The organism is Rhodococcus sp. R1101 (genome assembly GCF_000278445.1).
GTDB lineage: Bacteria > Actinomycetota > Actinomycetes > Mycobacteriales > Mycobacteriaceae > Rhodococcus > Rhodococcus gordoniae.
Genome location: NZ_AJVB01000005.1, coordinates 1 through 40,575, shown reverse-complemented (window position 1 = coordinate 40,575; position 40,575 = coordinate 1). Strand labels below are relative to the sequence as shown.

At 65.3% G+C, this 40,575-nt stretch carries 31 protein-coding genes and 2 pseudogenes; 20 read left to right on the top strand and 13 right to left on the bottom strand.

Translation table 11 applies throughout. From position 1 onward, the window contains the following. Positions 1-673, top strand: a 673-nt coding sequence (locus R1101_RS0101215; protein WP_016931667.1) for a site-specific integrase, incomplete at its 5' end; no start/stop codon positions are given. 5 nt (positions 674-678) lie between these two features. After that, positions 679-1,692, top strand: coding sequence for a hypothetical protein (locus R1101_RS0101210; RefSeq protein ID WP_026002758.1), 1,014 nt, complete (start codon positions 679-681; stop codon positions 1,690-1,692). Positions 1,693-1,724: 32 nt separating this feature from the next. On the opposite strand, the gene R1101_RS25645 is transcribed toward R1101_RS0101210, so the two are convergent. Further along, entirely contained in the window at positions 1,725-2,480 is a 756-nt protein-coding gene (locus R1101_RS25645; protein WP_016931665.1) for a hypothetical protein, read from the bottom strand. A gap of 279 nt (positions 2,481-2,759) precedes the next feature. After that, entirely contained in the window at positions 2,760-4,538 is a 1,779-nt protein-coding gene (locus tag R1101_RS0101200; protein WP_016931664.1) for a hypothetical protein, read from the bottom strand. A 263-nt stretch (positions 4,539-4,801) separates the two neighbouring features. Here R1101_RS0101200 and R1101_RS25640 point away from each other — a divergent pair, with 263 nt between their 5' ends. Then, a complete protein-coding gene (locus R1101_RS25640; RefSeq protein ID WP_157179110.1) occupies positions 4,802-6,040 on the top strand; it encodes an AlbA family DNA-binding domain-containing protein in 1,239 nt (412 codons plus the stop codon). A gap of 149 nt (positions 6,041-6,189) precedes the next feature. Here R1101_RS25640 and R1101_RS25635 read toward each other — a convergent pair. Continuing rightward, positions 6,190-6,721, bottom strand: a pseudogene (locus tag R1101_RS25635) (transposase); the annotation flags it as partial. A gap of 283 nt (positions 6,722-7,004) precedes the next feature. Between R1101_RS25635 and R1101_RS0101185 the strand changes: the two are divergent. Beyond that, the gene (locus R1101_RS0101185; protein WP_016931662.1) at positions 7,005-7,961 is read left to right on the top strand and encodes an alpha/beta fold hydrolase; all 957 of its coding nucleotides are present in this window, start codon (positions 7,005-7,007) and stop codon (positions 7,959-7,961) included. Between the two features lie 242 nt (positions 7,962-8,203). Further along, on the top strand, positions 8,204-9,505 hold the full coding sequence (locus tag R1101_RS0101180; RefSeq protein ID WP_232284643.1) for an MFS transporter: 1,302 nt from the start codon (positions 8,204-8,206) through the stop codon (positions 9,503-9,505). 20 nt (positions 9,506-9,525) lie between these two features. On the opposite strand, the gene R1101_RS0101175 is transcribed toward R1101_RS0101180, so the two are convergent. Continuing rightward, complete coding sequence (locus R1101_RS0101175; RefSeq protein ID WP_232284642.1) at positions 9,526-10,656, bottom strand: PucR family transcriptional regulator; 1,131 nt, start codon at positions 10,654-10,656, stop codon at positions 9,526-9,528. 103 nt (positions 10,657-10,759) lie between these two features. On the opposite strand from R1101_RS0101175, the gene R1101_RS0101165 reads away from it, so the two are divergent. Genes R1101_RS0101165 through R1101_RS0101150 form a run of 4 tightly spaced genes read left to right on the top strand, consistent with a single transcriptional unit; the run spans position 10,760 to position 18,381 of the window. Beyond that, entirely contained in the window at positions 10,760-14,281 is a 3,522-nt protein-coding gene (locus R1101_RS0101165) for an indolepyruvate ferredoxin oxidoreductase family protein (RefSeq protein WP_232284641.1), read from the top strand. Then, a complete protein-coding gene (locus R1101_RS0101160) occupies positions 14,278-15,261 on the top strand; it encodes a 2-hydroxyacid dehydrogenase (protein WP_016931657.1) in 984 nt (327 codons plus the stop codon). The genes R1101_RS0101165 and R1101_RS0101160 overlap by 4 nt, the downstream gene beginning before the upstream one ends. Before the next feature lie 52 nt (positions 15,262-15,313). Then, positions 15,314-17,023 carry a dihydroxy-acid dehydratase gene (locus tag R1101_RS0101155; protein ID WP_026002756.1) on the top strand — a complete coding sequence of 570 codons (1,710 nt, stop codon included), beginning with the start codon at positions 15,314-15,316 and terminating at the stop codon, positions 17,021-17,023. Beyond that, complete coding sequence (locus R1101_RS0101150) at positions 17,023-18,381, top strand: alpha-hydroxy acid oxidase (protein WP_232284640.1); 1,359 nt, start codon at positions 17,023-17,025, stop codon at positions 18,379-18,381. The genes R1101_RS0101155 and R1101_RS0101150 overlap by 1 nt, the downstream gene beginning before the upstream one ends. Positions 18,382-18,524: 143 nt before the next feature. Here the strand turns inward: R1101_RS0101150 and R1101_RS25630 are convergent. The 3 genes and pseudogenes from R1101_RS25630 to R1101_RS0101125 form a co-directional block, all read right to left on the bottom strand. Continuing rightward, positions 18,525-19,524 (bottom strand): annotated as a pseudogene (locus R1101_RS25630) (AMP-binding protein); the annotation flags it as partial. A 1,130-nt stretch (positions 19,525-20,654) separates the two neighbouring features. Then, a complete protein-coding gene (locus R1101_RS25625) occupies positions 20,655-22,277 on the bottom strand; it encodes an AMP-binding protein (RefSeq protein ID WP_016931653.1) in 1,623 nt (540 codons plus the stop codon). Positions 22,278-22,951: 674 nt separating this feature from the next. Beyond that, positions 22,952-24,523, bottom strand: a complete 1,572-nt coding sequence (locus tag R1101_RS0101125; protein ID WP_198420216.1) for an FMN-binding glutamate synthase family protein — start codon at positions 24,521-24,523, stop codon at positions 22,952-22,954. 121 nt (positions 24,524-24,644) lie between these two features. Between R1101_RS0101125 and R1101_RS0101120 the strand changes: the two genes are divergently transcribed. Further along, positions 24,645-27,020 carry an FdhF/YdeP family oxidoreductase gene (locus tag R1101_RS0101120; protein WP_016931650.1) on the top strand — a complete coding sequence of 792 codons (2,376 nt, stop codon included), beginning with the start codon at positions 24,645-24,647 and terminating at the stop codon, positions 27,018-27,020. Between the two features lie 7 nt (positions 27,021-27,027). On the opposite strand, the gene R1101_RS0101115 is transcribed toward R1101_RS0101120, so the two are convergent. Beyond that, positions 27,028-28,026: an MBL fold metallo-hydrolase gene (locus R1101_RS0101115; protein WP_016931649.1), complete on the bottom strand. Its 999-nt coding sequence runs from the start codon at positions 28,024-28,026 to the stop codon at positions 27,028-27,030. Positions 28,027-28,123: 97 nt separating this feature from the next. On the opposite strand from R1101_RS0101115, the gene R1101_RS0101110 reads away from it, so the two are divergent. The 3 genes from R1101_RS0101110 to R1101_RS0101100 all read left to right on the top strand — a co-directional run bounded on the left by R1101_RS0101110 (position 28,124) and on the right by R1101_RS0101100 (position 30,395). After that, positions 28,124-28,603 carry a TspO/MBR family protein gene (locus R1101_RS0101110; RefSeq protein WP_016931648.1) on the top strand — a complete coding sequence of 160 codons (480 nt, stop codon included), beginning with the start codon at positions 28,124-28,126 and terminating at the stop codon, positions 28,601-28,603. Positions 28,604-28,780: 177 nt separating this feature from the next. Further along, complete coding sequence (locus R1101_RS0101105; protein ID WP_016931647.1) at positions 28,781-28,963, top strand: hypothetical protein; 183 nt, start codon at positions 28,781-28,783, stop codon at positions 28,961-28,963. Between the two features lie 88 nt (positions 28,964-29,051). Next, positions 29,052-30,395 (top strand): phosphotransferase, encoded by a 1,344-nt coding sequence (locus R1101_RS0101100; RefSeq protein WP_016931646.1) that lies wholly within the window; start codon positions 29,052-29,054, stop codon positions 30,393-30,395. A gap of 4 nt (positions 30,396-30,399) precedes the next feature. On the opposite strand, the gene R1101_RS0101095 is transcribed toward R1101_RS0101100, so the two are convergent. From R1101_RS0101095 to R1101_RS0101085, 3 genes are read right to left on the bottom strand one after another with little or no spacing between them, the layout of a single operon-like run. Then, on the bottom strand, positions 30,400-32,016 hold the full coding sequence (locus tag R1101_RS0101095) for a solute symporter family protein (RefSeq protein ID WP_016931645.1): 1,617 nt from the start codon (positions 32,014-32,016) through the stop codon (positions 30,400-30,402). Continuing rightward, complete coding sequence (locus R1101_RS0101090) at positions 32,013-32,387, bottom strand: DUF485 domain-containing protein (protein ID WP_016931644.1); 375 nt, start codon at positions 32,385-32,387, stop codon at positions 32,013-32,015. Before R1101_RS0101090 ends, R1101_RS0101095 begins: the two co-directional genes overlap by 4 nt. Further along, positions 32,384-32,881: a nuclear transport factor 2 family protein gene (locus R1101_RS0101085; RefSeq protein WP_016931643.1), complete on the bottom strand. Its 498-nt coding sequence runs from the start codon at positions 32,879-32,881 to the stop codon at positions 32,384-32,386. The genes R1101_RS0101090 and R1101_RS0101085 overlap by 4 nt, the downstream gene beginning before the upstream one ends. Before the next feature lie 123 nt (positions 32,882-33,004). Between R1101_RS0101085 and R1101_RS0101080 the strand changes: the two genes are divergently transcribed. The 5 genes from R1101_RS0101080 (at position 33,005) to R1101_RS0101060 (ending at position 38,191) form a co-directional block, all read left to right on the top strand. Then, positions 33,005-33,604, top strand: coding sequence for a TetR/AcrR family transcriptional regulator (locus tag R1101_RS0101080; protein WP_016931642.1), 600 nt, complete (start codon positions 33,005-33,007; stop codon positions 33,602-33,604). A gap of 87 nt (positions 33,605-33,691) precedes the next feature. Beyond that, the gene (locus R1101_RS0101075; protein WP_016931641.1) at positions 33,692-34,888 is read left to right on the top strand and encodes an acyl-CoA dehydrogenase family protein; all 1,197 of its coding nucleotides are present in this window, start codon (positions 33,692-33,694) and stop codon (positions 34,886-34,888) included. Next, entirely contained in the window at positions 34,885-35,625 is a 741-nt protein-coding gene (locus tag R1101_RS0101070) for a hypothetical protein (protein ID WP_016931640.1), read from the top strand. Before R1101_RS0101075 ends, R1101_RS0101070 begins: the two co-directional genes overlap by 4 nt. After that, positions 35,622-36,497 (top strand): alpha/beta fold hydrolase, encoded by an 876-nt coding sequence (locus tag R1101_RS0101065; RefSeq protein ID WP_016931639.1) that lies wholly within the window; start codon positions 35,622-35,624, stop codon positions 36,495-36,497. The genes R1101_RS0101070 and R1101_RS0101065 overlap by 4 nt, the downstream gene beginning before the upstream one ends. Continuing rightward, positions 36,494-38,191: an AMP-binding protein gene (locus R1101_RS0101060; protein ID WP_016931638.1), complete on the top strand. Its 1,698-nt coding sequence runs from the start codon at positions 36,494-36,496 to the stop codon at positions 38,189-38,191. The genes R1101_RS0101065 and R1101_RS0101060 overlap by 4 nt, the downstream gene beginning before the upstream one ends. 50 nt (positions 38,192-38,241) lie before the next feature. On the opposite strand, the gene R1101_RS0101055 is transcribed toward R1101_RS0101060, so the two are convergent. Then, complete coding sequence (locus R1101_RS0101055) at positions 38,242-38,571, bottom strand: GYD domain-containing protein (RefSeq protein WP_026002754.1); 330 nt, start codon at positions 38,569-38,571, stop codon at positions 38,242-38,244. Between the two features lie 130 nt (positions 38,572-38,701). Between R1101_RS0101055 and R1101_RS0101050 the strand changes: the two genes are divergently transcribed. Then, on the top strand, positions 38,702-39,109 hold the full coding sequence (locus tag R1101_RS0101050; RefSeq protein ID WP_026002753.1) for a PPOX class F420-dependent oxidoreductase: 408 nt from the start codon (positions 38,702-38,704) through the stop codon (positions 39,107-39,109). Positions 39,110-39,133: 24 nt separating this feature from the next. Here R1101_RS0101050 and R1101_RS0101045 read toward each other — a convergent pair whose 3' ends face one another. Continuing rightward, positions 39,134-39,715: an HdeD family acid-resistance protein gene (locus tag R1101_RS0101045; protein WP_016931635.1), complete on the bottom strand. Its 582-nt coding sequence runs from the start codon at positions 39,713-39,715 to the stop codon at positions 39,134-39,136. 98 nt (positions 39,716-39,813) lie between these two features. Between R1101_RS0101045 and R1101_RS0101040 the strand changes: the two genes are divergently transcribed. Then, the coding region (locus R1101_RS0101040; RefSeq protein ID WP_016931634.1) for a DUF72 domain-containing protein at positions 39,814-40,575 on the top strand (762 nt) is incomplete at its 3' end.

The window sequence follows — 40,575 nt, the reverse complement described above, 5'->3', positions numbered from 1 at the left end:
GGATGTCGGCGGCTGGGCCGCGGAGGTCCTCGAACGCCGCGACTCCGCCATCTTCTTGTTGGGGTTCGCCGGGGCGTTCCGCCGCAGCGAACTCATCGCGCTCACCTGCAGCGACGTGTCCCTACACCGGCTCGACGGTCTACACATCAAACTCCGCAGGTCCAAGACCGATCAGGAAGGGCGGGGGAGTATCCGGGCGTTGCCGTTCACCCATAGCCACGCGAGTTGCCCGCCCTGTGCCTGGATGCGGTGGGCACAGGTCGTCGCCGCCTCAGACGCCGGCGGCCGCCCCGCCGTCATCCGCCTGCTCCGCAACGCCGAACCCTTCGAGGAGCACGTGTGCCGGGGATCCCGTCCCCGCATGGTGCCGTCCTCGCCCTGGTTGCGGTCGATCCGCAAGAACGGCAACCTCTCCGACACCGCGTTGTCGGGGGCGGCGGTGCACAAGGCGATCCGTCGCCGCGCCGAGCAGGCCGGCTACGACCCCGACATCGTGAAACAGCTCGGTGGGCATTCGTTGCGGGCCGGGTTCGTCACCCAGGCCTTCCGCAACGGCGCGAGCGCGCACGCGATCATGCGTCAGACCGGGCACAGCACCCCCGCCATGCTCGAGACCTACGCTCGCGAACACGCCCCGCTCATCGGGAACGCCGTGACCAACCTCGGGCTGTGACCGCGATGACCCGCACTGGACCAGACGCTGCTCGCCGCAACGATGTTCACGATGCCGACCTGGGCCTACGCATCCCGGCCCGCTATCGGCACGACTGGATGCTGTTCGCCGACTGGTGCTCTGCCGCCGACCACCGGCCCATTCCCGCCGCGCCGGAGACCCTGGCACTGTTCCTGGGGGAGCACCCGGCCGCGGTCGCGACCCAGCGGCGCCGGCTGTCGGCGATCAACGCCGTCCACACCGGGCACGGCTACCCGGCCCCGGGGAGGACCGAGACGGTGCGCCGGCACCTCGACACCACCCGCGCTTCACGTCTCGACCGGATCGGTCGCCTTCTGGTGCAGTGGGCGGCCGAACTCCCCACCCAAGGGTGGCCGAGCGGACTGTTCGGCCGCCGCGACGCCCTCCTGCTGGTCCTCGCCGCGACCGGCATGAGCTTCACCGACCTCACCCGGCTGCGCCGCCGCGACCTCCGCCTCGACGGCAACACCCTGGTGATCACCACCCGAGCGGGTGAACGCTTCCGGCTCCCAGCGGATCCCGACACCGGAGACAATTCCGCGGGCGCGATCTATCGGCGGTGGGCGGAGATCCAGGCGTTTCTCGATCAGTACCCCGGCACACATCTGCTGCGTCACCACCTCACCGCCCCAGTCGAGATCGTCACCGATCCGCTCGACGCGGAGCAGGCCCGCCAGCCGTTGCTGTGTCCGATCGACCGCTGGGGACACCTCCCACACGGCCAATCCATGACTGCGCAGTCGGTATCAGCGCTGGTGCGGGCACACTTGGCCGGACGAGCTTCGGCACGGAAGGTGGTGCCCGTTCCCCCGCAGGACGAGAGCGACGCCTGGGTCGAGCCGGACATCGTCCTCGATTCCGGCTACTACGATCGCGGCGCCAGCGCCCGCCGCCGCGACCACAAGGCCCTCGAGGACCTCGCCGATGTCTTCGATGAGATCGAAGCCCGCGCCGATGCGCTCGTCAAGGATCTGGTGGGAGTGCTGGAGGGATTGTGATTCCGAACGAGTCCGGTCTATGAACTCACGGACTACTTCACGGGGGCGCGCTCATCGGTCGGCGGTGTCGATGATCCGCCCCAGGGCTTCCAACGGTGATCGAAGGGTTCGTCCAACCGACTCGGGATCGGTGGAATTTCGCTCGTGTATTCGGCTACTCGGACAATAGCTTTCTCGCGGAAAACCGTGTCCGGTACAACCACTTTACGTTCGAAGACTTCGTTCGAGACGGTGATGAGCCCCATACCGACCAGCCATTCGATGACGTGCAGTGTTGCAACCGTCTGCTGAATAAGGCGACAGACCAGTGGAGCGGCTGCACGGTACCGCTCCTGCACTCCGTGAAGCGCCGTCTGCGCGAGTCGTTCGTTGTCTGCATGAACCACGTCGCCGTAGATCCATGCGAAAGCAAGAACGTTGTCCGCAACGGGTTCTCTGGGGACGTCTTCGTCGACGTATCCGACCTGCACGCTATATGCAATGGAGTCTTTTCCCTTGGGGTCGAACTCGGCCCATTCCTTTTTCAGGCTCGCAAGCACACGGCGTGTGTCATCGCGGTCAACGTCCCGCAGAAACCAGCCGAGGGCCGCGAGGGTGTATTTGAAGCACGAGTCTTCCTCTTGGAGAATCAACGGTCGGACTCGGGCGGCCGCCGACTCGACCACCTCCTCTGGAGGGAGGGTCTGCGTCACCCAAGCCTGCCCCGTCTCATCTCGGTTGATCTGGAAGGGGACGCTGCCGACGCGGACAAGTTCGTCGTAGTCCTTGTAGAGCGAGTGCTCCTTCACGCGACGAGCACGAAGGATGAACACCTCTAATCGGGTCCTGTGCCGCTGATTCAGTTCGTCTGTGTTCTGGGAGGACAATGCGGTTCCTAAATTCGACGCGGAGGGCTGTCCTTATCTTTTTCGTAAGGCAAGACAAGGCAGGGTTCAGGGCCTGATGACGATGTAGCGTCCGGTGGTGGTCTTCTGGAGCTCGATGACCGCGGAGTTAACCGCGTCGTTGAGCGTCGTAGCGGAGTTGAAAACGACGAGTTGTTGTCATCGTCGTGGAGCCGAGCCTCACTACGTCGAATGGCTGAGTGCGGCAGGTCGGAGCCGGCCCCGAAGTTCGGCGTTCATCCGGTTGAATCTTCCCAGAGTGCGGCGTGGCATCGGTCGATAAGGCGTGACAAAAACGTCGAGGTAGCTCGAAAGACGGAGAGGCATTCCACGGGCGACGCGGGCACGCCAGTCACCGAGGATGGCCATAGGGTCAGCGGCTGCATGGTCAGCGATGCCTTCCAGAACGGCGAGATCGGTAATCGTTATCAGTGCTGGGGGTGCGACATAGTGCGCCAACCCAGCAAAAATCGGATGAGCCTTCTCTGTGATCTGGAAGTCGACAAACTCAGAGTATGGAAGGCCTGAGTCGGGGGTGACGACCAGGGGCACGAAAATCGTGTCCTCGGTAATTGCGGAGCTGTCCCCAGGCAGTCCGTTGACGACGAGGTGTTCGATCGTGGACGCCAGTTGTGGAAACTTGTGTCCGAGAAGATTCCGCTCGACGTCGCGATCGAGTATTTCCGGGGAGCCTTGTCCTTCGGACAGTTGAGCCGTCAGTCGCCGGTTGTTCGCGTCGGCCACCAGGCAGTACCGGCCACGAACGACCACGAAGTCGCACACCGACGGCGGTCCCGATGAGCCAGGCTCCGTCCACTGCTGTTGCATGGCCGATTCGGTTGTGAAGTGCGTCCCGCGCAGATGTGGTTGCGCACCGATACGGCGGAAGATCTCGCTGATACGAGCCTCGAACACTGCGTTCATCGCCTGCTCGAATTGTGTACGTGCTCGGGGGTTGGTGTCGTGGAGTTGTTGTCGGACGTCGAAGTACGGCAGATCACCGAAGATTCGTTGGACGCCCATTTGTGTGCGCAGCAGCAGCAAGGCTCCGTCGGGAAGCCGGATAAAGGGGAATCGCTGAACTTCGAATCGCGACCACGCGGTGAGCAACCCCGCCTCTTGCTGTGACCGGAAGGCTTCCCTGAGATCTGGTAGGGAGGTCACCATATGGCGGTCGACATGCTGCAGCGTGGCATCAGTAACGCCCCATCGGCGTAACTCGTCTGCGGTGAATCGGGTCTGGCCTGCTGCAGCTCGATCGACGAGCAGCCGGCCGAACGCGAGTATGTCGTCGAACGGGATTCCGAACACGTCCTCGTAGACGGAGGCTGGGGAGGAACCGATGAGCCGGTCTACCCGCGCAGTCGGTGGCCACGGTCGTCGCCACATATCGTGTGTCAGGGGGAGCAGCGTCTCGATGGTCTCAGGCTTCTCGAATGCCAATTCGGCGATTTCGTCGACGCTGAACGCTCGCATCAGCTCACGCAGGCGGTTGTCGTCGAGGCCGTCGAGTACCGAGGTGATCCCGGCGATCGATTCTGCATCGAACCGATCCATCTCGAGAAGTCCGAGTTCGCCCGATACATAGTCGTGCTCGCCATTGATTCCGAGCAGGCACCATGTGAGTTCGTCCGCGTCCACTGCTCGAGCTGTGTCGTCGTCGGTAGCGGATTCGATGATCTCGCGCGCGCACTGTATAAGCGCACGAGGTGAGATCAGCCCCCGATAGGAAACAGATACCAGGGGCTCCAGCTTGTTCCTCAGGACGGGGCTGAGGGCTTGTGTCCAGCTCAGTTCCACCTGGTCTCGTGTGTCGTCGATGACTGCCAGGTCCACGCGCGCCAACAGATCGGCGACCATCTGGAGCGACGCATGGACGTTCGAGCGTGCCCACATTTGATCCCGCGCAGTGCGGTTCACAGTCGCGCCCAGAATCTCTTTCGCCGTGATCGCCGCCTTCATGCCGAAAAGCCGACCAGTAACAGCAGGGTTTCTCAAAGGCCTTGAGTTCACGGTCCGAGTCTCCAACAAGACACCGACAAACGGCGACGAGCGCCGCGTCTGGTTTGTGCCCGATCGGTATCCCTGCGATCCGGAAACCGATCGACGATCTGCAGGTTCTCCTACCACAACGTTGGCCAAGATGCGTCCAGTCGGCGATCGGACGCTATTGCGGCGGGCATCACCGGACTGTTCGTATCGGGGCAGGATGGAACAATCCGGATATGACACAACCTGACCTATCGTGGTCGCCCCGAACCGAGTTGGATCTTCAGTCAGCGCTGGCCAACGGTCTGCTCGAAGAGACTCACCACCTTGATCTGAAGCGTGAACTCGCACCTGGGAGGAGCGGAAGCAAATCCTTGGCAAAAGACCTCGCGGCATTCGCAATCGACGGGGGGATGATCCTCGTCGGTGTGGACGAAGGTGAGGACACGACGCGACCCCCGACGCTCGTTCCGCAGCTCACCGACGGGCTTGCCGAACGGGTGGAACAGGTTGCCCGGATGGCGGTCTCGGAACCGCTTCGTGTGCAGACCACAGTGATTTCGTCCAGCGAGCCGTCGAAGGGGTATCTCGTCATTCGGATTCCGCCCTCACCCCGGGCACCGCACATGGTGGACGGGCGGTACTACGGGCGCGGCGACAAGACGAATGTGGTCCTGTCGAATGAGGAAGTACTGCGCCATCATCAACGCCTGCTGCATGACCGCTCGGATCTACAGGCGGAGGTTCGCGAGCTGCTGAACGATATCGATCGGGAGATGCCTCTTTTCGCCGTGATTGCGGACCCGATCGGGGCGCGCGACGACTTTCTGGTCGAGCTCGCCGAGGCCCACAACTGGGAGACCCGAGTCGGCGAGCTCGTCCGACGAGCCGGTGACGGCGCGAAGGGACCCAACTATCCTCCGTATGTTCGGGGCGCCGGTTTCCAGCGGAGGGCAGAAGGAGTCGCCGTCACGGACGGTATGCACGACGATGTGCGGCGGTTCGATGGCGACGGGAAGGCCCTGGAACTCGTCTTTCACGAGAGCGGGCGGCTCACTCTGGTAAGTGAACGAGCGACCGTGATGTACGCACCGCCGGTGCAGCCTCCCCGCCCAGAGCGGAAAGTGATCTTCGAGGAGTTGATCGCCGACAAGGTCGAGATGTTTGTGCGGGTAACCGCCGAGGTTGCGCGGAGCGCGCATTACCAGGGTTCGTGGCGGTTCGCACTCACAGTCAGGGGGTTGAAGGGCGGGGTGTCGTACCTGCGCGTGGACGATTTCGGGCGCTTCTCAGGTGCCGAGTACACCGCGGATGTCTATGCCCGGGAAACCGAAGCGGCCTTGACCGAGTTCATCGATGACCCGAATGCCGTGGTGCAGGCGCTGACGATGCCACTCCTTCGGGGCCTGGGGGTGCATCGTCACCAAAAGCTCGCGTGGTTGCAGGTCGCATCGGACTCGTCGAACGCGACGTAAGCGACGTGGAATGGGATGCGCCGCCTACCTGACATAAGAGCGCCTACCGGTCGACGATGCGTGCACGCATCGCACGCACTGCGTGCGGTGCAACCATCGCCATCCATACGTGCATTGCCGATCCGGTTTCCCTGGATGTCTACGCCGACGGACCATTCCGTCATTTCGGCGAGCACCTTGTCGGTGGGGGCACTTCCCTGCACGCAGTGCTCGGGGGAGTCTTGCTGATCGTCTCTTTCGACACCGTGGCGCCATAGACGTCGTCAAAGTGGGCGGCGATCTCGCTGGTGGTCAGCCCTTTCGCTGACAGCGACAAGATGATCTCGTCGTCCCCGGTCAGACGGCGTTGGCGTTTCTTGACGATCTGGGGGTCGAACGAGGCGTCGGTATCTCGCGGGGATTGGATCTGCACGGGGCCGATCTCGGTCAGCACGGTCTTGGTGCGCCGGCCGTTGCGGGAGTGGCCATTGTTCTCCCTTCTACCTGGTGTTTTTCGTAGCCGAGGTGCTCGTCCATTTCCGCTTCGAGGGCGGTTTCGAGCACGGTGGCGGCGAGTTGGTTGACTAGTCCGTTCGGGCCGACCAGCTCGACGCCGTCGGCTTTGGCTGGGGCGAGCAACTGCTGCGCCAGCTGTTGGGGATCGATCTTCGGCTGATCCCTGGGATCGAGTGTTTCGGTCATGATCGTGCCTTCTCGCTAAGCAAGCTCGGCGTGTCGGCCAAAACCAGATCAACCTTTATTCCGACAGTCCCGCTGATGAGGGCGGCCATCATGACCGACGCTTGCTCGACTACGTGGCAATGCAATCGCCGGCGAAGACGTAGGAACGCCGCGGTACTTCTGGAAAACCTCAGCCCTATCGCGTCACTTCTTCGTATTTCACAAGATCCTTCCGGAGGTTGCCATGAGAGGCTCATGGTGCACGTCACATCGTGGGGGTGGGTATCCGACAAAGGAGATGTCAGTGAGCACGGTGGCACAGGAACTCTTTCCGGGATTCGAGCCCTTCGATTCGATGACCGGTGACGGCATTACCATCCATGGGATGAGGGCCGGCACTGGTATGCCGATTCTTCTTCTGCACGGGTTTCCGCAGTCACATGTGATGTGGCATCGGGTCGCTCCGGTTTTGGCCGAACGCTTCACTGTCGTGGTGACGGATCTACGCGGGTACGGTGATTCCACCCTGCCCGACGTCGATTCCACGCACTCGCCACATTCCTTTCGTGCCATGGCAGCAGACCAGGCGGCGGTGATGCAGCGACTCGGATTCGACAGATTCGTCGTTGTCGGGCACGACCGCGGTGCCCGCGCCGCACATCGTATGGCCCTGGACTTCAGCGACGCGGTTTCCGGGATCGTTCTGTTGGACATCATGCCGACGGAATGGGTCTACGCGAACGTTGATGCCGAACTCGCCCTTGCCTATTACCACTGGTTCATGTTTCCCCAGCCCGATGGGCTGCCGGAGAAGTTCCTCGAAGCCGATCCGATCGGCTACCTGCATTCGGTGCTGGGTGTCGGCGGCCACAGTGCCGTCGGGGCCAAAGGCGACGCTTACCATCCGTCCGCGTTGGCCGAATACGAACGATTGTTCGCTGATCCGATGCGTCGTCTGGCAACGATCGAGGACTACCGTGCGGCGGCCACGATCGACTTGCAACACGATGCGCAGAGTCGAGAGGCTGGACGGCTCATCGACTGCCCCTGCCACGTTGCTTGGGGAGCGAACGGAATGATTGCGCGTGCCGGTCATTCTCCGGTGGACGTCTGGCGCGAACTCTCCCGTCGACCAGAGTTGGTGACCGGTGGTGAGGTTGCCGGTGCCGGTCACTTCCTTGTAGACGAGTTTCCCGACGAGATCGGGCAACTGATCGCGGACTTCGCAGCTTCCGCGACGCCGGTGTTCCGGCGCGGTTGAACCTTCACATGACACAGAGCCGGACAAAATAACCATAACAGACACCCGGATCGGGGATTGCACCAGCATGTTCGGTGCCCTCGCGTCGATAATCGGGTCAGTTCGTCAGACGTACTCGTCACGGCTTCAACGTAATCCGCACAACAGGAGGGTGGGTAGTGGCCCATCACATCGACACCGACCAGAACGATGCAATCGAGAAGGTAACCATCGGGCGTATCACTCGACGTCTGCTTCCGTTCTTGGTACTACTCTACTTCCTCAACTTCCTCGATCGAGTCAACGTCAGCTTCGCTGCCCTGCAGATGAACGCGGATCTGGGTATGAGTCAGGCCGCATACGGTTTCGGCGCCGGCCTGTTCTTCATCGGATACTTCATATTCGAAGTGCCCAGCAACATGATCCTGCACAAGGTCGGAGCGCGAATCTGGATCGCCCGCATCGCAGTGTCATGGGGAGTGGTGTCGGCAGCGACGGCATTCGTCCAGACGGAAGTGCAGTTCTTCATCGCACGATTCATGCTCGGCTTCGCTGAGGCCGGGCTGCTGCCCGGTCTCATCCTGTACCTGACCTACTGGTACCCGGAACGTCACAGGGCGCGCATCGTCGCGTTGCTGTACATAGCGGTCCCGCTGTCGTCGGTGCTCGGTGGACCTCTCTCGACCGCGATCATGCAGCACGCCGACGGTTTCCTCGGCCTTGCGGGTTGGCGGGCGATGTTCCTGATCGAGGGGTTACCGACTGTCATCGTCGGTGTCGTCACGTTCTTCTACCTGACCAGTCGTCCTGCAGAAGCGAAATGGCTCACCGGTGAGCAACGACGCTGGCTGGTGCGTTCACTGGATGCCGAGGCTCAGGCAACTGTCAGCCGGCAGGGAACGGCAAACGGACATCGCGGGGTGTTCAGCGCACTCAAGGACATTCGGGTCGTAAGCCTGAGTGTGGTGCTCTTCGGCATCTTCTACGGCTTCTATGGCGTGTCCTTCTTCCTCCCGCAGATGATCAGCGGGATGTCTGCGGACTGGGGCGTCGAATTCTCGCTTGTCCAAGTCGGGTTCATCACCGCGGTGCCGTTCGCAATAGGAACCGTCGCGATGATTCTCGTGAGTCGGCATTCCGATCGGAAGAGCGAACGTATCTGGCACACAGCGGTTTCCATGCTGGTCGCCGGAGCCGGAATTACGATCGCCGTCCTCGGCAATTCGTCGCCGTATGTCATGCTCTTGGGCATCGCGCTGCTGCTGTCGGGTGTGCTGAGCGCGACGTCCACCTTCTGGGCTATCCCGCCGCGCATTCTCACGGGAATGGCGTTGGCTGCGGGCATCGGGTTGATGAACTCCTTCGCGAACCTGAGCGGGTTCATCGGACCGTACGTTGCCGGATACATGAAGGATCTGACGGGGACCTTCGACGCCCCGATGTACATCATCGGTGCGGTGCTGGTCGTGGCCACGCTCGTCCTGCTCGGGATGCGCCGGGGGCTCGACGATGCGTCTGTGACGACGGAGACATCGGTTCCGGACGAAGTGGCATCGGGACGATGAGTCCGGCTTCCGCGCACTCGTCAACCTTCGAGGCAGCGCAGCGACGCCACGAGGCCTTCGACGTTATGCACATCCCATCCGGTCAGGTCGCGCCAGCGATCGAGTCGGTACTTCACCGTGTTCGGGTGGATCCGTAGCTCCCGCGCACAGACCGAGAGGGAGAAACCGCTGTTGGCGAACGCCCGCAACGTGTCGGCAAGTCGATTGTTGCGGGCGGCCACGTCGATGCCGTGTCGAAGGAGAGGGTCCAGACGAGCGGCCGAATCATCGAGGACTGCCATGAGCCAATCGTCGGCCAGCATGATGCTGCGGCCGAGTCGGCAGGCTCGGTCCAGTGCCAGTCGGGCATCCTTCAAGCTCTCCGTCGCCCCCGACATTCCGGTCCGGGCGTGGCCGATTCCCGCGATCGCGGAGGACGCGAGCGCGTGCATGCTTTCCAGAAAGTCCGACGCCGGGTGGTTCTGCAGAACTACCACCGTGCTTTCGTCGTCGTACAGTACCGCCCCGCCGTTGTCGGCGAGTTCCTCGTCGAGACGCGCGATCAGGTGCCGGGGAAGACCCTCCAGGCAGGCGACTTGGAAGGACGCGTCCGGATCGAACCCGAGGCCGGTTGCGAGCGCCGGGTGCTGTGGGGCACTGCCTGCCACCAAAGCGCCGAGAAACTCTCGCTGGATCACCGCTCGCGTCGTGGAAGTCGTACGAAGTTCGTCGGAATGCCCCTCTGCGACAGCCGCGCTCAACCGATGGAACCAGTTCCACAGCGACGCCACGGCAGCGAGGAGCGGTTCGCTTCTGTCCGCATTCTCGGTTCGCGACAACGCCAACAGTTCGTTCCAGATCTCACGGTAGGCAACGTGATATGCCTCGATCACGTCGCGAAGAGCAATGCCTTGCGTGGCGCGCTCTCGGCCCAGATTCCGCGCGTTCGAAATATGGGAGGCACTCGGCGTCCTGTGCTCCCGGAGTCCGGCGAGGATGCCGACAACTTGGTGCTCCACCGCTTCGTGATGAGACGGCAAGGGAATTGCCGAGTAGTGCGGCACTTCAGACCGGATGCGGCTCACGACGAGGTTGGACAGCTGGGAGGCGTTGTCGGTGATCTGTTCGAGCAAAGCAGCAAGGTGCAACTGGTTCTTCTGTGCATTGCACAAATCTGAGCTCTCCTTTTGCGCAATTCAGTCATGGAGTTCCGGGTCGGACCATCTTAACTTCGTGTTTACGACCAGCTGTAGGAGTACTGAAACGATGTCGCTGATGCCTGACGCCGAGGCTCTGCCTCGCCAACTCGATCTTGCGGACCGATTCGCCGCCGTCAACGGACCGATACTGCTCACCGGGGTGCAGGCCGTGTGCCGTGTGCCGCTCGACATGCGCCGAGTCGACGCGCGGAACGATCTGACCACCCGTGCGTTCGTCAGCGGTTACCAGGGATCACCACTGGGGACGTTGGACTTTACGATGCGACCGATCTCGGGACTGCTGTCCGAGCATGGCGTCGATTTCACTCCCGGTATGAACGAGTTCCTGGCTGCCACTGCGGTGCAGGGCACCCAATCGGTCGGACAGTTGGGCTCGCCGTATGCAGGGGTTACCGCCTACTGGTATGGCAAGGCACCGGGTGTCGACCAGGCGCTCGACGCGATCCGGCACGGGAACCTTATGGGTACGAGCGCAAACGGCGGTGTCCTGGCGTTCTGCGGTGACGATGCGACCGCGAAATCATCGACCGTACCGTGTGGTTCGGAAACGGTGCTCCGGTCGGCTCTGGTTCCGACGTTGATGCCGGCCGATGCGCAGGAGGTGTTGCGCTGGGGCCTGCACGGGGTGTCGATGTCGCGGGCGAGCGGAGTCTGGGTTGCCATGAAAGTTGCCACGCACGTGGCGGATTCGCTGGCACTGGTCGAAGCGGACACGGACGGATTCGATCCGATTTTCCCGCTCGTCGACGGTCGCCGCTACGAGCATGAGGTGATGACGAAACCGGTCGCGGCGGCGGCGGTGGCCGCAGAGCGCAACCTGTTGGAGGTGCGTCTACCGCTGGCCCTTGAATACGCGCGCCTGAACGGACTGAATCAGATCGTGGCGTCGGGACCCGATGACGTACTGGGTATCGTGGTCGCGGGGCAGCCCTACCTCGAGGTTCGGCAGGCGTTGTCCGACATGGGTTTTTGTGACGACGGCGATGTGGCCGCAGCCGGAATCCGGATTCTCAAGGTCGGCATGGTTTGGCCTCTGGACGAGCAGATCGTGCAACAGTTCGCGCACGGGCTGACCAAGGTGCTCGTGGTGGAGGACAAAGGACCGTTCCTTGAAACCCTCGTCAAGGAAGCGCTTTACGGGCTCGAGAACAGACCCGGTGTGGTCGGCAAGACCGACGAACAGGGGCGGACGCTGCTGCCGAGCCACGGCGGTGTCGACGCGGACGCGATTACCAAGGTTCTCGCTCCCATGATCCTTGCGAGCAGAGATATTGCTTCGGTGCGTGATCGGGTTCGCCGGTTGGCTACGCCGTCGACCCTTCGTCTTCCGCTGACGATTGCCTCCCGCACCCCGTACTTTTGCTCCGGATGCCCTCACAACAGTTCGACGAAGGCTCCCGAAGGTTCGCTGATGGGCGCCGGTATCGGTTGCCACGGTATGACCACATTCATGGATTCCGGGCAGGTCGGCGATGTCACCGGCCTCACCCAGATGGGCGGTGAGGGTGCCCAGTGGATCGGGCAGCAGGCGTATGTCCATGCCGATCACATCTTCCAGAATCTCGGTGACGGGACGCTGTCGCATTCGGGGTTGATGGCGATCAGGGCCTCGATCGTCGCCAGAACCAACATCACCTACAAGGTGCTGTACAACTCGACGGTCGCGATGACTGGTGGTCAGGACGCCGTCGGTGAGTACACGGTGCCGACGCTCGCCCGGACGTTGGTGTCGGAAGGTGTCGAGCGGATATGCATCACGACCGATCATCCCGAGAACTACAAGGGCGTGCGGCTACCGGACAGAACCACGGTCCACGACCGAAGTGAACTGCTGTCCCTGCAAGAAAAGCTGCGGGCGATCCCCGGCACCACCGCGTTGATCCACGACCAACCTTGTGCGGCCGAACTGCGCCGGGACCGCAAGCGTGGCAAGGCTCCGCAACCGGCGATGCGGGTGGTGATCAACGAGCGCATCTGTGAAGGTTGCGGTGACTGTGGTCGCAAATCGAACTGTCTGTCTGTTGTCCCGGTCGATACCGAGTTCGGCCGCAAGACGCAGATCCACCAGGCGTCGTGTAACTCCGACTTCACGTGCATGACCGGTGACTGCCCTTCGTTCATGGAGATCATTCCCGACGGCGCCTATGCGGGGCCGCAACGGCTGGTTGCCGCGCCGCTGAGCCGTGACGTGCTTCCCGATCCGGCCGGCTCGACCGTCGCGCCGGACGAGTTCAATATCCGCATCACGGGGATCGGCGGCACCGGCATCGTGACTGTGGCGCAGACCCTGGCTGTTGCCGGATACATGGACAGGTTGACACCACGCAGTCTGGACCAGGTAGGCCTGTCGCAGAAGGCGGGGCCGGTGGTAAGCGACGTGAAGTTCACCCGGGCTACGCGGTCGCTCTCACCCAAGGTCTCGGCGGCGACCTGCGACCTGTATCTGGGGTGCGACGTGCTGGTTGCGGGCAACCCGGACAACTTGGTGGTCGCGGATCCGGAGCGCACCGTCGCGGTGGTGTCCACGGCTGACGTCCCCAGCGGCGCGATGATCCGTGAACCCGAAACAGCGTTCATCGATCACGGCTCCCTCGCCGAAGGGATCGACGCCCGCACGCGTGCGGACCGCAACACGTACATCGACGTTCAACAGCTGTCACTGGACCTGTTCGGCAGCGACCAGTACGCGAACATGATGCTCGTCGGCGTGGCCTACCAGTCGGGTGTGTTGCCACTGTCGGCTGCGTCGATCGAACGGGCGATCGAGATCAACGGCGTCGCGGTGGAGACGAACCTGCAGGCGTTCCGTCGGGGGCGGCAATCGGTCTGCGATCCGGCAGGGCTCGATGACGTTCTCGCGCAGCTGGATCCGGTGAACGAGCAGCGGAAGGCCCCGAGCGCTACCGCGGTGAAGTTGGTGGATTCGACCGGCGTGGCACGCGACACCGAACTGTGGCACACGATTGCTCGCTTCACTGACGACCTGATCGATTACCAGAACGTCGCGTATGCGCGTCGTTATGTCGAGGTGGTAACCCGGGCACATACCGCCGAACGCGACGCCACTCCCGGTGACGACTTCACCACGGCTGTCGCAGAAAACCTGTATCGACTGATGGCCTACAAGGACGAGTACGAGGTGGCCCGCCTTGCGCTCGATGCCACCGAACGCAGCAGGATCGCCGCTGCCTACGGCCCCAAGGTGAAAGTCACCTGGAAGCTGCATCCGCCGATCCTGCGGGCACTGGGAATGAAGAAGAAGATCTCGCTCGGGCCGTGGTTCGCGCCCGCGTATGCAGCTCTGCGCGCGGCGAGAAAAGTGCGCGGCACACGCCTCGACGTGTTCGGCTACACCCAGATGCGCCGGCTGGAGCGGGAGCTGGTCGACCAATACATCGGTGTGGTCGACGAGATCGGCGCCGCGATCTGTACCGACAACCATGCGGTGGCCGTGGAAATCGCCTCGGCACCGGACATGGTGCGCGGCTACGAACATGTCAAGCTGGCCAACGTCGACGAGTACCACACCCGGCTCGCCTCCCTGCGGCACCGGTTCTTCGAAGGAGTTGCATCGTGACACGGGATGCGGGATCGGTCCGGATCCTCCTGGTGGAGCCGTTTCCGGCAGAAGCCGCGGCCGTGTTGTCCGCACGGTTCGACGTGGCGGTACTGTCCGACGGCGCCGCGTCCATCGAAGACACCGACATTGTGGTGTGCTCGTCGCTCGGCACGGTCGATGCGGCACTGATGGACCGGCTGCCGCGGTTGAAGGCCGTGGTGAACCTCGGTGTGGGAGTCGACAAGATCGATACCGGCCACGCCCGGCGCTGCGGCATCGGGGTGAGCAACACTCCGGGTGTGTTGGATGAATGCGTCGCCGACACCGCGGTGGGACTGCTGGTCGACACCGTGCGCCAGTTCTCGGCGGCGGACCGGTTCGTCCGGGCAGGGAGGTGGCCGGAAGGCCCGTTCCCGATGACCCGCAATGTCAGCGGGATGCGCATCGGCATCGTGGGACTCGGCCGGATCGGTCGCGCCGTCGCAACACGACTGTCGGCGTTCGGATGTCTCATCGCGTACCACAATCGCCGGCCCGTGCCCGACGTGGTATATCCGTACGTGGACAGTCTGATCGGGTTGGCGTCGCGATCCGATGCGCTGATCGTTGCCGCGTCCGGCGGCCCGGACAATGCCGGGATGATCGGCCGCGACGTGCTGCAGGCTCTGGGTGCGAACGGTTATCTGGTCAACATCGCCCGTGGACGCCTCGTGGACGAGCAGGCACTCGTCGAACTGCTCAGCACCGGTGGGTTGGCGGGCGCAGGCCTCGACGTGTACGTCGACGAGCCGAACGTGCCGGAAGCGCTGCGCAGTCTCGACAACACCGTGTTGTTGCCGCACGTCGGAAGCGCCACGGAGGAGACGCGCGCCGCGATGGGTGAGCTGTTCTTCGACAATCTTCGACAGTTCGTGGCGGACGGTACGTTGGTCACCCCGGTCGTCGTGCCCCGCGATGGTGCGACCATGCAGCCCGAACCGTCGTCGACCGGTACGTGAGCGATGGATGCACACGTGTCGTATCACCTCTTTGTCACCAGATAGGAATGCCATGTCTGATTACAGGTCTCGGATCGTCACCCAAGGTGTGGAGCGGGCGCTGCACCGCTACCAACTGCGGTCGACCGGCCTCGACGACCAGGCGATCGAGCAGCCGTTCGTCGGTGTCGCTCATACGCTGGGCGAGGTTAGCCCCTGCTCGCAGTCGCTGAAGTCACAGGTCGACGCCGCGAAGCTCGGTATCGAGGTCGGCGGCGGCACAGCGCGGGAGTTCTCCACGATCTCGGTGTCCGACGTCCTCACCCAGAATCACGAGGGCATGCGGTACTCGCTCATGTCGCGGGAAGCCATCGCGGATTCGGTGGAGATCGTGATGCGCGCCCAGCAGTACGATGCCCTCGTCGGCGTGGGGGCGTGCGACAAGACGATCCCGGGCATGCTCATGGCGATGGTGCGGCTGAACGTGCCGAGTCTGTTCCTGCACGGCGGAACGATGCTGCTCGGGTTCGTCGGTGGCAAGCCCACCAACCCCTTGGCGGTCCTCGAAGGCGTCGGAAAGGTCCAGGCGGGTCTGATGAGTGCCGACGAGTTGGAAAACATGGCGCGCGAGATCCAGTCGACCGTCGGCTCCTGTCCCGGCCAGTTCTCGTCCGGCACCGGCGGTGCCTATGCGGAGGTCCTGGGGCTGACCCCGCTGGGGACCACCACCATCCCCGCCGCGTACACCGAGCGCCAGGCGGTGGCGCGCCGCGCCGGTGAGCAGTTGATGGAGAATCTGCGACGAGGCGGCCCGTTGCCGCGCGAGGTGGTGACCCGACGCAGTCTCGAGAACGCGGCTGCGGTGGTGGCCGCCACCGGCGGCACGACGAACGCGGCACTGCACCTGCCCGCCATTGCCCACGAAGCCGGAATCGACTTCCGGATGAAAGATCTGGCAGAGGTCTTCCACCGCACGCCGCACATCGCCGCGCTTACTCCCGGCGGCCCGTACGTGCCACACGACCTGCACCAGGTGGGGGGAGTTCCCGTGGTACTCAAGGCGTTGCTGGACGGCGGCTACCTCCACGGTGACGCATTGGCGTTCGACGGGCGGACGCTCGCCGCCGCGCTCGCTGAGGTGGCAGAACCCGATGGTGACGTGGTGCGCAGCACCGACGACCCGATCCGTGCGTCCGGCGGATTGGTCGTCCTGACCGGAAGTCTCGCCCCGGACGGCGCGGTGATCAAGGTGTCGGCGGCCCCCAGCCTGTCGTTCGAGGGCACTGCCCGGGTCTTCGAGCACGAGCAGGACGCATATCGCGCGGTCCGGCGGCGCGAGTACTCCGAGGGAGATGTCCTCGTTATCCGTAACGAAGGACCCAAGGGGGGTCCGGGCATGCGGGAGATGTTGAGCGTGACGTCGGCAATTGTCGGTCAGGGGATGGGGGAGAAGACGGCGCTGGTAACCGACGGGCGGTTCTCCGGGGGAACCCGCGGGCTGTGTGTCGGTCACGTGTGCCCGGAGGCCGCCGACGGTGGCCCGATCGCGCTAGTCGAGAACGGCGATCGCATTCGTATCGACGCGGTGGCCGGCACGATCGACCTACTTGTCGACGCCGACGAACTGGAGCGTCGTCGACGCGAGCTGACTCCGCGGGTCCGCGAAACGGCCTTGGCCGGTGTGTCCGAGAAGTACGCGCGGCTGGTGGGCTCCGCGGACAGGGGAGCGGTTACTCACAGCGGCAACCTGCATTGGGCGGTCGAAACGCCTGCGGACGAGTGATGCATCGCAGCTTGATCTTCTTGGACAACTGGATTGGAAAGAAGACACCTTCCGACATGGTGACGAAAATGCGCACTGCCCTGAAAAATGTTCCTTACCTGTGGAGCATGTTGGATCTGCGCGTCCCGCCTGCCGACCCCATCGAACGAGTGCTCAACAAGTGCGTGACGATCGAGGACCTCAGGGACGCGGCGCGGGTGCGTGCTCCCCGCCCGGTCTTCGACTTCGTCGACGGGGCCGCCGGCACCGAACGTAGTTCGGCGCGGGCGCTCGAGGCGTTCGATCGGGTGTACAACCACCCTGGGCCCGTCGGCGCCACCGCCGGCATCGATGTCGATCTGTCGGTCGAGGTCTTCGGCAAGCGCCAGGCGATGCCACTCGTCCTCGGCCCTACCGGGTTTACGCGGCTTTCGCACTCAACTGGTGAGCTGGCAGTGGCGAGGGCTGCCGGTGCTGCCGGAATTCCCTACACGTTGTCCACACCGGCCACATATTCCATAGAGGATGTCGCCGGAATCGACCCGCGGCCCGATTTGTGGTTTCAACTGTATGTATTGCGTGACCGTGCACTGACGCTCGACTTGTTGCACCGGGCCGAAATTGCGGGGTACCGCGTTCTGGTGCTCACGGTGGATACACCTGTCGCTGGGGACCGACGTCGTGACAGCCGGAACGGATTCACCATCCCCGCGAAGGTTCGATTCGGGAACATGCTTCGAATGGCGCGACACCCCGGATGGATCAAAGGGGTGGCGACATCGGAGCCGCTCGACCTGGCGTCCTTTCCGTTGGCCGGACAAGGCGATATATGGTCGCGCATGAAAGCGGTCACGGACTCGAATTTCGGGTTCGACGAGATCTCGTGGGTTCGGGAGGTGTGGGACGGGCCTCTCGTCGTCAAGGGGCTACTCGATCCACAGCTCGCGCGCCGGGCGGTTGACCTCGGCGCCGACGGTGTTGTCGTCTCGAACCACGGAGGCCGCCAGCTCGACCGGACCGTCGCGCCTCTCGACGCGCTCGGGCCAGTGCTTGACGCCGTCGGTGCGGACGCCTCGGTGTTTCTCGACGGTGGGGTACGTGAGGGCGCCGATATCGCTGCCGCCGTTGCCTTCGGTGCCACCGCTGTCCTGGTCGGCCGCCCGTACCTGTACGGCCTCATGGCGGCCGGGGAGCGTGGGGTTCAGCACGCGATCGACATTTTCCGTACCGGTCTCGACCACCACCTTCGGCTCCTCGGCGTCGATGCAATGATGAAGTTGGACCAACGCCACGCCTCCTTGGCACCGAGCCCCCTCGGAGACGCGGTATGGTCTCGCTTCGACCCGGCCCCACTTCGGGTTGTCCCGCAGACCCCGTAGACGCAGTAGTTCGGCGATCCCCTGATCTCACAGGATCGCCGACGCCGAAGTCGCCGAAAACACCTACACCGCTCCGGGTTCCCGGCGTTGAGGCGCTGACTTCCCGCTGTCGACGTCAACGCCGAGAGTCCGGTACGAATCGTTCACGCCTTCGCGGCTCGCAGCTCGCCACGGTCGATGTCCCGCTTGAGAATCTTGCCGGTCGACCCCTTGGGGAGTTGCTCGACGAACCGGACGATGCGCGGAATCTTGTATGCGGACAGTTTCTTCCGGGACCACTCGGTGACGTCGGACTCGGTGAGGTCGGAACCGGGCTTGCGGGTGATGACGGCGGCGACCTCCTCGCCGTAGTGATCGTCGGGGACGCCGACCACAGCCGCCTCGACGATGTCGGGATGCTGGTAGAGCACCTCTTCGACCTCGCCCGGGTAGACGTTGTACCCGCCGCGGATGATCAGATCCTTGAGGCGGTCCACGATGCGCAGGTCACCGTCGTCGTCGAACTCACCGAGGTCGCCGGTGCGGAACCAACCGTCCTCGGTCAATACTGCGGCGGTCGCGTCGGGCCGGTTCCAGTAGCCCTTCATGACGGTGTCGCCCTTGATGTAGATCTCTCCGACAGTGCCCGCAGGGCAGGGTGCGCCCTCGGGATCGCGGACCTCGACCTGCAGTCGCGGCACGGCGCTGCCGGTATAACCGATCTTGCCGCCGCGTTCGATGTCGTTGAATGTGCCCGGTGCGGTGGTCTCGGTCAGGCCATAACCTTCGAGAATGGTGCAGCCGAAACGGGCTTCGAACGCGCGCGATCTCGCCCGGTAGGGAAGCACCACCGGACACCGCGACGCGGAGATGGGCGAAGTCGGCGGCGTCGGCGTCCCCGGCGGAGTGCAGCATGGCATTCCACATCGTCGGCACTCCGCACATGACGGTCAGTTCGTCCCGGCGCATCATGTCGATCATGCCGTCGGGAGTGAATCTGCTCAGCAGCGACAGCGAGCCGCCGCTGGTGAACGCGGCCATCATGACCGACGCCTGCCCGAACACGTGGAACAGGGGGAGGCCGGTGCCGACGCGGTCGATGGAGGTACTACCTGCGGCGGCTGCACCGATCTCTCCCGCTGCCAGCAGATTACCGACGGAAAGTGCCGTCGACAGGCGGGGAGCTCGGATGCTGCGGCCCAGTGTTCGGCGTCTACCGACTCATGGTGTCACCCGCACCTGAGGTGTCGGGGCCGGGCGGAAACTCGTGCAGATAGAACGTCGCTCCGTCCTCGATCTCGTCGACGCTGAAACATGCGAGTCGACGCCTCCGCGCTGACTCGAAGGTCTCCGCCTCCGAGTGCAGGACGTACCTGACGATCCGAACCGGGCGGATTTCCTGCGTTGGGCCGAGACAGCGGAACGGCTTCACGGCCGCATCGACAAGGCGTTGTAGGAGCTCGGGGTGCCGGCGGATGCTGCGCGAGCAGGCGGGCACGGGGCCACACCGCCGCAGCGTGGTGGCACGGAGTGGAAGAAGGATCGGGTGCGTTCGGTCGCCTCTCGGCGAAAGGCGCAGCACGGCTCCAGCCGAACGGAACTCCGTGAAGGCAAAGGGTTGAGCCCGGGGGACACGAAACGCACCCGATCCGGTCGGTGCAACGCGACCGTGCCTCCGGCTATTCCCCTCGGGAGTGGTCGTGGACATGACCACGTGAGCTGCACCAGCCAGCGGCTGGACTCAGGACCACATGAATCCGCGTCGTCATAGGTGCGTGCAGTGCGTGCGATGCGTGCACGCATCGCGAGCCACGCATCCACATTTTGCTGATGCCGGGTAGGGCTCGTGATGTCGCAGGTTAGGTGCTCTGGTCCGAGGGCGGTGAGTGGACGCGCCCTCAGATCGCATGGATAACCCCGATTATCCATCAATCGAGTCGGGCAGGGTGGGTCGAGACTGTAGGGATCGGATGGCTCACCGGCGTCGCTGCACCGACGCTGCTGAGGCGTCACTGACGAACGGACGACAACCCACGCACCGGGCACGCTGCGTGGCGCGGCCGGCGGCTTGCTGCGAGTCGTCACGCCGCCGCGGACGGGGCGCCCGACACCGAGGCCGAGGATCGACATCAGGGAACCCGGAGTTGGGCGTACCGGGGCGGAGTGCCTGGGGCGAGTCGACATCAACGAAACCGGGTACATCTGACCGCCGCGCCGGGGTCGGCGGGCCCGCGCATCAGCCGTAGGCGGTAGGGCGAGGATGCATTAGTTTACATAACGACGGTTATCGGTGGTTACCGATGACGAATCGCGCTTCTACGAAATGGAGTCCGGTATTCATCCGCAGCCCCTTCTTTCGCTTCCTGCCAGGACTCGACGATTCGCAACACCGAGGGGCGGTCGACCTTGCTGTTGTGGCGAACATCGGCAGGCAGCGATCCGCTCAGCGTCACAACCGTAGGGTGAGGGACGCCGGCGCGGTCGGCCTGCAGGTTCAGCACGAACTCGTCGACCTCGGCCACCGAATCATCTGGGAGCACGTAGAACAGCTCGTCGCGCGGCTCCGAGTACACCACGGCGCTGATCGACGCCCCCGTCGCCATGTTCCACATCTGTTCCACGGCGTCCGGGTAAAAGTTGTCACCGTCCGGAAGGCGGATCACGTCCTTCTTGCGGCAGACGAACCACAACTGCCCCTTGTCGTCGATGTACCCGAGGTCGGCGGTTCGGTGCCACACGCGTTCGGTCACCACGTCGCGCAGTTTCGCGTGGCCCTCTATGTCGGGGCGGCGGAAGTACGTCCGCGTCACGCGAGTGCCCGTCACGACGATCTCTCCGACCTCCATCGCCGGGAGGCTGGACCGCTCGAGGGAGAAGTCGCTGTCGTCGAATTCGATCGGGACGATTCCGATCGACATCTCGTCCGCGACCGTGCCGAGGGGTATGCCCGCACCCGCGTACGTCCTCGTTTTCGACAAGTGCACGAACTCGGGCGCGTCGATCACCGTGATGGGCATAACCGCCTCGGTGCTGGCGAACGGGATGCGGACGGTGGTGTGAGGAAGCGCCGCCGAGATGCGCTCGATGAGCCGTCCGCTCAGTGCAGACCCCGCCGTGGCCGCGATCTTGATCGGCGGAGCCTTCTCGCCCGACTCCGCAAGAAGGCGGACCAGCCTGTCCCACACCAGTGGCGAGGCGAAAACGTAATCGCAGCCGTGCTTCATCATCTGCCGGTGCACGGATTCGATGGGGATTCTCAGCGGCTGCAGAGTGGCCACGTCGGGCAGCACCGCAGTACGTCCGATGGCAATGGCCACCAGCGCCAGGTGGGGGAACAAGCAGAACTCGGTCCGAACCTCGGTCGCCGCCGAGTAGTACCGAATCTGCGAGGAAAGTTCCCGCGAAGACCACGGGACACCCTTGGGGACACCGGTCGTCCCGCTCGTATAGAGCATGAGAATCGGATCGAGCACATCGCACGTCGTAGACCACTGCGGTTCGGCTTCATCAGCGATCGTGGACGCCGCGATCCCCGTCGGGTCGAAGTGGACCAGTCCGAGAGTGTCATCCAGCTCGCTCGTCGTTACCCATACCGTCGCTTCGAGTTCCTCGATGCACTGGCGCAACGTGGCCTCGGACGAGTTCGGGTCGAGCAGGGCAGGCGTGATGTTCTCGGTGAACGCTCCGAAGCACGCGACAACGAAATCCAGATCGAGTGCGCCTGTCATGACGATGTTGCTTCCGGGGCGCGCGCCGGCGGCGAGCATGCTCCGTCCTGCGGCCGCGGCCCGCGCGAGAAGCTCCTCGAAGGACAGAGACCTCCCCGTCTTCGCCTCGATCATGGCTGTGACATGGGGGCGTGCCCGCGCCGACGCGATCAGCTCATCCAAGAGAACGTTGCCCGTGAAGTGGTTCATTGTGTCCTTCGGTCGGCTACATCTGGAGGCGTCCCTCCAGACGAGCGCTCAGAATAGACCATTCGGTATGATTTACCGCCACTGTCGGAGAAGGGGACGAATTCCTGCGGGTCGGCAGCTCCAGGGCCGTCGACGAGTGTGTACTCGTCGAGCACCACCCGCTCACTCGTGGCGATAGTCTGAGGGTCGCATCGGGCGCCCGTAGCCGAGGTCGACGCGAGCGACGACGGTGCCCTGGTCGAGGAAGCATTGTCGGAACAGGATTCGGTACTGCGTGTCGATGGGGATCGCGACGGGTGCCGACATGTGTTCTCGGCCCCCTCATCGCGTTCGCATGGAACGAGTTCTGCTCCGCCCCTGTATTACTCCACGCTGTACCAACTCAACACTGTCACCCGGTGATTCGTTCCGGCAACCATTCCTTGGGAAGAAATCGGTAGTCACCCTCCCTGGGACAACCGAAGGTACGGATGCCGAGGTTCGACGAACGGCTGTGACTTTTCGAGATGGTTCCGGACCGGTAGAGGGTGATGACGCATGCTCCACCGAGATCGATTGTGCTGCAGACCCACACGGTTCCGCTGACCTCTGTGCGTCGGCCGTGTCGTGCAGTTGCCGGACCGGTTCCGGTCGGTGGGGCGTTCGGTCCGTACCGCCGACGCACGCGCGCACGACTACGACGTAGCCGTAGACCTCTCGGTCCCACCCGGCGTCGTCACGGCCTCCACGGTCATCAGCCGGGTGATCTCTTCGCGGTCGGCTTGCGAGGGCAGCCCCCACCCGTCCCGGTAGCCGTACAGCTCCCGCAGGGTGACGGCGCGTCGATTACCGTCGGCGATCTCGATGTCGTCGACGGTGATGAGGCCGGGATGCGCCACACCCGTCGCCTGCGCGATCTTGAATACGTCGCGGCGGAGGGCTTCGATGTAGTCGGCGACGCGGTCGGCCTTGGTCGGGACGTCGAGTCCTCGGGTGAGCCAACGGTTCTGCGTCGCCACTCCGGTGGGGCACCGGTCGGTATGGCATTTCTGCGCCTGGATGCATCCGATCGAGAACATCGGTTCGCGGGCGACGTTGACCATGTCGCATCCGAGCGCCATCGCCACCACCGCGTTGTCGGGCAGGCCGAGTTTGCCGGCGCCGATGAAGGTGACGTCGTCGGTCAGGCCGGCCTCGGCGAATGTCGCGTAGACCCGCGCGAAGCCGCTGCGGAACGGAAGCGATACGGCGTCGGCGAACACCAAAGGCGCAGCGCCGGTTCCACCTTCGCCGCCGTCGACGGTGACGAAGTCGACTCCGCGGTCGGTCTCGCTCATCTGGCGTGTGAGTTCGTCCCAGAAGGTCGTGTCGCCCACGGCGGACTTGATCCCCACGGGAAGTCCCGTTTCGGCTGCGAGCAGTTCGACCCAATCGAGCAGACCGTCGATGTCGTGGAATTCCGTGTGGCGCGACGGGCTCACGCAGTCCTTGCCGACGGGGATTCCACGGACCTCGGCGATCTCCGGGGTGACCTTGGCTCCGGGTAGCAATCCGCCCAGTCCGGGCTTGGCGCCCTGACTGAGTTTGATCTCCAGGGCACGCACGGGTGCCGATTCGACGACCCGCTTCAATCGTGCGAGGTCGAAGTGTCCGTCCTCGTCGCGGCAACCGAAATAGCCGGTGCCGATCTGGAAGATCAACTCTCCACCGTTGCGGTGGTACGTCGTCAGGCCGCCTTCACCGGTGTTCTGCAGGCATCCGGCCGCCCCGGCACCCCGGTTGAGTGCTTCCACGGCGGCACCGGACAGCGAGCCGAAGCTCATCGCCGAGATGTTGACGAACGACTCGGGACGGAAGGCGCGGGCACGTCCCCGGGCAGCGCCGAGCACCTTCGCGGACGGGATCGACACCTTTTCGCCCCCGTGAGGGGCACTCGACGGCGGCAGGTCCGAGAACGTGCGGTGCTTGATGATCGTGTACCCGTCGGTGTACTCGATGTCGTTGTCGCTGCCGAATCCGAAGGTGTTGGTGACGTTCTTCGACGAAGCGTATATCCACCGGCGCTGATCGCGGTTGAACGGCCGTTCCTCGTTGTTGTTCGTCGTGATGTACTGCCGCAGTTCGGGTCCCAGCGACTCCAGCAGATAGCGGCCGTGCCCGAGAATCGGGAAGTTGCGTAGCAGCGAATGTCGCTTCTGCACAAGATCGTAGGCACCGACAGCGGCCGCCGCAGCGGCCGGGATTCCGAGCATTTTCGACCGTCCCATTTCCCGAGAGTACGTCCGGATGGGGTTGCGCGATGCGGGTCCGGGCGTAATCGCCGACCCGTTTCGGCAGGCAGCGGACCGGGGTACTCCTCGGCAAACCGTGCGTGGGAGAGGTGATCGAATGCTGAACCGTGACCGGCGGGCCGACTACGACGAAGGCGACCTCGAGGTCGGAGACCGGAAGAAGGCCGCAGCGGGTGTCACCGGCGTCGCCGTGGCGGTGAAGCGATCCCTCGAGCAGATGGGACTGATGCGTTCCGCCGAGACACTGCTCGAGTTGAATCAGGCCGAAGGGTTCGACTGCCCGAGCTGCGCATGGCCCGATCCCGACCCCGGTCATCGCAAGATCGCCGAGTTCTGCGAGAACGGTGCCAAGGCCGTCGCTGAGGAGGGCACCACGCGACGCGCCGACCCCGGGTTCTTCGCGCGGTACAGCATCGCGGAACTGGCCGAGCACAGCGAGCTGTGGCTCGGCAAGCAGGGCCGCATCACGCATCCGATGGTCAAGCGGCCCGGCGCCACGCACTACACCCCGATCGAGTGGGACGAGGCCTTCACCCTCATCGGTGAACAGCTGAAGTCGCTGGACAGCCCCGATCAGGCCACCTTCTACACGTCCGGACGGGCATCGAACGAAGCGGCCTTCGTGTACCAGCTGTTCGCGCGGGCGTTCGGGACGAACAACCTGCCCGACTGCTCGAACATGTGCCACGAGTCCACGAGCATCGCGCTGCAGGAGTCGATCGGCATCGGCAAGGCCAGCGTCACGCTCGACGATGTGCACCACGCCGAGCTGATCATCCTGCAGGGACAGAACCCCGGCACCAACCACCCGCGCATGCTCACCGCACTCGAAGAGGCCAAGCAGAACGGCGCGAAGATCCTGACGATCAACCCGCTGCGCGAAGCGGGGCTGGTCAACTTCCGGAACCCGCAGACACCGCGCGGCGTGCTCGGTCGGGGAACGGATCTGTCCGACCTGCATCTGTCGATCAAGGTGAATGGCGACCTCGCGCTGCTGCAGGCGTTCGGGTCGCTGCTCGTCGAATGGGACGCGCTCGACCACGACTTCGTGCAGAGCCACACCCGGGGATTCGACGAATGGGTCGAACACGTCCGGGACATCGACTGGGACGAGGTGGTCGCCGCGACCGGCCTGTCGCGTCAGCAGATCACCGAGGCCGCGCAGATGGTGCGCCGCTCGAAGGCGACGGTCTTCTGCTGGGCCATGGGGATCACTCAGCACCGCAACGCGGTCGCGACCATCAAGGAGATCTGCAACCTCGCGTTCGCGCAGGGCAACATCGGCAAGCGCGGCGCGGGGTTGATGCCGGTGCGTGGTCATTCGAACGTTCAGGGCGACCGCACTATGGGGATCTGGGAACGCGCGCCGCAGAGTTTCCTCGACGCGGTCGAGAAGGAGTTCGGTTTCGATCCTCCTCGTGAGAACGGTTACGACACCGTCGATTCGATCAAGGCGATGCGCGACGGCAAGGTGCGGTTCTTTCTCGGCCTCGGCGGCAACTTCGTGCAGGCGGCGCCGGACACCGGCGTCACCGCCGAGGCGATGTCCGGTATCGACATGACGGTGCACATCTCGACGAAGCCCAATCGTTCCCATCTGGTCTGCGGCAGAACCGCATTGATCTTCCCGACGCTCGGGCGTACCGACAAGGACGTCCAGGCCTCGGGACCTCAGTTCGTGTCGGTCGAGGACACGACGTGCGCCGTCCACGCCTCGCGGGGGCCGCTGAAACCGCCCAGCGAACAGGTGCGTTCGGAGGTCGCGATCATCACGGGCATCGCCGAGGCCACGATCGGCGACCGCTACGGGATCGACTGGAAGGCGATGCGCGACGACTACGCGAACATCCGATCGCGCATCTCCCGCGTCGTCCCGGGTTGTGAGGGGTACGAGGTCAACGTCCGGCGTCCGGGAGGGTTCATCCTGCCGCATCCGCCCCGCGATACCCGAAGCTTCGAGACCGATTCGGGTAAGGCGGAATTCGCCGTTTCGCCGGTGGAGGTGGTTCAGGTCCCGCCGGGGCATCTGCTGCTGCAGACGATGCGCAGTCACGACCAGTTCAACACCACCATCTACGGCCTCAGCGACCGCTACCGCGGGATCGAGGGCGGCCGTCGCGTCGTGTTCATGCACCGGGACGACATCGCCGCACTGGGTTTCGACGACGGAGACTTCGTCGACCTGTTCACACGATGGGACGGCGACGACCGCGAACGGTGCGCCACGAGGTTCCGGATCGTCGAGTACGACCTGCCGCGGGGAAGCGCGGCCGCCTACTATCCGGAGACCAACCCTCTCGTCCCGCTCGATTCGACTGCGCTGAAGAGCAACTGCCCCACCTACAAGTCGATCGTGATCTCCCTGACGCCCGCCGGAAGTCGCGACGACGAGTGCCCGGATGTGCTCGGAACCGCGCCCGTCGGGTCGGACTGGTCGCACAAGACGACCCCGGAGCCGAAGCACCTGTCCTGACCGTCGATCAGGACGCCTTGAATGCGCCTTCGCGCAGCAGGGTCTCGGCCGTCACGAAGGCCGCAGCGCGTCGCCTCACGGTGGGCGGTGCCGGTGGGTTGCCGTTCCACTGGTCGAACAGGGTGCTCAGGCTCAGTGCGATGCGCTCCGGCGACTCCCAGTGGCGCCACGCATCGAAGTCCGTCGTGCGCACGAGCATCCGCGCTGTCTCGAGCGGGCCGAGTCCGGCTCGGTGATGATCGAGGGCGGCGTCGCGCAGCCACAGCCAGTAGTCGCGCAGTGCTCGGATCTCCGCCGCGCCGCAGGTCGGCCCGTGTCCGGGTACGTACACGTCGGCATCCCAGGCGAGCAGACGGTCGAGCGCCGACAACCAGTTGTCGAGCGGGCCGTGCCACAGGATCGGCGTCGAACCGATGAACAGCAGGTCGCCGGTGAAGACCACGCCGGCGTCGGGGACACGGGCGACGAGATCGCCGGCCGTGTGGCACGGCCCGAGCTGCTCGAGTTCGACCACGCGACCACCGATCTCCAGAGACAGCGAGGTCGTGAAAGTGGTGTCGGGCATCCGGGGTGTGCGACGGGGAAAACGGGCGTCGCCGCGGACGCGCGCCATGTAGGCACCTGCCGCGCCGATCGGTCCCGGCAGCCGCCGGATCAGCGAGCCCGTGCCCGCAAGCACCGTGAGGGCGCGCGGTGGAAGATCTTCGCGCATGGCGTCCAGTGCGGCGGCGCTGGTGATGATCCGTGTATCGGATGGCAGCGTGTCGTTGCCCCACCAGTGGTCGCCGTCGCTGTGCGTGTTCACGACATCGGAGATCGGAGCATCGGCGACGAGCGGTGTCTGCACCTCGGCGATACGTCTCGCCCACTCGACATCCCACACCGTATCGACGACCAGCGATGCCGATCCCGGGGAGACGATCAGTCCCGTGTTGGCCTCGCCCCAACCGCCCGGTGTTCGCACGAACGCCCAGACACCGTCCCCGACCTGCTGTAACCCGCTCATATCGTCCTTCCCGCCCGCCACCCTACCGACGTCCGTTTCCCGGATGTTCGGCTCGGGTAGCCCACGGGCAACCGTCCTCGACAGGAGCCGATACGACATGAGACTCAGCACCGTGCTCGCGACCGCCGCTGCTACGACGACCACCGCGCTCGTCGGATCGATCGCCTCCCAGGACACGAACTCCCGGTGGTACCGCAAGCTGCGCAAGCCGGGTTTCCAGCCCCCGGCCGTAGCGTTTCCGATCGTGTGGACCGCGCTGTATGCCGATATCGCAGTGACCTCGGCCGCCGCGATCGACGAGTACACCGAGGCCGACGATGACACGGGCCGCCGCAATTACATCGCTGCGCTCGCCACGAATCTCGTCCTCAACGCGTCGTGGTCGTGGGTGTTCTTCAAGTGGCATCGGCTGATGCCTGCCACTGTGGTGGCCGCACTGCTCGCCGCCAGCACCGCAGATCTGACCCGCCGGACGGCCGCGGCGAATCCGGCTGCGGGTGCCGCGCTGGCTCCGTACTCGGCGTGGACGGCGTTCGCCACGCTGCTGACCGGACGGATCACGCAGCTCAACCGCTGATCCGTGTGGGTCGCGGGTGGTAGATCGCGTTCGTGACATACGCGGCGACGTCGGCGTGGGTCATGTGCCGGGCGGGGGAGAGTAGACGACCTTCCACGGCACATCTCTGCCCGTCGCGGCCGACCACCTGCAGGAGACCGCCGGAAACCTGGAAACGGTATGGGTGATGATGGAGGCATGCTGGAAACACCCGTGGTCATCGGTATCGGATCCATCTGCGTGGGGTTCGTCTTCTTCATGCTCGCCGCGACGGGGACGCGATCACGCTGGGACAAGAAGATCACGATCACGCTGTTCGTGATCGCCCTCGTCTTCATGACGATCATCCCGGTGATCGGCGCGGTGGGGTTCGCGGCCTGACACCCCACGAAGCCACGGCCGAAGTACTCGCACACCGCGGATCACCGTGGGAGTATCCACCGCAGGAAACCGAACAGGGGAGGTCCCGGTGGGCGGCGTCAGCGGTGAATTGAAAGACGAACTGGCGAAGCGTCTTTCGTCGGTTCTCGGCGGTACGTGGACGCTGCGGCGCATCGAGCGGCTCACCGGGGGTGCGAGCCGGGAGACGTGGGCGTTCACCGCGGCGTCGGACACCGGCACCGTCCGGGAGTTGATCCTGCGCCGCGATCCGCCGGGTCGCGAGGACACCCACCGGATCGCGATGGAAGCGGCGTCGTTCGACGAAGCGGCGCGCGTCGGGGTGCCCGTGCCCGACATCATCGACCGCAGTGGCGACGAGCCGCGCCCCGGAATCGGCGCCTATCTCGTGATGTCACGGGTGCCCGGTGAGGCGCTCCCGCAGAAATTGTTGCGCGACGAGAATCTGGCCGACGTCCGGGCCACGCTGCCCTACGAACTCGGGCGCATCCTGGCGAAGATCCACCGCATGGACATCGGGGCCGTACCGAACCTCCCCGAGTACGACCCGCTGACCTTCCTGCTCGACGAGTACGTCGCCACCGGAGCGCCCGTGCCGGCACTCGAGGCGGCGTTCGCCTGGCTGACCGGCAATCGCCCAGCGGCAACCGGAAAGACATTCGTCCACGGCGACTTCCGCAACGGCAATCTGCTCGTCGACCCGGACGGGGTGCACGGGGTGCTCGACTGGGAACTGGCGCACGTCGGTGATCCGATGGAGGACCTCGGGTGGCTGTGCACCAGGACGTGGCGTTTCGGGTCACCCCACCCTGTCGGCGGGTTCGGGTCCCGCGACGACCTGTTCCGCGGTTACGCCGACGAATCGGGACAGAACCCCGATCTCGACGTCGTTCGGTGGTGGGAGGTCTACGGATCGCTGCGATGGGCGGTGGTCTGCCGGATGCAGGCCGCCGCGGCGTCGTCGGGAGGCGACAACACCCTCGAACTTCTGGCCATCGGTCGCCGCGTCGCCGAGTGCGAACACGATCTGCTGGATCTGCTCGGCGTTCCTCCCTACGACGACGCGGAAACCGCTCCCGTTGCGGATCTCCTCGGGACGCCGCTTGTGGAGGAGTTGCTCGACGCCGTCCGGGAGTTCGTGCTGGAAGTCGGGTCGGGTGCCGACGCGAAGACCCGGTACCGCAGCAGGGTCGCGGCGCACGTACTCGGCATCGCCGCGCGGGAGGCCGCCATCGCGCCGGCGGTGCGGGAGACCTACCGGGTGCGGCTCGCCGGTCTCGGCTACCGCTCGGAGACCGAACTCGCCCTGGGAGTGCGGGCAGGACGAGATCACCTCGACGACCCGCAGGTCGCCGAGGTGATCAGGGGGTTCGCCGCGAACCGGCTGAAGGTTGCGAACCCGAAATATCGATGACGGATCAGTGCGTGCCGGCGGCCTCCGCGCCGATGCCGGTCTCCGCGCGTACGAGCATCTCGGCGAACTTCTCGTCCTCGAGGCGGCCACGTCCCCGACGCTTCTCGCCGACGATCGAACCGATCACGCAGGCGGCGATGCCGAGCGGCATGGTGACGATCACCGGAAGCTGGATGGTCAGGGGAGCGGGACCGCTGCCCATCCACAGTGCTTCGGTGAACATGAGGCTCATGATCGTCGAGACGAGGCCGGTGAGCACACCCCACACCGCGCCGGTGGCATTGAACCGCCGCCAGTTCAGGCTCAGCACGAGGGCGGGCAGGTGCGCGCTGCCGGCCACCATGAACGCCATGCCCATGAAGAAGGTGATGTTGGTGTCGTCACCGATGAGCATGGCCAGGCCGATCGCGATGACGCTGAAGGTCACCGCTCCGTAGCGGGCGATGCGGGCCTGAGCGTCGTCCTCTCGGGCCTGGTCGTCCGCATCGAGGTGCTCGATCGGTTCCTTCCGGGTGAGGGCGGGCCACACGTCGCGGGCGAAGGTGCCCGCCGCGGAGATCACGACACCGGCGACGACCGCGACGATGGACGCGAATGCCACGGCCGCGACCAGCGCCAGGGCCACCGATCCACCGACGGTGCCCACGCCACCACCGAGTTCGGTGACGAGGACCGGTGCGGCGAGATTCCCGCCCGGGCCGACGAGGTCCGTTCCGTCCGGGCCGAGCAGTGCCGCGGCGCCGAAGCCCATCACGATGACGACCAGGTAGAACAGGCTGCACAGTGCGACGGTCCAACCTAGCGAACGACGTGCCGTGGTGGCCTCGGGAACGGTGAAGAACCGGATGAGGATGTGTGCCATGCCTGCGGTGCCCAGGGCGAATGCGAGAGCGTAGGAGACGAGGTTGATCGCGCTCGTCTGCCCGAAGATCAGACCGGGTGACAGGATCGCGTCACCTGCCACGGCGTTGTCTGTGGCTGCATCGAGGACCTTCGGGAAGGCGAAGCCGAACTGCGCCAGAATGCCGAAGCACACGATGATCGCGAGCACCGACAGGATCGTCGACTTGATGACCTGCACCCAGGTGGTGGCAAGCATGCCGCCGACGAAGACGTAGACGCCCATGAGCGATCCGGCGACGACCACCGACAGCCAGAACGGGATGCCGGAGACGGATTCGAGGAGCACGCCCGCGGCGACGAGCTGGGCGAGCAGCACGAAGGTGCCGGTGGCGATGGTGCTCAGCGCGACCGCGACCCGCACATTGCGGGAGTCGGTCCGGAAGACGAGGACGTCGGCGAGGGTGTACTTGCCGAGATTGCGCATCTTCTCCGCGAGGAGGAACAGGACCGGCAGGAACGAGATGACGGATGTGAACAGGATGACCGTTCCGTCGACGCCCTTCGAGAAGATCAGGCCGGTGGTGCCGAGGAAGCTGCCGGCGGAGATGAACTCGCCGGCGATGGCGAATCCGTTCTGCCAGCTCGAGATCGAGCGACCGGCGGCGAAGAAGCCGTCGGCGCTCTTTGCTCGTCGGGACGCAGCGAAGGTCACCCACAGGGTCAGCGAGATGACGGCGCTGCAGATCGCGATGGCGAGATAGTCGGCGTCGCCGCTCATGATTCGATCTCCTCGGATGCGGGACGGTTCTGCTCGACGGCCGCGACGGCGTCGTCGACGGCGGGTCCGATATAGGTGCGGGAGAGGCGGAAGTACGCCCAGACCAGCATCCAGGTGCCTGCGAACTGTGAGAACACGACCCACAGCGACAGCGGGATGCCGAAGACGAAATTGGTTCCCAGTCGATCGGGGAACCCGATGAACGCGATCAGGAAGGTCGCGAACAGCACGACGGTGATACCGCCGAGGGTGTTCGTGACCCGACTGCGGCGGCGACGCAGTTCCGCGACTTCGGGAAGGTGGAGCATCCTCGTCCAGACGAGCTCGTCCTTCGGGGATGTCGCGTTGTCGCCGGCGACGGTGTCGGTCATGCCCGCACCGCCGCACCGCGGGCGCTGTCGAGCGCGAAGAGGTTCTCGTCCCAGCCGGCCTCGAGCGGGCCGAAGAAGTGGAAACGCACCTGCTTGACCTCGTAGAGCCAGCGACCGCCGATCTTGACGAGCCGATCGTTGTAGCGCCCGGCTGCGATGGCCGGGGCGCCGTCGGTGACGCACGGCTGCCACAGGAACGAACGCACCGTGGCGCGGTCACCGTCGAGGTCGATCTCGAGGTTCGTGATGAAGTGCCAGAAGGAGGTCAGGCCGCCGTCGGCGAGTCCTGCGAAGAAGGAGCGCATCTCCGCCTTGCCCCGGGGATGGGACAGGCCGTCGAATTCGCCGTCGTCGGTGAACAGATCCATCAGGGCATCCCAGTTGCCGTCGTCGAGGTGGCGGCAGTACTGCGCGTCGAGCCGGCGGATCGCCTCGAGGTCTTCGAGACGGGTGATGCGTTCGAGAAGGGAGGGTTCGAGCTGGGGGTTGGACACAGAAGATCCTCCGAAGTCCGCTATTAACGACCGTTCATGTGAGCTGGACCATAACAAGTGCGAAGATCCGCGTCAACGAGAAGGTTGTTGCTGGTCGGCGCCCCTCGTGCTTACTGTGCAGGGATGAACAGCCGGTCGAACGGTACGTCCTCGTCCATTCGCGAACGGATTCTCGAGACCGCACTCGACGAGTTCTACGAGTGTGGCTTTCACGGCGCGACGATGCGCAACATCGCCAACTCCGCAGGTTGCAGCGCTGCCAACGTCTACAACCATTTCGAGAACAAGTCGGAGCTGCTCGTGGAGATTCTGCGTCGCGCGAGCGACGAGCAGTTCACGGCGACCCGCAACGCTCTGCGGAAGGTCGGCGACGATCCCGCCGAGCGGTGGCGCGCGGCCGTGGCCGCCCATGCGCTGTACACCGCGCGGAATCCGCGCGCGTGCCTGGTGGCGAACTCCGAGCTGCGCTATCTCGGCCGACTCGACCGCACGCGCGTGGTCGGTTCCCGCGACGCGCAGGAACAGTTGTTCGTCGATATCGCAGAAGACGGTGTGTCCCAGGGGATCTTCTCCCTCGAGCGGGTGCATCAGGGCGTCACCGCGGTGCTGACGATGTGCGCCGGCATCCCCCTGTGGTTCCGGGAGGACGGTCCGCTCACGGCCCAGGAGGTCGCCGACGACTTCGCCGGATACGCACTCAATCTGGTCGGATATTCGCGCTGAGCCGTTGACGGGCTCTGGGTGCCGTGCTGTACTGGGGTGAACAAGCGTTAATGACCTACTCCGGTCCATCGAAGGAGTGCACCCCCCATGACCCACCGCCCCTCGCAGCCGCGTACCGATTCGCCGCGCTATCTCACCGAGGAACGACTCGCGGTCCGCGACCTCGCCCGCGACTTCGCGATGACGAAGGTGCTGCCCGTCGCCAACGAGCTCGACCCCGTCCAGGGCACGATCCCCGACTCCCTCAAGAAGGAGATGGCCGAGATCGGCTTCTTCGGGATCATGATCCCCGAGGAACACGGCGGTCTCGGCCTCGGCGTGTTCGAGTACTGCCTCGTCGCCGAGGAACTCTCGCGGGCCTGGATGAGCGTCTCGGGTCTGCTCGCCCGCGGCAACGGCATGGGCGGCGGCTTCACGCCCGAACAGGAGGCGGCGCTGCTGCCCAAGGTTGCGCGCGGTGAGTATCTCGGTGCGTACGCGCTGTCGGAGGCGGAGGCCGGATCCGACGTCGCCAACATCTCGTGCCGCGCCGTGCGCGACGGCGACGACTGGGTCGTCAACGGCACCAAGATGTGGTGCACCTATGCCGACGAGGCCGACTATCTCGTGCTCTTCGCCCGCACCGATCCGAACAAGGATCCGGCCAAGCCGCACCGCGGGATCAGCGCCTTCCTCGTCGAGAAGGAACGCGGCGTGTTCCCCGAGGGCATCTCGGGCACGAAGGTCCGCAAGATCGGCTACTTCGGCTGGAGCACCTGGGAGCTGTCGTTCGACAACTTCCGCCTCCCGGCCGACACGATGCTCGGCGAGGAGGGCAAGGGCTTCTATCTCGCCGTCTCCGGCCTCGAAGTGGGCCGTGCCCACACCGCCGCCCGCGCCATCGGTCTCGCCCGCGCCGCGCTCGAGGATTCCATCGAGTACGTGCACACGCGGCGGCAGTTCGGCCGTCCCATCGGCGACTTCCAGCACCTGCGGTTCAAGATCGCGAAGATGGCCGCCGACATCGAGGCCGCGCGCCAGCTGATGTACTCGGTGGCCACCGACATCGACACCGGCCGCCGGTGTTCGCTCGAGGCGTCGATGTGCAAACTCGTCGCCACCGAGATGGCCGAGCAGGTCACCAGCGAAGCCGTGCAGATCCACGGCGGTGCCGGTTACACCACCGACTTCCAGGTCGAGCGCCACTGGCGCGACGCGCGTCTGACGAAGATCTTCGAGGGCACCAGCGAGATCCAGATGCGGATCATCTCCGACGAACTCCTGGGAAGGCCCGAATCGGCATGAACGCACACACCACCGCCCGACCGCTCACCGTGGGCGACCGGGTCGCCTCCGAACCTCGTGCCGTGGCCGACGTCCTGACCGCCGCCGGTTCCGTCGCGCCCGCCGGCTCGCCCGTCCTCGGTGCCCTCACCGTCGCGTCGCTCGTCCCACCCGTGCCGGGTGGCGTTCCGTCCGGATTCAACTGGCACGCACATGATCCGGTCTCCGCATCGGACGTCGTCTCGGCGGACGCCGTGCTCACCCGCGTGTCCGGCCGGACGGTACGCCGCTTCGTCCGGCTCGTGGACGCCACCGGTACGGTGCGCGAATCCGGAACCGAGACCTGGTCCTTCGGCGACGAACTGCCGACGGTTCCCGAGTTGGACTTCTGCACCCCCGCCTGGGGCGGTTTGCTGGCCGAGAGTCTCTCCGAGGATCGGGAATTCACCTCGGCGCTGTCCACCTGGGACGGCACCGTCGGGTTGCGTAGCGGCGATACCGAACTGCACCTGCGCATCTACAAGGGCCGCATCGTCGACGTCACCCGGCGCACCCCGCACGGCGCGACGTTCACCTTCGTCGCACCCGACCACGCCTGGACCGGCCTCGTCCTGTCCGAGGAGAACGACTTCATGCGCCGCGCCATCCGTGGTGAGTTCTCGTCCACCGGAGACGGATACGAGTACCTGCGCCTGACCAAGCCGCTCAACACGATCATCGGGCACGCCCGTGCCCTCGCCCGGAAGGCCCGCTCATGATCGAGGCCCGCTACCTGGAGATCGGCGGAGCGCTCGGCTTCGTCGAGATCGTCACGCCCGACGCGTATTCCGGCAACGGGGTCGACGCGACGGAACTGCCCACGGTCCTGTGCCTCCACACCGCCGGCCAGAGCGGGGTGCAGTGGCGTCATGTCGCTCGCGCGCTCGCCGAGCGCGGTTACCGCGTCGTGGTACCCGATCTGCCCGGGCACGGCCGCTCCGAACCCGCCCCCGGTGGTCCCGTCACGAGTCTCGTCGCCTACGGCGACTGGCTGTGCGCGATGCTCGACGCGCTCGGCATCGACCGGCCGTTCGTCATGGGCTGCTCGATCGGCGGCAAGCTCACCCTCGAGCTCGCGACCCGCCCGGACCGCCCGCTGTCCGGTGCCGTGGCCATGGAAGCCGAGGCCGGCCCGGGGCGTGTCAACGTCGCCGGATTGCGCCGCGAACTCGAGGACGTCGCCGGTCCGTCGCGTTCCGAACGCACCTATCTGGGAACTCTTGCATCCGTGGGCCGCTCGGTCCCGGAATCGAAGGCGCACACGATCGCGCTCATGCACAAGCGGGAAGATCCGGAGATCTCGTCGTCGGATCTCATCGGGTGGGGAACCCACGATGTGCGCGACCGGCTCGACCAGGTGGCCGCACCGATCCACCTCGTCGCCGGTGCCGACGACCCGTGGATCGACCCCGATGCTGTGGCGCAGGCCGCGGACGCGATCAACGACGCTCTTCCCGGACGGGCCCGCTTCACGGCACTGGCCGGCATCGGGCACTATCCGATGGAGGAGATCGACGACTTCGCCGCACTCGCCGACACCTGGATCGGTGAGCTGTGCCGGGCCGGCATCCCCGAGGAGGCAGCGCTGTGACCACCACCCGACTCGACACCCTGCCTGCCCTGCTCGACGGGCTCGTCGCCGCGAATCCGGACGCACCGATCGTCTACGACATCGTCGACGACGCGGCGGTGGCCCGCAGTCGCGGAGAGTTCCGCGACCGCGTCGCAGCCGTGCGAGGCGAACTCGAGCAGATCGGCCTGAGCGCCGGTCGATGCGTCGCCGTGATGCTGCCGAACTGGTCCGATGCACTCGTGTGGCAGTTCGCGGCCTCTGTGCTCGGTGCGCACGTCATCGGCGTGAACACCCGTTACAACACCCGCGAGGTCGCCCATATCCTCACTGCGGCGCGACCTGCCGTCGTCGCGGTGCCGGCCGCCTTCCACGGACTCGACCTGTTCGGCCGGCTCACGGAGGCCGCGGAGTCCGTGTCCGAGGTGGCCACCCCGGTGGTCGCTGTGGTGCCCGGACCGGCGAACGCGTCGGCGTCCCCGGCCGATTTCGACCTCGGTGGAGGGGCCTGGATCGCGGGTAGCGGCGACACCCGTGGTGCGAGGGCGCCCGAGACGCCCGACACCGCGACGCTCACCCCGGCGGGCGTCGACGACGATCCCGAGGACCGGATCGCAGTGGCGTTCACGACGTCGGGTTCCACCGGCGTGCCCAAGCTGGCCGCGCACCGCGACAGCGCGATCGTCCGCCACGGTCGCGCCGACGCCGCGGTCATGAAGGTCACCGACGGTGATGTCGCGCTGTGCGTGCTTCCCGTCTCGGGGGTATTCGGTTTCAGCACCGCGATGGCTGCCCTCGCCGGTGGTGGAGCACTGCTCATGGAGACCGTCTTCGACCCGGCGGCCGTGCTGCGCCGCATGCGGGAGGTGAAGGTCACCCATGCGGTGGGCGCCGACGACCTGTTCGGCCGCCTCTACGACGCCTGGCACGAGGGTGAACGCATCGACCTGTCGTCGCTGCGCTGGGTGGGCATCGCCGACTTCCTCGGCCGCTCCCACGAGATCGCCCGGTGGCTGCGCGACGAGTTCGGCACCCACACCTCCGGTGTGTTCGGTTCGTCGGAAGTGTTCGCTCTCGCGATGCTGTGGAACGCCGACGACCCGGAGTCGGTGCGGTGGAACGGTGGCGGTCGCGCGGTCGACACCGCGATCGAACTGCGGGTCGCCGATCCGTACGACGACCGGGTCCTGCCGGCCGGAGAACAAGGCGAGTTGCAGTTCCGCGGTCCGAACGTCGTCGACGCTTATCTCGGCAACCCCGACGCTGCGGCGCGCGCGTTCACCGCGGACGGATGGTTCCGCAGCGGCGACCTCGCGGTCGATCTCGGTGACGGAGGTTATCGCTACGTCTGCCGGATGGGCGACGTGCTGCGCCTGCGTGGCTTCCTCGTCGACCCCGCCGAAATCGAGGTGCGGCTGGCCGAACACCCGGGCGTGGGTACCGCCAAGGTCGTCGGTCTGACCGGTGAGGGCGGCTACACGGAGGCGGTCGGCTTCGTCGTGCCGACACCCGATGCTCCGGCCGGCACCACCGCCGACGCATTGAAGGCGTGGTGCCGCGAGACCCTCGCAGCGTTCAAGGTGCCCACGGCGATCCACATCATCGAGCGGATGCCCACGACGGTCGGCGGTAACGGTTCCAAGATCCGTGCCGTCGAGCTGCGCGAATGGGCCCGGGAGTGGGCCGGTAGCGAGCGCGACTTCCGAAGCGTCTGAACGACCCCCGTGCCGGTACGGGGTGGATCCGGGCCGACGGAGGCGAGCGATCAGCTGTCCGAGCTCCCCGGCGTCCGGTAGCTCGCCTCGCGCCGCGCGGCCTCGTCGACCTGTTCGGGCGTGAGCAGGGCGATCGGCGTGGACCGCGCCGCACCGGATGCGATGGTGCGGAGTTCGAGTGTCGCGGCCGCGATCTCGTCGGGCACTTCGCCGAGCACGTACAGGTCGTGGCCGCCGAGTGCGAAGTGCACCGAATCGACCGTCCCACCCACGCTTTCGACCATCCGGACGATGGCGTCGCGCCGGGACGTGCCACCGTCCGTGAGCAGACCGCGGGCGCCGTCCGCGGTGTAGTTCACCTGCCAGAGATATCGCGGCATGATCGTCTCCTTCTCGGGGATGTCGACCTCCATGGTCGGTCCACCTCGCGTCGTCGCGGACGGTTTCGCCGGTAATCGAGGCATAGTCTCGATACGGAAGATCGCATCCGCCGCATCGAAAGGGAGTGCCGTGCCGAAACGACCGATGCCCGAGGCCGTCGCAGAATTCCTCACGCAGCCCAACTACGCCACGATCAGTTCCCTGCGCCCGGACGGGCAGCCCGTCTCCGTTCCGACCTGGTACGTCTTCGAGAACGGCCGCATCCTCGTCAACATGGACTCCGGGCGCAAGCGCCTCGAATACCTGCGGAACGATCCCCGGGTCAGTGTGTCGGCGATGGATCCGCAGGACTGGGTCACGCATGTGAGCATCCAGGGACGGGTCGTCGAACTCGCCGACGATCCGTCCCTGGAGGACATCGACCGGATCGCTCGTCACTACACGGGCGAGCCGTACCACGCGCGGGACGGCAAGCGCGTGAACGCGTGGATCGAGATCGATCGCTGGCACGCATGGGGTCGTCTGCGCGATGCCTGAGGCGGGACGGCGGAAGGCCGGTGGTCAGAGGACGCCGGCCTTCTTCGCGACGCTGCGCACCTGGAACGCCAGGATGATGAGCAGCACGCCGAACAGGATCGCGTAGATGCCGAGCAGAACGATCAGACTCAGGATGCCCTCGCCGGGGAAGATCAGGAGCACGATGCCGAACAGAACCGCGAGGACGCCCGCGAGTACCGACCACACCCATCCGGAGCCGGGGACCTTCCGGAAGCGGATCCCGCCGACGATGCCGGTGATGCCGAACAGGATGGCGTAGAACGCGATGATGTACAGCAGTGCGAGTGCGGTGATGCCGGGCCAGAACAGCGCGACGAGACCGGCGAGGACGGAGACGACGCCCATGGCGAGCCACCAGCCCCAGCCCTCGGGCTTGTCGCGGATCGACTGGACGACCAGCACGATGCCGTCGATGATGGCGTAGGCCGCGAAGACGACCACCAGAGCCCAGACGGTGATGCCGGGCCAGACGAGTGCGACGACACCGAAGAGAACGGCGAGGATGCCGCGCAGCAGCACCACCCACCAGATCTGCTTCAGCAGTGATCGGAACGGATCGTTGGAAGAAACCGAGCTCGTGGACATGACGGCTCCTGGCGTGTGATGTGATCTTGTAGCCCAGAGGATAAGCGCGGTTGTGGTGCTGCGCGTGCCGAATCGAACCCGAGGTTACGCTCGGGAACGTGGCCGGGGTGAGGATCGGGATATCGGGATGGCGCTATCCGGGCTGGCGCGGAGACTTCTACCCGGAAGGGCTCGTCCAGCGCCGCGAACTCGAATACGCCGCCCACCGGTTCGGATCGATCGAGATCAACGGCTCCTTCTACTCGCTGCAGCGCCCGAGCAGTTATCTCGCGTGGCGGGACGCCGCACCGGACGACTTCGTCTTCGCCGTCAAGGGCGGGCGGTTCGTCACCCACATGAAACGGCTCTCGGGTGTCGACGACGCACTCGCGAACTTCTTCGCCTCCGGTGTGCTCGCGCTCGGCCCGAAACTCGGACCGGTGCTGTGGCAGCTCCCGCCGACCCTCGGTTTCGAGGAGGACAGGCTCGCGGAGTTCTTCGCCCGGTTGCCGCGGACCACGACGGCCGCGGCCGAACTCGCCCGTCGCCACACCGACAAGCTTGCCGACGACCGGGTGTGGGTGGAGGTGGACGCCGAGCGTCCGCTGCGTCATGCCGTCGAGGTGCGGCACCCCGACCTCGCGAGCCCGGAGGCCGTGGAGTTGCTGCGTACGCACGACATCGGGCTCGTCGTCGCCGACACGGCCGGAAAGTTCCCGTTCCTCACCGACGTCACGAGCGATTTCGTCTATGTGCGGATGCACGGCGACAAGGAGTTGTACGCGAGCGGGTACACCGCCGAGGTTCTCGACGTGTGGGCCGAGCGGATCCGCGGGTGGCTGGGCGACGGCAGGGACGTCTACGTCTACTTCGACAACGAC

What these genes read in the sequence shown, in the direction of transcription:
- R1101_RS0101090 (WP_016931644.1), bottom strand. Translation starts at nt 32,387, where the DNA reads ATGACCGACACCGTCGCCGGCGACAACGCGACATCCCCGAAGGACGAG.
- R1101_RS0101210 (WP_026002758.1), top strand. Translation starts at nt 679, where the DNA reads ATGACCCGCACTGGACCAGACGCTGCTCGCCGCAACGATGTTCACGAT.
- R1101_RS0101165 (WP_232284641.1), top strand. Translation starts at nt 10,760, where the DNA reads ATGCCTGACGCCGAGGCTCTGCCTCGCCAACTCGATCTTGCGGACCGA.
- R1101_RS0101105 (WP_016931647.1), top strand. Translation starts at nt 28,781, where the DNA reads ATGCTGGAAACACCCGTGGTCATCGGTATCGGATCCATCTGCGTGGGG.
- R1101_RS0101075 (WP_016931641.1), top strand. Translation starts at nt 33,692, where the DNA reads ATGACCCACCGCCCCTCGCAGCCGCGTACCGATTCGCCGCGCTATCTC.
- R1101_RS0101110 (WP_016931648.1), top strand. Translation starts at nt 28,124, where the DNA reads ATGAGACTCAGCACCGTGCTCGCGACCGCCGCTGCTACGACGACCACC.
- R1101_RS0101095 (WP_016931645.1), bottom strand. Translation starts at nt 32,016, where the DNA reads ATGAGCGGCGACGCCGACTATCTCGCCATCGCGATCTGCAGCGCCGTC.
- R1101_RS0101150 (WP_232284640.1), top strand. Translation starts at nt 17,023, where the DNA reads ATGCATCGCAGCTTGATCTTCTTGGACAACTGGATTGGAAAGAAGACA.
- R1101_RS0101125 (WP_198420216.1), bottom strand. Translation starts at nt 24,523, where the DNA reads ATGGGACGGTCGAAAATGCTCGGAATCCCGGCCGCTGCGGCGGCCGCT.
- R1101_RS0101115 (WP_016931649.1), bottom strand. Translation starts at nt 28,026, where the DNA reads ATGAGCGGGTTACAGCAGGTCGGGGACGGTGTCTGGGCGTTCGTGCGA.
- R1101_RS0101070 (WP_016931640.1), top strand. Translation starts at nt 34,885, where the DNA reads ATGAACGCACACACCACCGCCCGACCGCTCACCGTGGGCGACCGGGTC.
- R1101_RS0101045 (WP_016931635.1), bottom strand. Translation starts at nt 39,715, where the DNA reads ATGTCCACGAGCTCGGTTTCTTCCAACGATCCGTTCCGATCACTGCTG.
- R1101_RS25640 (WP_157179110.1), top strand. Translation starts at nt 4,802, where the DNA reads ATGACACAACCTGACCTATCGTGGTCGCCCCGAACCGAGTTGGATCTT.
- R1101_RS0101200 (WP_016931664.1), bottom strand. Translation starts at nt 4,538, where the DNA reads ATGAAGGCGGCGATCACGGCGAAAGAGATTCTGGGCGCGACTGTGAAC.
- R1101_RS0101120 (WP_016931650.1), top strand. Translation starts at nt 24,645, where the DNA reads ATGCTGAACCGTGACCGGCGGGCCGACTACGACGAAGGCGACCTCGAG.
- R1101_RS0101055 (WP_026002754.1), bottom strand. Translation starts at nt 38,571, where the DNA reads ATGCCGCGATATCTCTGGCAGGTGAACTACACCGCGGACGGCGCCCGC.
- R1101_RS0101065 (WP_016931639.1), top strand. Translation starts at nt 35,622, where the DNA reads ATGATCGAGGCCCGCTACCTGGAGATCGGCGGAGCGCTCGGCTTCGTC.
- R1101_RS25625 (WP_016931653.1), bottom strand. Translation starts at nt 22,277, where the DNA reads ATGAACCACTTCACGGGCAACGTTCTCTTGGATGAGCTGATCGCGTCG.
- R1101_RS0101155 (WP_026002756.1), top strand. Translation starts at nt 15,314, where the DNA reads ATGTCTGATTACAGGTCTCGGATCGTCACCCAAGGTGTGGAGCGGGCG.
- R1101_RS0101080 (WP_016931642.1), top strand. Translation starts at nt 33,005, where the DNA reads ATGAACAGCCGGTCGAACGGTACGTCCTCGTCCATTCGCGAACGGATT.